Source organism: Massilia sp. LXY-6, from assembly GCF_051233485.1.
Taxonomy (GTDB): domain Bacteria; phylum Pseudomonadota; class Gammaproteobacteria; order Burkholderiales; family Burkholderiaceae_D; genus Telluria.
This window is the reverse complement of the sequence record NZ_JBKFGF010000016.1, coordinates 57,672-108,224: the sequence shown is the minus strand read 5'-3', so window position 1 is coordinate 108,224 and position 50,553 is coordinate 57,672. Positions and strand designations below refer to the sequence as shown.

Sequence of the window (50,553 nt, the reverse complement as noted above, 5' to 3'; positions counted from 1 at the left end):
CCTCCCCCCCCGGGCCGGACAAGGACGAACCGGGCACCGTCCACATCAACGCCATGAAGAACCCGGAGCTGAAGTCCTACCGCGCCATCCTTGCCGGGATGGACAAGTTCGACGAGCTGCACGCGCTGGCCCCCAGCGTGCCGCAGCTGCGCTTCCAGGTCGAGGCGCGGCGCGGCAAGGCGCTGGGCGGCGAGCCGCTGGCCGCACGCATCGCCGCCGACGACTTCTCGGTTCCGCTCGTGCTCGATCAGGATGCGCGCTTCGCGGTGCCGCGCAGCCAGGCGGCATACGACGCCAAGGCCGAGCTGGTGCTGAACCGCAAGAAGCACGAGGCCCGCTTCGACACCTATGTGCGCACGCCGGGCCTGGCGGACAGGCAGTACCGGATGGGCGACGTCCGCCTCGACTGCCAGGTGAAGGTCGCGATCGCCAAGGAAGAGATGCCGTTCTGGGTGAATGGCCTGATCAACGGACTCCTGCTCACCACCGACTGGTGCTCGTGGTTCAAGGGTGAGACGCCGAAGGGCGGCGACCGGGTCTGGTCGCACAAGGCGGGCGCCGAATTGAGCGCGGCCACCCTGCGCGACGGCGAGCGCCGCCTGGCGCTGGAGGTCGAGGGCAAGTCGTTCCGGCTGCCGATCGGCGACACCAGCTGGAGCAATGACGCGATCGTCGAGCTGGAGTTTGCGGCCGCGAAGGATGCCGCGCCCTGAGCCGGCTTATTCGAACTGCTGGCGGAAGGCCGCGAACTGCGCCCTGAGTTCGTCGATTTCGGACCGCAGCGCGGCCACTTCCTGCTCCAGCTGACCGATGCGACCACCGGACGCGCCGCCCGACCCGGCCGGGGCGCCGGCAGCGTCGGCGCGCGCGAGGTCGATCTCGCCGCCCAGCAGCTGGCCGTAGCGCGCTTCCTTGGTGCCCGGGGCGCGCTCGATCCGCGCCACCAGCGGCGGGTATTTATCGATCAGGAACTGCAGCGCGGACTCCGCCTCGGCCACCGACTTGAACTCGTGCAGGCGCCCGCTGCGCGCGCGGATCTCGCCGGCGGTCTGCAGGCTGCGCAGCATCAGGACGGCGAGCACGGCCAGCTTGTCCTGCTCCAGCGACCATTTGATGCGCATCCGGTGTTCGTACTTGATCACGCGCGCGCCGGCCTGCGACATGCTGCCCACCAGCTTGCGCTGCATGAGGCGCTGCAGGGTGTCGTGCACCACGTCTTCGGACAGCTGCATCACCGGATCGCGGCTGGACAACTGGTTGCAGCCGTTCATGACCGCGTTCAGCGACATCGGGTAATTATCGGGCGTGAGCGCTTCTTTTTCGGCCAGCACGCCCAGTACGCGGATCTCGTTGGGGTCCAGGTCGGATGCGGGGTCGAAGGCGCCCGGGATGTCGTCTTGCATAGTTCCTCAGCTTCCGCTCAATTGAGTAATCAAAATGCTCATTCGACCAGGCGATTCAGCTGATCCTGGTCGAGCTTGTCGTTCTCGGCGATGCCCGCGCAGCAGATCCCGGCCGCCTTGATGGTCGAGCACAGGCGTTCGATCTGCTCGTCCTGCCGGGCCACATGGTCGATCAGGTTGCGCAGCGCCTTCGACAGCGGGTCGTCGCCGTTCGGGGTGACGCCGTAGGCCGCGAACATCTGGGCGCTGCGGACCTGGTCTTCCTTGCGCACGATGTGGGCCGGATTGCCGACCGCGGTGGCGCCGGCCGGCACCGGCTTGACCACCACCGCGTTCGAGCCGATCTTCGCATATTCGCCGACCGTGAACGCACCGAGCACCTGGGCCCCGGCGCCGACGATCACGCCGCGCTCGAGCGTCGGGTGGCGCTTGGTGCCGGCCACCAGGGTAGTGCCGCCGAGCGTTACGCCCTGGTAGATGGTGCAGTCGTCGCCGACCACGGCGGTCTCGCCGATCACCACGCCGAAGCCGTGGTCGATGAAGACGCGGCGGCCGATGGTCGCGCCGGGGTGGATCTCGATACCGGTGATGATGCGGGCGATGTAGGAGATGAAACGGCCGAGCCATTTGAAGCCGGCCTGCCAGCAGGCATGCGCCCAGCCGTGCATGACGACCGCGTGCAGGCCCGGGTAGCAGGTGAGCACCTCCCAGCCGTTGCGGGCGGCCGGGTCACGTTCGATGATGCTCTTGATATCTTCGCGCAGCTTGGAAAACATAGGGGTAAGGCGTTGGCAGAACAGACAGCATGGTAGCGTATCCGCGCCTTCCCCGCTTGCCGTCCTTACTGTCGAGGTTCGCGCGCCATCCGCTGGCGGCGCGCCTCGTACAGGCAGACGCCCGAGGCCACGGACACGTTCAGGCTCTCGACCGAGCCGAACATCGGGATGCTGACCAGCATGTCGCAGGTTTCGCGGGTCAGGCGGCGCATGCCCTCGCCTTCCGAGCCCATCACCAGCGCCGTCGGGCCGGTGAAGTCGCCTTCGTACAGGCCCTTGTCGGCATCGTCGGAAGTGCCGATCAGCCAGACGCCGCGCTCCTTCAGGTCGCGCATGGTGCGCGCCAGGTTGGTCACGGTGATGTAGGGGACGGTCTCGGCGGCGCCGCTGGCGACCTTGGCGGCGGTGGCGTTCAGGCCGACCGAGCGGTCCTTGGGCGCAATGACCGCATGCGCGCCGACGCCGTCGGCCACGCGCAGGCAGGCGCCCAGGTTGTGCGGGTCGGTGATGCCGTCCAGGATCAGCAGCAGCGGCGGGCCCTCCACCGCATCCAGCAGCTCGTCCAGGTTGCGCGCCAGGGACAGCTGGCTGGCGAAGGCGATCACGCCCTGGTGGCGGCGGGTGCCGACGATCTTGTCGAGGCGCTCGGCCTCGACCGGCATGACGCGCACGCCGGCCTGCTTGGCGTGGGCGATCAGGTCCTGCATGCGGCGGTCCTGGCGGCCGGCGTCGACGAAGATCTCTTCCACCGATTGGGCCTCGTGGCGCAGCCGCGAGGTCACCGCATGGAAGCCGAAAATCATTTTATTTTTCATTGATGCTTACTTCTTTTTACTGGTTTTGGAGGCGGCCCTGGGGACCTTGGTGGCGCTCTTGCTGGGAGCGCTCTGTGTTGCTGCGGTTTTCTTGGCGGCCGTTTTCTTCGATGCGGTTTTGCCGGCGCTGACGTTGCCGCCGTTGCCGCCGTTGCCGCCGTTGCCGCCGTTGCCGCCGTTGCCGCCGTTGCTAGCCTTGCTACCGTTGCCGGCATTGCGGTTGCGGCCGCGGCTGCGGCGCGACGACGACGGCGGCACGAACACGATGTCATCCTCGCTCTCGTCGCTGGTGCTGAAATCAGGTGGAACCGGCGGCTCGCCCTTCATCCCGTGCACCTGCTGCGGCGAGGCCGGCACGGCGCCCGCCCCGGCTTTGGCTTTGCGGCGGCGCGGCGGCTTCGGTTCCATCGCGTCGAGGGCGGCGGCGCGGGCGCGCTCCAGCGGCGCCGGCACGGCCTGCTGTTCGCTCGGCTGGGCCAGCACCAGGTCGATCTTGCGCGCTTCGAGGTCGACGCGTGCCACCTGCACCGTCACGCGGCCGGTCAGGCCGTAGACCTGGCCGCTGTTCTTGCCGCGCAGCTCGTGGCGCGCTTCGTCGTACTCGAAATAATCCTGTCCCAGGCCGGTCACGTGCACCAGGCCTTCGACGAACAGCTCGTCCAGCTGCACGAAGATGCCGAACGGCGTCACGCCCGCGATCACGCCGGTGAATTCCTCGCCCAGGCGGTCCTTCATGTAGTAGCACTTGAGCCAGTTCTCGACGTCGCGCGAGGCTTCGTCGGCGCGGCGCTCGTTGGCCGAGCAGTGCACGCCCAGCGCGTCCCAGATCGTCATGTCCTTCGGATTCTTTTGCGTGCCGGCGGCCTTGTCCTTGGCCTGCTGCTTGCGGGTCGCGTTCGACACCGTGGTGTTCAGCTTCGACAGGTCGATGCCGGTCGGCTCGTACTTCTTGCCCAGCAGGACCGCCTTGATCGCGCGGTGGGTCAGCAGGTCCGGATAGCGGCGGATCGGGCTGGTGAAGTGGGCGTAGTGCTCATAGGCCAGGCCGAAGTGGCCGACGTTGTCCGGGCTGTAGACCGCCTGCTGCATCGAACGCAGCAGCATGGTCTGCAGCAGGGTCGCGTCCGGGCGCTCCTTGATCTTCTGCATCAGCTCGGCGTAGTCGCGCGCTTCCGGCTTGTTGCCGCCGCCCAGGTTCAGGCCCACCTGCTTCAGGAAAGTGCGCAGCTGGTTCAGCTTTTCTTCGGTCGGCACCGCGTGGATGCGGAAGGTACTCGGCTGGTCGTGGCGGATCAGGAAGTCGGCCGCGCAGACGTTCGCCGCCAGCATGCACTCTTCGATCAGGCGGTGCGCGTCATTGCGGGTGCGCGGGACGATCTTCTCGATCTTGCCCATCGCATTGCAGACGATGTAGGTCTCGGTGGTCTCGAAGTCGATCGCACCACGTTTCTGGCGCGCCTGGAGCAGCGAGCGGAACACTTCGTTCAGGTTCAGCAGGTGCGGCACGATGCCCGGACGGCGGCCCGCTTCCGGCCCTTTCGTATTCCCCAGGATGGCGGCCACCTCGTCGTAGGTCAGGCGCGCCGCCGAGTGCATCACGGCGGGATAGAACTGGTAGGCCGTGACCTCGCCCTTGGCGGTGACGACCATATCGCACACCAGGCACAGGCGGTCGACGGCCGGGTTCAGCGAGCACAGGCCGTTCGACAGCTTCTCCGGCAGCATCGGGATCACGCGGCGCGGGAAATAGACCGAGGTCGAGCGCTCGATCGCGTCGCCATCGAGGCCGTCGCCCGGCTTGACGTAGTGGCTGACGTCGGCGATCGCCACCAGCAGGCGGTAGCCTTTGGTGCGGCCGATCTTGACGGGTTCGCAGTAGACCGCGTCGTCGAAGTCGCGCGCGTCTTCGCCGTCGATGGTCACCAGCGGCACGTCGCGCAGGTCGACGCGGTCGCCCAGGTCGGCGTCGCGCACCTCGTTCGGCAGCTTGCCGGCCTGCTTCTGCGCGGCCTGCGAGAACACGTGCGGCACGCCGAACTTGCGCACCGCGATCTCGATCTCCATGCCGGGGTCGTCCAGCTCGCCCAGCACCTCGACCACGCGGCCGATCGGCTGGCGGAAGCGCGAGGGCTGCTCGATCAGTTCGACGCTGACCACCTGGCCCGATTTCGCCTTGCCCGGCGAGCCTTCCACCAGGATGTCCTGGGCGATGCGCTTGTCTTCAGGGGCCACGATCCAGACGCCGTTTTCCTGCAGCAGGCGGCCGATGATGTGGGTGTTCGCGCGCTCGGTGACTTCGACGATCGTGCCTTCGGGGCGGCCGCGGCGGTCGGTGCCGACCACGCGCGCCAGCACCTTGTCGCCGTGCAGGACCTTCTGCATCTCCTTATCGGGCAGGAACAGGTCATCGCCGGGTTCGTCGGGAATCACGAAGCCGAAGCCGTCGCGGTGCGCGCTGACGCGGCCTGAGATGAAGCTCGAATGGTCCGTCAATGCATACTGGCCGGCGGGATTCGCGCGGATCTGGCCGTCACGTTCCATCGCATTCAGGCGACGGCTGAGTACGCCTTCCGCTTCCGGGTCGACTTGCAGGGCGCGGGCCAGTGCGCCGCTGTCGAGCGGCCCCTTGGCATCGCGGAAAACGCCGAGAATCTCCTCGCGGCTTGGTATGGTATGAGTTGGGTGCTTCAAATCGTCTTCTATTCTTGTTGAGCCTGTGACGCGCCTGCCCGTGCTTCATTCAAGCACGTTTGCCGGCAGCGCAATGTTGGTTGGATTGACACCTAGACAGGCGTAGTGTAACGGAGGACCGGGGAATTCGCCTAACGCGAACCGTGCAAGCGTGCCGCCCCTTCCGTCATGAGGGTGTCGCGGGGGCCTTTGACATTTGCCAATCATCCGCTATACTTTCGCTCTCTTCGCAAACGGCCCAGCCGGATGCGGGGCTGCTGCGAAGGTGCAGCCGGCGCAAAAGCGAAACGAAAGTTGGTCTGGCGCAAACCGGCAAAGCCTGATATCGTAGCGGAATTCGACGGCAACGTCGAGCGATGATTGCAAAACCCGGCCCACGTGGCGGAATTGGTAGACGCGCATGGTTCAGGTCCATGTGCCGCGAGGTGTGGGGGTTCGAGTCCCTCCGTGGGCACCAAAGCCGGTTTGCAGGATTCGATGTGGTTGTTGATATGCCCACGTGGCGGAATTGGTAGACGCGCATGGTTCAGGTCCATGTGCCGCGAGGTGTGGGGGTTCGAGTCCCTCCGTGGGCACCAAATGCTACCGTTGTTGTTGTTCGTTGTACCCGGTTGTTGATATGCCCACGTGGCGGAATTGGTAGACGCGCATGGTTCAGGTCCATGTGCCGCGAGGTGTGGGGGTTCGAGTCCCTCCGTGGGCACCAAATGCTACCGTTGTTGTTGTTCGTTGTACCCGGTTGTTGATATGCCCACGTGGCGGAATTGGTAGACGCGCATGGTTCAGGTCCATGTGCCGCGAGGTGTGGGGGTTCGAGTCCCTCCGTGGGCACCAAATGCTACCGTTGTTGTTGTTCGTTGTACCCGGTTGTTGATATGCCCACGTGGCGGAATTGGTAGACGCGCATGGTTCAGGTCCATGTGCCGCGAGGTGTGGGGGTTCGAGTCCCTCCGTGGGCACCAAATGCTACCGTTGTTGTTCGTTGTACCCTGTTGTTCGATATGCCCACGTGGCGGAATTGGTAGACGCGCATGGTTCAGGTCCATGTGCCGCGAGGTGTGGGGGTTCGAGTCCCTCCGTGGGCACCAAATGCTACCGGCTTGCAGAAAGCCTCCGGCTCATCACCAGATGATCCCCGGCGCAAAACGCCGCAATCTTTGCTCAAGGATTGCGGCGTTTTGCGTTTTTTCGTCGTTGACAGCCCGCCAGGCGCAGGGCCATGGCAGTTCTTGAGGCGCATGGGCGGCCGTTCAGTGGGTCGCCAGGTCGTCGAGGATCGGGCAGTCGGAGCGCTGGTCGCCGTGGCAGGACCGGGCCAGCGTCTCGAGGGTGCGTTTCATCGCCTGCAGTTCGTCGATCTTGCGCTCCAGCTCCGCGATGTGCTGCTCGGCCAGCCGGCGCACGTCGGCGCTGGCCCGGCCCTGGTCTTGCCACAGCGCCAGCAGCTCGGCGATCTTTTCGAGCGAAAAGCCGAGCGCCCGGCCGCGGTGGATGAACTGCAGCAGGCGCACGTCCTGCTCGCCGTAGACCCGGTAGCCGGCCACCGTGCGCTGCGCCGCCGGCAGCAGGCCGATCGATTCATAATGCCGGATCATCTTGGCCGACACGCCCGATGCCTGCGCCGCTTCGCCGATATTCAACATCGTCCGCTCCTTCATCTGTTCGGTACAGCATACACCCTCCCATCGTGGGAAGGTCAAGACAGGCGGACATGCTTGACTTGACGCGCCGGCCGGGTCAAGCTCGGCACATGAAACGGACTTTCACCATCGTGCTGGGCCTGGCCCTGGTCTGCCCCGCCGTCCTGGACGCCGCGCCGGCACCCTGGTACCAGTGGCGCAGCAAGGCCACCGGCGCCCTGGCCTGTTCGCAGACGCCGCTCGGCCCCGGCTGGGCCAGATTCGCCGGCCCCTATCGTGACGCCCGTTGCGAAATGCGCATGTCCGAGAAATAATGTAATAAGATAAACATTGAGTACGGCCCCAGGAAACCCAACCGAGGAGACACCGATGTTCACCAATCCCGAGCAATTCGCCAACGCCACCAAGACCCTGTTCGACCTGCAGGTGGAAACCTTCAACGCCCTGGCCAGCAAGGCCGTGCAGGGTGTCGAACAAGTGGTGGCGCTGAACATGGCAACCGCAAAGAATTCGATGGAAGGCGCGATGGCCGCCAGCCGCCAGATGAGCCAGGCGAGCGATCCGAAGGCGGCGCTGGATACGCTGCAGTCGCGCCTGCAGCCGGGCGTGCAGAACGCGCAGGCCTATGGCGAACAGCTGCGCCAGATCGTGGCCGACATCCAGAAGGACTTCCAGCAGGCCGCCGACACCCACCTGGTCGAAGCCAAGAACACGCTGTCGGCCCTGATCTACGACGTTACGCAGAACGTCAAGCCGGGCCAGGAGAATGCGGTCGAGATCATCAAGGCGGCGATCGACAATGCCTTCCGCGGCTACGAACAGGTGACCCAGTCCACCCGCGACGCCATGCGCCGGGTCGAGGAACAGGTGTCGACCGCCACCTCGCAGCTGAGCGCCGCGGCCGCCCAGGCCTCCTCGTCCGGCCAGGGCTCCTCGTCCGGCCAGGGACCCTCGTCCGGCCAGGCGCCGAAGGCCTGACCGGAGCACGCCGCCGGTTCGCGCATCCCGTCCGCCGATTCAGTTCGCGGACTGCTGCGCGACGCCCAGCATCTCCTCGATGTGGGCGAACGAGGCGTCGTCCTTCACCACCGAGCGCAGCCACACGTGCAGTGGCTGCTCGCCCCAGTGCGCGGCCTTTTCCGCCAGGTAGGCGACCGGGCTGTGCGGCTCGGTGCGGCGGAAGAACTCGGCGACTTCGCGCAGCTGGGCCAGGGCCTGGGCGCGCGAAGCGAGCGGCCCGCCCGCGGCGCCGCCCGCCTCCAAGGGCGGGGGCGCCGACGATCCGGACGCCGCCGCCGGCGCGCCGCCGGCCGCCTGCCGGGCGTCTAGCGGCGCGGCGTCCTCCTTCACCATTGGCTTCACGAACAGAATCACGCTTTGCAGGCCGGACTTGGCGGCGCTGAAACTTGGCCCATCCACGCCCAGGCGCGCGTCGACGCTGTGCTCGATGCGTTCGAGCGCGCCGGCGCAATGTTCGCAGTCGCGCAGCAGGGCCGTGAAAAACGCCGGCGAACTGCGCGCCTTGGCCGCCTCGAGCCTGGCCAGCTCGTCGCCGCCGTGCATGCGGGCGACGTCGAAATCGCGCAGCGCATGGCCGGGCTGGCCGGGTTGGCTTTCCGTCAGCGGCACCTCGCGCAGCAGCGGCGCAATGCGCGAGGCCAGCCAGGACAGGTTGCCGATGCGCCGCTCGTGCCCGTCCTCGTCCGGCAGCGGATACAGGCCATCCCACCAGCGGTCGCACAGCGCGGCTACCAGCATCAGGCTGTCGGCCAGGCCGCGCAGTCCGCCCGTTCTGGCCTCGGCCTCGGCCAGCCAGACCGCCAGCTGCAGGTCCTTGCTGCGCTGTTCGATCAGCTGGGCGCACTGCCTGGCCACGAACTTCCAGTCGGCTTCCTTCAGGTCGGTGACCCAGGCGCCCTGCTCCAGCGAGGGGTCGTCGGCCTGGCGCGCACGCACGATCGCGTCGATCTCGCTGGAGAAGGCCAGATCCTCGCCGCAGGGCCGGGCGCCGCCGACCGGCGCCAGCAAGCGTTCCAGGTTCAGCATAGCGCCCTCCTCATGCCGGTTCGACGGCGTACTTGATCTTGCCGCCCCTGGTCGCACCGACCCTGATCCGCCTGATGCCTGCGCCGGCCGCCATCGCCGCCAGCACGTTGTCGGCGATCTCGGGCAGCAGCGTGCCATTCAGGATGGTGTCGACGTTGCGCGCGCCCGAATCGACCTCGGTGCAGCGCGCCAGCACGGCGTTCACCAGTGCGTCGTCGTACTCGAAGCCGGCATTGTGGTTGGCCGCCACCCGCGCCTTGATGCGTTCGAGCTTGAGCCGGATGATGTTGGCCAGCACCTCGTCGTCGATCGGGTAGAACGGCACCACCGTCAGGCGCCCGAGGAAGGCAGGCTTGAAGTGCTTCATCAGGCCGGGCCGGATCAGTTCCCCCAATTGTTCCGGGCTCGGGCGCTCGGCCGCCGCCTTGTTCAGGCAGGCCTGCATGATCTGGCTCGATGCCGCATTCGAGGTCAGGATGATGACCGTGTTGCGGAAGTCGATCTGGCGCCCTTCCGCATCGTCCAGCACGCCCTTGTCGAACACCTGGAAGAACAGCTCGAGCACGTCGCCGTGCGCCTTCTCCACTTCGTCGAGCAGCACCACGCTGTAGGGATTGCGCCGTACCGCCTCAGTCAGCACCCCGCCCTCGCCGTAGCCGACATAGCCTGGCGGCGAGCCCTTCAGGCCGGATACGCTGTGCGCCTCCTGGTATTCGCTCATGTTGATGGTGACCAGCTTGCGCTCGCCGCCGTACAGCAGGTCGGCCAGCGCCAGCGCGGTCTCGGTCTTGCCGACCCCGGAACTGCCGACGAACAGGAACACGCCCTTCGGCTTGTTCGGGTCCTCAAGGTTGGCGCGCGCGGTGCGCACGCGCTGGGCGACGATGCCGCTGGCGTGGCCCTGGCCGAGGATGCGCTCGTCCAGCATCCCCTGCAGATTCATCACGGTGCGGATCTCGTCCTTCACCATGCGTCCCAGCGGGATGCCGGTCCAGCTGGCCACGATGGCGGCCACCGTATGGCCGTCCACCTGCAGCGGCACCAGCGGGGTCTCGCCCTGCAGCGCACGCAGCTCGTCGATCAGCGCCTGCAATCCTCCAGGGCTGCCGTCGCCGGCTTCCAGGCGCGCGCGCATCGCGTGGATCTCGCTCGAGATGGCGATCTCGCCGTCCCACTGCGCGCGCAGGCGCTCCTGCTCCTTCAGTCCGGCCTCGCGCTCGGCGCGCAGCTGTGCTAGCGTCGCCGCGTGGTCGGCGCCGCCGTTCTGCTCGCGCACCAGCGAGCCGATGCGCGCGTCGAGCCGCTCCACGGCGCGGGTCGCTTCCTCCAGCGCCGCCGGGGTCGCCCTCTGGCCGAGTGCCACCTTGGCGCAGGCGGTATCCAGCACGCTGACCGCCTTGTCCGGCAGCTGACGCCCGCTGATGTAGCGGTGCGACAGCCGCACCGCCTCGCGGATCGCCTCGTCGAAGATGCGCACGCCGAAGTGACGTTCCATCAGCGGCGCCATCGCGCGCAGCATGGCGCAGGCGGTGTCCTCGTCCGGCTCCTCGACCTTCACCACCTGGAAGCGGCGCGCCAGCGCGGCATCCTTCTCGAAATACTTCTTGTACTCGCCCCAGGTGGTGGCGGCGATGGTGCGCAACTCGCCGCGCGCCAGCGCCGGCTTGAGCAGGTTGGCGGCGTCGTTCTGGCCGGCCGCGCCGCCGGCGCCGATCATCGTGTGGGCCTCGTCGATGAACAGGATGATCGGGTGCAGGCTTTTGGTTACCTCCTCGATCACGTTCTTCAGACGGTTCTCGAATTCGCCCTTGACGCTGGCGCCGGCCTGCAGCAGGCCCATGTCGAGGGTGTGGATCTCGACCCCGCGCAGCACGTCCGGCACGTCCCCTTCGGCGATGCGCAGCGCCAGCCCTTCGACCACGGCGGTCTTGCCGACCCCTGCCTCGCCGGTCAGGATCGGGTTGTTCTGGCGCCGCCGCATCAGGATGTCGATCACCTGGCGGATCTCGGCATCGCGCCCGATCACCGGATCGACCTTGCCTTCGCGCGCGCGCGCGGTCAGGCAGGTCGTGTACTGGTCGAGCGCGGGCGTCCTGCCCGGCGCGCTTGAGCGCAGCTCGCCGACCGGATCGCCAGACGTGGCAGCCTGCGTGCCTTCGGCCGCCGCCGGCGCTTCGCAGGAGCCGCGGGTGAGCTTGTCGAAATCGTGCTTCAGGCGGTCGAGCGGGAACGCCATGAAGCAGGACGAGGCACGCTGCGCCAGCTGGGCCAGGCCGGGTTCGGCCAGCAGCGCCAGCAGCAGGTGGCCGCTGCGGATCTGCTGCTCCTGTCCGGGCGCTAGTCGAGCTTTTGCATCCCGGCCCAGCGAAGCGATCAGCCAGGCATGCTCGAACAGCACCGGCAGGTGGCGCGAGAACACCGGGGTGCGGCTGCTGCCGCTAGGAAGGCGCTCGACTTCCTTGCGCAACTCGGTCTCGAAGGCGGTCAGGCTGATTCCGGCGGCGCGCGCGGCTACCACGAAGTCGCTGGCCGGCTGTTCCAGCAGGGCCAGGAACAGATGCTCGATGTCGACTTCGTACTGGCCGAAGCCGACGCAGATCCCGGCCGCGCGCGTGGCCGCCGCCCGGGTGGTGTCGTTCAGCTTGCCGATCAGGGTCTTCAGGTTGATGTCCATCGTCGGTCTCTTCCTCCAAAAAAGACCGCGGCACGGGGCCGCGGCAAGCGCGCTGGCGACAGAGCGCATCAAGTACCAGGTGAGGCAAGCGGTCAGGCCACCTTGTTGGAGGCCAGGTCCCAGCCGCCGGAGGTATTGCCGCCGGCGCCGCCGCCGATCTTCTGCTGGGTGTACTTGAATTTTATTTTCGAGAACTTCAGGCCGACGCTCTCGGCCATGAAGTCGCCTTCCGCCACCGCCGACTGGACCGAGCCGATCAGCACGTTCTCGAGCTCGACCTCAAAGTACTTGACCCGCTCGCCCTGGCCGTCGGCGCGCATGAACTCGAGCTTGGCCTTGGGGATCGTCTTGCCGGAAGAGCAGGTCTGCAGCAGCACCGGCGAGGACAGGTCGGCCAGCTTGGCGATCGCGAGCTCGGAATACTCGCAGCGCTCGGCGGTATGGCCGCCGCCGGTCGAGGAAGTTGCGGATTTCGGCTGAATCACGCCCCAGCTCACCGATTTGCACTCGATCCAGTCCTTGTGCCTGTCGTCCATCGATTCGCCCTTGATGCCGTCGATTTGCAGGTACACGTCTATTGCCATGTCTTACTCCAGTGGTATGTTGAATGAAGAATCAGGATTTGGTCGATTGCGGCAACTCCGCGACCAGTCGGAGCGAAACGGACAGCTCATCGAGCTGGAAATGGGGACGCAGGAAGGAGACGGCGCGGTAGACGCCGGGACGGCCGGGCACTTCCGCCACCTGCACGCTGGCTTCGCGCAGCGGGAACTGGGCCTTCTGTTCCTGACTCGCGTTATCGTCCAGCAGCACGTACTGGGTCAGCCAGCGGTTCAGGTAATCCTCGACGTTGGACGCGGCGGCAAAGCTGCCGATCTTGTCCCGCATCATGGCCTTCATGTAGTGGGCGATGCGCGAGACCGCGAAGATATACTGCAGTTGCGAGGACAGCAGCGCGTTGGCGTTGGCGGCGTCGTTGGCGTACTTGCGCGGCTTCTGCGCCGACTGCGCGCCGAAGAAGGCCGCATACGAGGTGTTCTTGCAGTGCACCAGCGAGATGAAACCGAGGTCGGACAGCTCCTTCTCGCGGCGGTCGGTGATCGCCAGCTCGGTCGGGCACTTCAGCGCGACCTCGCCCTCGTCGGTCTTGAAGGTGTGGGCCGGCAGGTTCTCGACCAGGCCGCCGCCCTCGACGCCGCGGATCGCCGCGCACCAGCCATAGTCCTCGAACGCCTTGGTCAGCTTGGTGGCGAAGGCGTAGGCGGCGTTACACCACAGGTACTTCTGGTGGTCGCTGCCGTCGACGTCCTCGACGAAGTTGAAGCCTTCGGTGGCCATGCCGTCCATTGGGTTGTACGGCAGGCGGCCGAGGAAGCGCGGCAGGGTCAGGCCGACGTAGCGCGCATCCTCGGACTCGCGGAACGCCTTCCACTTCGCGTATTCGACGGTGTCGAACACCTTGGCCAGGTCGCGCGGCTTGCCGAGGTCGCCGAAGCTCTCGATCCCGAACAGCTCCGGCGCGCTCGAGGTGATGAAGGGCGCATGGCTGGCCGCCGCCACGTGCGACATCTGTTCCAGGAAGTAGACGTCCTCGGGCTGGCGGCTGATCTCGAAGTCGCCGATCAGCGCGCCGTAGGGGGCACCGCCGAAGGTGCCGAACTCCTCTTCGTAGATCTTCTTGAACAGGCTGCTCTGGTCGAATTCCAGCGCCGACTGGAAGTCCTTCACCAGCTCGCGCTTGGTGGCGTTGAGCATGCGGATTTGCAGGTTGCTGCTGGTAGAGGTGTTCTTGACCAGGTAATGCAGGCCGGTCCAGCTGCGTTCCAGCTTCTGGAACTCGGGCGCGTGCATGATGCTCGACAGCTGGGCCGAGATCATGCGGTCCAGCTCCGCCAGGCGCGCATCGATCGTCGCCGACAGGTTGCTGGAGATGACCATGGTGCCGTCCATCACCTGGGTCACCAGTTCCGAGATCAGGTCGCGCGCGCGTTCGTGCTCGCTGCTGGACTTCGCCACCCGGCTCTGCTCGACGATCTGGTCGAGCAGGCCGGTGTCCAGTTCGACCGTGCCCGCCGTCTCTTGTGCCGCGGTGTCGAGGATCGCCGCCATTATTTGTCCTCCCGGGTCTTGCGCAGGCTGTCCAGCTTTTCGGTGTTGGTCAGCACGTCGTTCAGGATGTCTTCCAGCTTGTCGTTCCCGGCCAGCTTGTTGCGCAGGTCGGCCAGCTTGCTGCGCGCATCCAGCAGGCCTTTCAAAGGCGCCACCTGCTGCACCACCGACTCCGGGCGGAAGTCGGCCATCTCGCGGAACTGCAGGCTGAGCGCGAACTCGCCGCCTTCCGGCGACAGGTGGTTCTCGACGCGGAAGTTGGCGACCGGGGCGACGGCGTTCAGCACTTCGTCGACATTGTCGGCATCGACGCTGACGAAGTTGCGGTCCTTCAGGCGCTTCCTGGCGGCGTCGGGATCGCTGCCGAAGTCGCCCAGCACGCCGACCACGAAGGGCAACTCCTTGTTCTCGATGGCGTCGCCGATCTCGACGTCATAGGTCATCTGCACGCGCGGGGCGCGCACCTTCTGCAGGCGTTTCTGCACGCTTTCATTCTTGGACATGTCGACTCCAGGCTGGGTTTACTTCAAGGCCCCGAAGGGGTCGTTGCTGGCCGGGCGGGCGGGCGGCGTCGCGATCATCCTCCGGCCAGGCGCATCCTTGGGCCGTGCCGCGGCCGGACGGGTGGCGTTCGCCACCAGCACCTCTTCGCCCAGGCTGCTGCGCAGCAGCTTGGCCAGTGCCTGGGCCTCGGTCCGCACGTTGCCGCTCAGGTTGTTCTTTTGGCTCAGGTCGGCTAGCGCCTTGCTGGTCACGCGCAGGCCGCTGACCGCGACGATGCTGTTGGCCAGGGTGTCGTCCGGGTCGCGCTCCAGCGCTTCCAGGGCGTTGACGATGGCTTCGCCGTAATCGGTGCTGTCGAAGCGCATCTGGGCCATCCTGACCCACGGCGTCTTATCGGTCGGGAAGGTGCCGCCCGCGCTCTTCAGCAAGGCGTAGGCCTTGTCGGTCTGGCCCGCCAGCACGGCGGCGTCGACGTCCGCCATCGCGGCGGCCATGGTGGATGCCGGCTTGGCGCCGCCGGCCGCCGGGCCGGTGGCGGCGCAGGCCGACAGCATCGCAACACAGACTAAACTCGGCATCAAGCGTTGGAACGTCATCTGGCTCTCCCAAGGTGAAATCAAGCGCCATTATTGGCGCGCGCTTTCCGTGAAGAATTGTGTGAAGTCAACTTAGCGTCCCCCAGCAATTGAGCTCGGTCGAAGTCCGGCTTGCGCAGGCGCAGCGTGCGCAGATGGCGATCCCGTTAAATGTCGCTGTCGACTCATTTACCAAAGGCATTACGCCATGGCTTCCTCCCTCCTCCCTTCCTGCTTGTCCGGATTGTTCTCCTGTATGCTGCTGGCCGGCTGCGCTGGCGGCGCCGCAAGCTCGCCCGGCGGCTTGATGGAAGCCGTCGGCTTGCGCAAGCCACAGCCCTCGCCCGAAGCCCTGCAGGCGCCACGCAAGGTGACACTGCGCCTGCATGCCGCCAAGCGCCTGAACGTGGACGCGCGCGGCCAATCGCTGGCCCTGCTGGTGCGTGTGTATACGCTGCGCCAGCGTGCCGCCTTCGAGGAGGCACCCTATTCCGCCTTCCTGTCGACGCAGGGCGAGCGCGAGGCGCTGGGCGCTGACCTGGTCGAGGTGCGCGAACTGACGTTGGTGCCCGGCCAGCAGCTGGAGCTCAACGAAAAGCTGCCGCGCGAGGCCGGCTGGCTCGGTGTCGTCGCCCTGTTCTATTCGCCGCCGCAACAGGGCTGGCGGCTGGCCTTCGCCGCGCCGGAAGCGGAACAGGCCGGCGTGACGATCGGCCTCCATGCCTGCGCGATGAGCAGCAGCGGTGCCAGCGCCAGCCCCGCCGCCGCACGCGGTGGCCTTGCCCGATGTCAATGAAGTCTGCGTGGTTTCCCCCAAGCTAGAGTTTTGTGACATCTGCGCGAGGCATCCGTGAAACCACCATCGAAGGTCTTGTGGGGCGAGGGGCTATTCCTGCGCCCCCAGCATTTCCAGCAGCAGGACCGCTACCACGAAGCGCGCCTGAACGACACCGCCACCGCCCTGCACCCCTACTCCTGGGGCGTGCGCAAGCTCGAGATCGACCAGGATGCGCTGAAGGCCGACACTCTGCGCATCATCGAACTGTCGCTGATCTTCCCCGACGGCGAGATCGTGCACGCGCCCGACCGCGACGCCCTGCCGCCCCAGGTGCGCCTTGGCGAACTGCCCTCCTCGGTGCAGGCGCTCACCTACCATGCCGCGCTGCCGGCACTGAAGGACCACGGCGGCAACTGCGCCGCGCGCGGCGAAGCCCGCATCGACACGCGCTTCGGCCAGCACGAGCACGACACCTTCGACCTGTTCACCGACGCCGCCAGCGCGCCGGTCGCGTATCTCACCCGCGGCCTGCGGCTGGTGTCGGAACTCGAGCCCCTGGAAGCCTTCGAGACCATTCCGCTGGTGCGCCTGCGCCGCGTCGCCACCGGCGGTTTCGAAATCGACCACGCCTTCGTCCCGCCCAGCCTGTCGATCGAGGGCGCACCCGGCCTGCACGGCCAGCTGGCGCGACTGATGGAAAAGCTGCTGGCCAAGGTGAACGCGCTGTACGGCCACTACCGCGAGCCCAGCAAGAACGTGGTCGAGCTGCGCGGCGGCGACGTCGCCTCGTTCTGGCTGCTGCACACGGTCAGCAGCGGCTACGCGTCGCTGACCCACTTCCTGGCCCACCGCGACCTGCATCCCGAGCGCCTGTTCCAGGAGCTGCTCGGCCTTGCCGGCGGCATGATGACGTTTTCGCGCAGCTTCAAGCTGGAAGATTTGCCGCCCTACGTGCACCAGGATCCGGGCCCGGCCTTCGCGCGCCTGGACGCGATCCTGCGCGAGCTGCTCGACACCGTGATCTCGGCGAAGTACTTCTCGATCGCGCTGTCGAACGAACGTCCGTCCTACCACCTGGGCGCGCTCGACTCCGGCAAGATCAACGGCCAGACCACGCTGTTCCTGGGCGTCTCGGCCGACATGCCGGGCCTGCAGCTGGTCGAGATCGTGCCGCTGCGCTTCAAGATCGGCGCGCCCGAGGACGTCGACAAGCTGGTGCTGTCGGCCATGCCCGGCGTGCGCCTGGTGCATGCGCCGCAGGTGCCGAGCGCGGTGCCGGTGCGGCCCGACACCTATTACTTCGTGCTGGAAAACCGCGGCGTGCTGTACGAAAGCATGCTGAAAGCGCAGGCGATCTCGATCTATGTGCCGAACGGGATCCGCGACCTCAAACTCGAACTCATCGGAATCGCAGCATGAGCCCCCACGTCGAACGACGCGCCGCGCCGCCCCAGCCCGGCAGCCGCAACGCCGCCGGCAGTACCCCCAGCTCCCTCGTCGACCTCATGTACGAGGGCTTCTATGCGCTGTTCCTGCTGAAGAACGGCTGCGGCCCGCACGACAAGACCGCTTTTGCCGACCACATGACGCGCTTTCTTGGCGACGTCGACCGCAATGCCAAGGCGCTCGGCGTGCCTGCCGACGACGTCACCGCCGCCAAGTATGCGTTCTGCGCGGCGGTAGACGAGATCATCCTGCGCTCGGACTACGACATCCGCGAAGCCTGGGAGACGCGTCCGCTGCAGCTGCGCCTGTTCGGCGACCAGCTCGCCGGCGAGCACTTCTTCCAGCGCCTCGAAGACCTGCGCGCCAAGGGCAGCGTGCACCTGCAGGCGCTGGAGGTGTTCCACGTCTGCCTGCTGCTCGGCTTCGAGGGACGTTTCGCGCTGGACGGCCGGGACAAGCTGAACTACCTGACCGCGCGCCTGGGCGACGAGATCGCGCGCATGCGCGGCAAAAGCCGCGGCTTCGCCCCGCACGCCGAGCGCCCCGACCAGATCGTGCACAAGCTGGGCAGCGACCTGTCGCTGTGGGCGCTGTCGATGGTGTTCGCGGTGGTGACGCTGGGGGGGTACCTGGGCTTCCGCACTGCGCTGGCACACGAAACGGATGTGGCGATGGCGGGCTATAACGACCTGGTAAAACTGCCGCCGCAGTCGGCGAACGTCACGATCACCCTGCCCTAATCCGCTTGCGCAAAAACAAACCGGGGTCAGACTCCGGATTTTGGAAACGGCTTGCAAGACATTTCCAAAAATCGGAGTCTGACCCCGGTTTGATGTTAGTTGAACTTTATTGCACGACCTTGAACTCGATCCGCCGGTTGCGCGCCCGTCCCTCCGGCGTGCGATTGTCGGCCACCGGGCGGTCCGGACCTTCGCCGGACACGGAGACCATATCAGCGCTCACGCCGCGCCCGACCACGTAGGCCTTCACCGCCTCGGCGCGCGCCTGGCTGAGCGACAGGTTGCCGGCGCGCGAGCCGGCGTTGTCGGTGTGGCCGATCACTTCCACCTTCTTGTCCTTCAGGCGCAACAGCGTGACGCTCATCTGGTCGAGGATGGCCTTGCCGGAATCGGCCAGCGCCGCCTTGCCCGACTCGAACTCGATGATGCGGTCGGCCAGTGCGGCGTCCAGCACGCCCTGCTCCGATACCGCCACCCGCAGGCCGTTGTTGACGGTGTAGCTGGGGTCCAGGTTCAGCGCCAGCTCGCTGGCGATCTGCTGCTTCTGCGCGTCGCTGGCGACGTCGCCGCGCAGGCTGACGCTGGTGCCGTCGACCTGCAGCTGGCCGCGGCTGACCAGCTTCAGGTTGGGCCCGATCAGCCGGGCGACGTGCTCGTTCCAGTTCGGCGGCGCCGACACCCGTCCCACCGTGAGCTGGTCGACCACGCGCTCGGCACCGTACACGGCGCGCAGGCGGGCCAGCAGGGACGCCTTGCTGGCATCGTCGGCGACGGTGCCGGACACCACGATCGGCGCGGTAGCTGAAACAGAATTAGCGGCAGGACTGCCGCCATCGGCCATGGCGGGCGCCGCGGCCAGGCAGGCGGCGGCAATGTAGATCGTCGTTATCAGCTTCACGTAGCGGCTCCGATGAAGGTCTTGAGGAACAGTTCGCGCGCCAGGCGCAGCGGCAGCATTGGCTGCTCGAGATAGCTGGCCAGCGCGCGCACGTCGATGTCGATGCCGAGCTGCTCGTCGATCCAGCCGTCGTCGACCATCTGCACCTGCTGCTCGCGGCCGGCCAGCGGGTCGATGATCCCGTGCAGGGTCTCGGCGGCGGCGCCGCCGAAGCCGATCACCAGCGCCGGACGCTCGGCCACCGTGGTGAGGAACAGCACCAGGTCGAAGGCGGTGCGGCGGATGAAGGGCGTGGCCAGCTCCAACCAGAACGCGGCCACCCTGCAGCGCGTGGCCTCGTCGCGCGGCAGCGGCAGCACCAGGCTTTTGTGCAGGGACGCCGGGCGGCTGTGCATGACCGGCTGCAACAGCAGGCCGAGACCGAGGATCAGGCGGTTCGCCGCCAGCGCCAAGTCCTCCGACAGCGAGCTGACGGTCGACACGGCCAGGTAGTCGTCGAGCTGGACCTCGTATTCGCCAAGGCCGACCGCCGCATCGGCGATCGCATGCAGGTGCGGGCCGGGGTCGCCTGCGCCGAGCACGCGCGGCGCCATCGACGCCAGGAAATCCCACAGGGGACCGAAGGCCAGCGGGCAGCGCGACACGAAGGCGGCCGGATCGGGCACCTCGACGGTGCGCATCATCAGGAAGGGGAAGCGGCGCCCGGAGCGGTCGTGGCTGGCCACCAGGTGGCCGGCGACCGCATGCCGGCGGCTCGGGCCGACGAAGGCAAAACTGACCGGCGGCGAGGCGTCGTAGTACAGCTTCCAGCGCGCATCGGCCGGCAGGCGCGTCATCACCTGGGCCAGCCAGTCGTCCAGCATGCCCAGCACCGGCTGGTCGTCGGCGACCTTGACGAAGTCGCTGCGCGCCGGGATCTTGCCGAAGTAGCCGATCCGGGTCGAGATGGGTGCGCGCGTCATTGCGCGGCTCCTGCCAGCTGCGGACCGCCCGCCGCAGACGCGCCGCGGCCGACCACGGTCTCGGGCAGGCGCAGGCCGCTGAAGCCGCGGCTGGCCTGGGCGTCGCCGGTGCTGGCGGCGCTGCTGACCAGCTTGAGCGTGACCCCCACCGTCGTGCTGCCAGAGGTCCAGCGCAGCTCGCCCACGCCAGGGTCCAGTTTCTTCTTGGCAGCAGCGGCGATCAGCTTGGTCAGACCTTGCTCGCCCGGCTCATTGAACAGTTCGACCGTCCGTCCGTCGAAGGTAACAGCGCTGACCTTGGCCCCGCTGGCGCCCTGTGGCCCAGGATGTACCATATTCACCCAGGCCGGCGGCGTATTCCGGTAGCGCAGCTGCTGGCCATCGATCTCGATCGTGTACTCGGTGATGCCGGGCGCGGACATCGGCAGCAGCTGGAACACGGTCTGCGGACCGCTGCCGGTGGCCACACCGTTGCTCGACAGCGGCGCCACCCAGCCTGGGAAGCCGCTCACCACCTGCGGCGCCAGGGTCACGCCGATGTCGGCCCAGGTGCGGCTGGACAGCACGTCGCCGCGCCGCACCACCAGCGGTCCCATGGTCGTGGCCACGAACTTGGCGACCGCGCCTTCGGGCCCGAACACCTGGCCGATCTCGGCGGGTGCCGCCTGCATCTGGGCGCCCGGCGAGAACGGATATTTGCCGGCCAGGTTCTTCTGGAAGGGCTCGACGACCTGGGCTTGCCAGGTCTTGTTGATCTCGGACTCGGAAGGCAGCACGATCATCGCGAAGGTCTGCACCAGCGGCCGCACTAGCAGCGGGCGCAGCATCTGCTTCTGGGCGTCGGTCATCCCGGTCAGCATCTGCTCGTCGACGTACTTCAGGGCGTCGGCCAGCTCCGAGCCGTTGCCTTCCAGGGTCTGCTGCATCAGCTGCTTGGCGCCGGGGCCGGGATCGCCCTGGTTCTTCAGCTGGTTCAGGCGCGAGCGCAGTTTCGACAACGCGTCCAGGTAGCCGGTCATCAGCGAGGCGTCCTTTTCCTTCACCCCGACCAGGCGCGCGACGCCGGCGAATTCGCGCCCGACCGGGCCGGCCGCCGCGTTTCCAACCGGCCCGGCGGCGCCGGGAAGCGCACCGGCGGGAGCGGCCATGTCGGCCAGCTGGCGCGCGTCGCTCGGCGCCTGGCGCAGCACGACCTCGCGGAACCAGGCCGCCACGCCGCGCTTGAGCTTGGCCTGGCTTACCCGCGCCTGGCTGGGGTCGTCCCAGGAGGTCTCGGCGTAGACGGCCTTGAGCACCTTGGCCAAGGGCGAAGTCTGCGGGTCGCCGAGCCGGTTCATCGCCTGCACGCTGGCGTCGAAGCCGTTCAGGTCGGCGATCGTCACGCCCTGCACGAACTTCGCCCACTCCTTCGCATAGTCGGCCTTGTACAGGTCGATCAGGGTCTTCTGGATCTGCTCCGGGCTGCCCTCCAGCGTCAGGTCGTCCTTCGCCACCGTCTTCAGCACCCAGTCGCTGCTCTGCAGCTCGCGGTTGGAGGCCTCGCGGATCGCGCCGACCACGAATTTTTCCCAGGCGTCGCGGGTAAAGGCGCCGGATACCGCATGGCTGCCGACCACCAGCCCCTGGTCCTGTTCGCCGACGATGCGCGCCACCGTGACTGCGGGATACCTTGTCGCCGCGCGGGTCCGGATGTCGGCGTAGACACGTTCGCGCGCCGGCGTGCCGCGCACCACGCGGCGCAGGTTCTCGCGCGCCGTGTCCAGCAGGCTGAGTTTGGGCGTGATCTGGGGCCAGGCCGGGTCGCCGATATGCGCCAGGTGGAAGGTCATCAGGCGCTCGGCGCTGCGGATCATCTGCTCCTTCGGCATCGCGCCGCGGTTCGCCTGCAGCCACACGCGCCAGTAGCGGGTCAGCTGGTCGTTCAGGTGGCCCGGCTCGGCGTGGCTCTTATCGGCCAGCATCAGGTAGGTTTTCAGGGCGTTGTAGGCGTCGCCGACATTGGTGGCGGAGACGTCCTGGTAGGGCTGGCCCGGCTTGGCCGCTGGCGCAGCCTGTGCGTTGGGATCGAGCTGGGCGGCGTTGGCGTTCATCTCGGCCAGCAGCGATTCGAGGGCGCCGGCCACCGGCTGCACCATCACCTCGCGCACGCCGGCGAAGTATTCGTCGCGCAGCTTGCGTTCCAGCGCTTCGCCCTGGTAGAGGCCGAAGGACAGCGCCCACGGCTGCTCGCCGCGATATTTTTCCAGCTGTTCGATGCGGTCCTGCAGGATGTCCAGCGCTTCCAGCCGCGACTGCAGGCCGACGCCCCGGGCCTGCAGCTTCATCACCTTGTCGAGGTCGGCCTGGACGTTGGCCACCAGCTGGCGGTTGCCCATATACGACCAGCTCCAGCCGCCCAGCGCGCAGCCGAGCAGCACGGTGGCGGCGAAGAAGGCCGCGTATTTCGCACGCGTCGCAGCCGGGCTGGTGTAGCGCTTGACCAGGTCTTTGTCGGCGAAGATCACCTCGCGGAACAGGTCGAGCAGGAAGAAGCCCGACTGCTCTTCCTGCTGGCCGCCTTTGGGCTCTCCCGCCTTCAATTCCAGGTCGAAGCGGCCGGCGACGCGGCGCGAGGACAGGTTCTCGACCGCCCCTTCCTGCAGCGCGCTGGTGAAGTAGAAGCCACGCATCACCGGCTTGAACTGCCAGGTGTTCTCTTCGAACAGGGTGGCCAGGAAGGCGCGCAGCTGCGGCTTGAGCGAGGCGAATTCGAGCGGGAAGGTGAACACACCGGGGAGCATCGCGGCGCTGCGGTTGCCGGCCATGGTGGCCAGGCTCAGCTCCTTCAGGCCGTCGTACAGCTCGTCGAAGTGCTGGTCGAAGAAGGTCAGCACGTCCTGCGGCGTGCTGCGCCGGTTGTAGCGCTGGGTCGCGCCCCAGACCCGCTCGCGCTCGGCGCGGTCGCAGTCGTGGAAGAAATCGGAAAAGCCGGCGATCAGGTCGGCCTTGGTGAACACCACGTACACCGGCGCGTGCACGCCGAGGCGCTCCGTCAGTTCCTGGACCCGGGTGCGCAAGCTCTTGGCCAGCTCGATCGACGCTTCCGGCGAGCCGCCCGCCAGCTCGGCCACGCTGACCGCGATGATGATGCCGTTGATCGGCGCGCGCCGGCGGTGGCGGCGCAGCAGGTCGAGGAAGCTGAACCACTCGGCGCGGTCGGCCTCGTACACCGAATAGCGCCCGGCGGTGTCGAGCAGGATGCCGTCGGTGGTGAAGAACCAGTCGCAGTTGCGGGTGCCGCCGACGCCCTGCACCGCCTTGCTGCCGGGGATGGGAAAGCTCAGGCCGGAGTGCTTGATGGCGCTGCTCTTGCCCGCCGCCGGGTTCCCGATGATCATGTACCAGGGCAGTTCGTACAGGGCGTTGGCGCCGCGCGTGAGCCCCAGCTTCGAGGTCTTGATGGTGCCGATCGCTTCCAGCATGCCCTGGCGCAGTACCTGGGCATCATTGCGCTGGGGTTTGCCGTCGCCGGATTCCGTTCCCGCCTGGGCCACGATCGCCTCGCTGAGGCGGGTGGCGGCGCGCTTGCGCAGCCAGCTGCGCACCAGCCACCAGACACCCCAGGCGGCCAGCAGGAGCAGGCCGGCCAGCACGGCCCAGATGGCCGCTACTTCGAGCGATTCCGCGCCCAGGAAAAGGAAGCCCGCGAGCGCAGCAATGCCGATCACGGCCAATACGCGGCTGTTGGTGAGGAACTGCCAGAGTCGGGCCATAGTGGATTCTGTCCGGAATGTTGAAAAACCACAGGCAATGTTGGCATTATTTCCGTGCCGATTGTTGCGTTGGAACAATGGCACGAATCACGCCATCAGCGCCGCATCACTCCGCGCATCCGCAGCTCGGCATGGCCGAGATCCATCATGGCCCAGCGCCCGCCCCAGGTCAGGCCCAGCGATTCGGCGACTTCCCCGTACAGCTGGTAGCCGCGCATCGCCCAAGGATCCTTTTCGGAGATCACCAGCTTGCCGTCGCGCAAGAATGCGCAGTCGGCCGCCAGACCATACTGGTGCCAGCTCTGGAAGGCGCGCGCATTCGTCACCGCCGAGCCCATCTTCGCCAGCAGGTCCTGGCGCGCCGGGCTGCGGTAGCCCTCCAGCAGCGCCATCTCGTAGCCGTGCTTTTCCTTCATGATGCGGAAAGCCAGCAGCAGGCGTTGGCTGAAGTCGGGATGCAGCAGGCCCCAGTTGCGGCTGGCGTCGACCAGCATCGGCCGCACCAGCTCGACTTCGCGCGTGCTGAAAGCGACCGGGGGCAAGGCTGCCGGCGGCACCAGCTGTTCGCCCTTGAGCAGGGCCGCGACCTGGGCGTCGACCACCATGTCGATCGGCTCGTAGCCGGGCAACATGTCTGGCCGGCGCAGCAACAGCGCGACCAATGGCGGCACCAGCACCAGCGGCAGGCCAACGGCGACGAAGGCGCGGCGCCGGCGCAGCCAGGCGTGCAGCGCTTGCCACCGCAGGCTCCAGCGCCAGCGCAGTCCGGGCCCGGCGTCGCGCAGCCTGCTTCCTCCAGCGCGCGGGTCTGCACGCCAGCTGCCGGCGCGCAGCTGCAGTCGCCGCTGCAGTCCGCCCAGGAATTGCAGCACCGAAGCCCGTCCGGAGGGGAAGCAGGCCAGCCAGATCAGGCTGCAAGCCAGACAAAAGTACAAAAGGGCGAGGAAGATCAGCATCCGCTTCTCCGGTTTGTTTCTAATTGGAACGAGTGTCCAATCTTAGGAGGTACACGGTGCGCCCTTCAGACGAAGATCAATCCAGCTCGCGGCGTCCGAATTTGATGTCCTCGACGCGCCGCACGGCGAACGAGATCAACATCCTCGCCATGCTCGACCGCCACCAGGCCGCAGGCCTGCCGCAGCGCATCCTGCGCCGGCTGCAGGGCCTGCCGGCCGTGCTCTGGTATGGCGCCGCCGGCGTGCTGGTGTGTGCCCTGGTCGGCATGCTGGCCTGGCTGGCGCGGGACAGCCGCTCGTCGGCCTCGGTCGACACCGCGCTGGCCGGCGCAGTCGCGCCCAGGCCCGCGGCAGCGGCCGCGCCGGTTGCGTTGCCCGCATCCATGCCCGCGCCCCTGCCTGACCCTGTGCCCGCAGCGGCGCCAGGGACCGGCGCGACCATCGTCGACGTCGACGTCGCACCCGCGCCGGCGCCGGCGCCGGCGGCCGAGCGTGCGCTGCCGCCGCAGGAACATGCCGGCCGCATCGCACCGCACGAGGCCCGGCGCGACCCGCAGCGCCTCGCCGCGCACGCGGCAAGAAGCGCGCCACGGGCGGCGGGCCAGCCTCCGGCGGCCGGCACGCGCTCGGTGGCGGCGTCCCATGCCGAGCCGCGCAACCGGCGCCCGGCCGCGCTGCCGAAAGCGGCGCCGGAACAGGTCGACACCGACGTCGCCCTGATCTCGGCCATCATCCAGCATGCCAGCAAGCGCGAGGAAGCGGAAGAAGCCGCGCGCAAGCCGTAGCAAAAAGGCACGCCGCCGTAAAAAAGCGAGCTGCCTGCTGGGTAAAGTGATGCTGCGCCGCTATACTGTACAAAGTTACAGTATGGTGCAACATGATCAGGGTTCTGGAAAACGAGTTTTATTATCTGGACAACTTCCAGCGCGTCCTGGACTGGATCGGCCAGCGCTACGCCGACCTCCTCGATGACGAGGAGCAGGCCTTCATCGCCGCCTTCGCCCGCCTGCCGCGCCCCTCGCAGGCCTTGTTCGTGCGCATGGTGATGCGCAAGGGCAGCCTGTTCCGCGCCAGCAAGATGCACTATCCGGAGATCGGCTGTCCGGTCGCCGCCGCGCAGGACCTGCTGCCGACCGGCTGGATCGCACTCGACCCGACGCTCCATATCGACGCGCTGTTCGACCTGCTGGTCAAGCCCGAGATCCTCGACGCCTTCGCGCTGTCCGGTCCGCTGAAATCCGCGCGCAAGCCCGCGCAGCTGGAAGCGCTGCGCGCGCAGCACGGCGAGCCGCGTCCGTTCTCGCAGTGGTACCCCGGCTGCCCAGACACCGTGTTCGCGATCGGCGTGAAGCCCCTGTGCGACCGCCTGCGTCTGCTCTTCTTCGGCAACCTGCACCAGGACTGGACCGAGTTCGTGCTGTCCGACCTGGGCCTGTTCCGCTACGAGCAAGTCGAATTCTCCGAGTCCTCGCGCGGCTTCCGCTCGCGCCAGGATATCGAGCACTACCTGCAGCTGCACGCCTGCCGCGAACGTTTCGACGCGCTGGAGCCGGGCTCGGAGGAATTGCGCGCCATCCTGCATGAGCTGCCGCGCCACAGCTTCGGCAACGACTGGCTGGACAGCCGCCGCGAAAAACTCCTGTTCCGCATCGGCCAGCAGCTCGAGAAGGACAAGGACTGGGAAGCCGCGCATGCCGTCTATGCCGAGTGCCGCTTCCCCGGCGCCCGCTCGCGCGCGATGCGGGTACTCGAGAAGGACGGGAGGTTCGACCAGGCCTACGAGCTGTTCCGCCTGGCCGAGCAGGCGCCGGAAAGCGAAGCCGAGCGCCAGCACCTGTTGCGCATCGGCCCGCGCCTGGCGCGCAAGCTCGGCCACGCCGCATCGAGGACGCGGCGCGCCGCACCCGCCGCGCGGCTCGACCTGCACCTGCCAATCCCACATGGCGAGTGGCGCGTCGAAGGCGTGGTGCTGGGCCACCTGCACCGCGAGCAGTCGCCCGTCTACTACGTCGAGAACACGCTGGCGAATACCCTGTTCGGCCTGCTGTGCTGGCCGGCGGTGTTCGCCGCCATCCCGGGCGCCTTCTTCCATCCCTTCCACCGCGGGCCGGCGGACCTGTACAGCCCCGACTTCCACCAGCGCCGCGCGCGCGAATTCGAGACCTGCCTGGCGCGCCTGGACGACGGCAGCCACGTCGACGCCATCCTCGCCACCTGGGAGGAAAAGGCCGGGATCCAGTCGCCCTTCGTGGCCTGGGACTGGCTGGATCGCGGCATCATCGAGCTGGCCCTGCGCAGCATCCCGGCCGCCCACCTGAAGCTGTGGTTCCGGCGCATCCTGCAGGACGTGAAGGACAACCGCACCGGCTTCCCCGACCTGATCCAGTTCTTCCCGCATGAAGGCCGCTACGACATGATCGAGGTGAAGGGCCCCGGCGACCGCCTGCAGGACAACCAGCTGCGCTGGATCGACTACTGCGCCGAACACGGCATGCCGGTCACGGTGTGCTACCTGCAGTGGCAGGAGGCGGCGTGACAGGCTACACGGTCGCCGTCAGGGCGCTGTGCGAGTTCACCGCCAAGCAGGGCGACCTCGACCTGCGCTTCACGCCCTCGCCGACGGCGCTCGAGGGCATCGCCGGGCATGCGGTGGTGGCCGCGCGGCGCGGCGAGCACTACCGCGCGGAGCTCACGCTCGAAGGCGACTACGGCCTGCTGCACGTGCGCGGCCGCGCCGACGGCTACGACCCCGACCAGAACCTGGTCGAGGAAGTGAAGACCTTCCGCGGCCAGTTTTCCAGCATCCCCGACAACCACCGCCACCTGCACTGGGCCCAGCTACGCATCTACGGCCACCTGATCTGCGAACAGCTGGACATGGAACAGGTCAACCTGGCCCTGGTCTACTTCGACATCGGCACCCAGCAGGAAACGGTGCTGCGCGAGACCCGCTCGCGCCTTGAACTGAAGGCGATCTTCGACGATCACTGCGGCCGCTTCATCGCCTGGGCCGAGCAGGAGATGCACCACCGCGAGCGCCGCAACGAAGCCCTGGCCGGCATGCGTTTTCCGCACCCGGACTTCCGCCCCGGCCAGCGCCAGCTCGCAGAAAGCGTATTCCGCGCGAACGCCGGCCGGCGCTGCCTGCTGGCCCAGGCTCCGACCGGCATCGGCAAGACCCTCGGCACCCTGTTCCCGGCGCTGAAGGCGGCGCCGAAGGAAAACCTCGACAAGCTGCTGTTCCTGGCCGCGAAGACCCCGGGCCGCCAGCTGGCGCTGGATGCCGCCACGACCCTGAAGGCGGGCGGCACGATCCCGTTGCGGGTGCTCGAACTGGCCGCGCGCGACAAGGCCTGCGAGCATCCCGACAAAGCCTGCCACGGCGACGCCTGCCCGCTGGCGCGCGGCTTCTACGACCGGCTCCCGGGCGCGCGCGCCGCCGCGCTCGACGCGCCGCTGCTGGACCGCGACACCCTGCGCACGATCGGCCTGGCGCACGAAGTCTGTCCTTATTACCTGGGCAGCGAGATGGTGCGCTGGGCCGACATGGTGGTGGGCGACTACAACTACTGGTTCGATGGCGGCGCCATGCTGTACGCGCTGGCGCTGGAGCGCGGCTGGCGCGTCAGCGTCCTGGCCGACGAAGCGCACAACCTGGTGTCGCGCGCGCGCGGCATGTACAGCGCTTCACTGGCAAGGGCCAGCCTGCGCGCGGCCCGCGCGGTAGCCCCACCAGCGGTGCAAAAACCGCTGGAAAAGGTCGGCCGGGCCTGGACCGAAGCGGGCAAAGGCGCACCCTTGCCCTACCAGGTGCTGGAAGCCCTGCCGCAAAAACTTTTGGACAGCCTGCAGAATGCCACCAGCGCAATCACCGAACATGCGGCGGCGTTCCCGGTGCCGCTCGAACCGGCGCTGCAGGAATTCTACTTCGACGCCCTGCACTTTTTGCGCCTGGCCGAGAGCTTCGGCGAACACTCGCTGTTCGACCTCACGCGCGCGGACGAGCGGGACACCGTCCTCGCCATCCGCAACCTGGTGCCGGCGCCCTTCCTCAAGCCGCGCTTCGAGTTCGCGCATTCGACCACGCTGTTCTCGGCCACCCTCAGCCCCTGGCATTATTTCGCCGACCTGCTCGGCATGCCCGAGGGTACCGCCTGGATCGACGTCGACTCGCCCTTCGTCGCCAGCCAGCTGCAGGTGGAGGTGGCGCGCGGGATCTCGACGCGCTACCAGCACCGGCCAGCCTCGCTGGCGCCGATCGCCGACCTGATGGCGGAGCAGTACGCGCGCATGCCCGGGAATTACCTGGCCTTCTTCAGCAGCTTCGATTACCTCGACAAGGTGGCCGACACCATGGCCCAACGCCATCCGGAGATCCCGGCCTGGCGCCAGGCACGCCGCATGAGCGAGCTGGAACGCACTGCGTTTCTGGACCGATTCACCTCCGAAAGTAAAGGAATTGGCTTTGCCGTGTTGGGCGGGGCCTTCGGCGAGGGCATCGACCTGCCGGGCGCGCGCCTGATCGGGGCCTTCGTCGCCACCCTCGGCCTGCCGCAGGTAAATCCAGTCAATGAGCAGATGCGCGAACGCATGCAGGCGATGTTCGGCGCCGGCTACGACTACGCCTATTTATATCCGGGCCTGCAGAAGGTGGTACAGGCGGCCGGCCGCGTGATCCGCACCGAGCAGGACCGCGGCACGGTCTGGCTGATCGACGACCGCTTCGCGCGGCCCGAGGTATTGGCGCTGCTGCCGCGCTGGTGGCATGTCAAGGAACGGCCTAGCGCATCAACTCCCTGAGCTTCTGGTAGCCGCTGCGGCTGACCGGAATGCGAACCCCGCCGCGCAGCACCGCGCAATGGCTGTCCTTGCCGGCCGGCTCGATGCGTTCGATGGCGGCCAGGCTGACGATGTAGGAGCGGTGCACGCGCAGGAAGGCGCCGGGGTCGAGCTGCTCCTCGAGTTCCGACAGGCGCTGGCTCTTCAACCAGGCGCGGCCGCCGGCTACCACCTGCACGTAATCGTCCTGGGCCTCGATGTAGTCGATGCCGGCGGCCGGGATCAGCTGCACGCGCGCGCCGTCGCGGATCAGGATACGGGTCAGCGGCGTGCGGCGCTGCGCGGCTTCCTGCGCCGCCGCCACCGCCTGCGATCCGGCGGCCGCCACCGCAGGGCTGCCGAGCCGTTCGCGCGCATGCGCCAGCGCCTGCTCCAGGCGTTCGCGCGCAAACGGTTTGAGCAGGTAGTCGAGCGCATGCACTTCGAAGGCGCGCAGCGCGAACTGGTCGTAGGCCGTCACGAACACGTATTGCGTCTTGGCCCCGGCCAGCTCGACCACCTCGAAGCCGTCCAGCTTGGGCATCTGGATGTCGAGGAACACCAGGTCGGGCGCCAGTTCGGCGATCGCCTTGACCGCCTCGAAGCCGTTCGCGCATTCGCCGACGATCTCGACGTCGGAATAAGCCTCCAGGTGCTCGCGCAGCACCGCCCGCGCCAGCCGTTCGTCGTCCACGATCATCACACGCATGCCCTCATGCCTCCTGTTCGCTGCTTGCCGGCAGCGCCAGCTCGACCCGGAAGCGCTCGCCGTCCCGGCTCCAGTGGGCGCTGGCTTCGTGTCCGTAGGCCGCCGCCAGCCGCCGGCGCACGTTCTCCAGGCCGACACCGCTGCCCATGCGCGCAAGCGCCATGCATGGCGCGTCCTGATCGACGTCGTTCTCGACCTTGATGCGCAGCAGCGAGCCGGCGCGCAGCGCGTGGATGTGTATCCGGCCCGGCTCGACCATTTGGCCGATGCCGTGCTTGACCGCGTTCTCGACCAGGGGCTGCAGCAGCATCGGCGGCACCAGGCAGGCGGCGGCGTCCGGCGTCACCTCGGCCTCGAAACGCAGGCGCTCGCCGAAGCGCACCTGCTCGATCGCCAGGAATTCGCGCACCAGGTCCAGCTCCCTGCCGAGTGGGACCTTGCGGTCGGCATGCAGGTTCAGGGTCTGCCGGAAAAAGCTGGCCAGCCGCAAGGTCATCGCGCGCGCCGCGCCCGGGTCGATCGAGGTCAGCGCACTGATCGAGTTCAGGCTGTTGAATAGGAAGTGCGGGTCGACCTGGGTGCGCAGCATGCGCAGCTCGGCGTCCTGGGCCATCAGCCGGGTCTCCAGCTCGCGCGTCTCGAGCTGGCGCACGCGCTCGGCTTCGATCAAGAGGTAGTTGACCGCGGCCGCCAGGCCGTACAGGATCACGCCCAGTGCGAACATGGTCGCCAGCCGCGCGGCGTCCAGCTCGACGACCGCACCGTCGGGGGCCAGCGCACGCAGCAGGCTGGACCAGGCGGAGCCGATCGCGCACCACAGCGCCGCCGCACAGACCGCCGTGATGCCGACCCCGCCGACGATCGCGGCCGGGTGCTTCTGGCCGATCGGGTAGGCGCGACACACGTAATAGGCCGAGAACGCGGTGGCGTTCGCGTACACGATCGCCAGCGGCAGCGCGAACAGCAGGCTGGCGCCCCACCCCGCCCCGCCGGCCGCCAGCAGCGCGGCGGTCGCCAGGCCCAGCATCAGCCAGGCCAGCAGGTACAGCAGCGCCGCATACCACCGCGAGATCACCCCGGACATTCGCCGCGCGCCCTCAGTTGCGGACCTCGACGCCGCCCATGATGGCGTAGCCGGTGACCACCAGGCGCTTGCGGTTGTCGGGCGGGCGCGCGGTCTTTTCCGTGAAGCCGCCCATCACCGGGGTGCCGTTCAGGATCACGGTCCAATCGGGCGGCACCTTGATCGTGATCCCGCCCCAGATCGCGAAGACGTTGATCACGGCTTCGGTGGTGAGCGCCGCTTCGCGCAGGTCGAGCGCGCAGCCGCCCATGATCGCGGTGATCTCGCCGCCGCGGAAGTCAAGCGCGCTGACGCGGCGTTCGAAGCCGCCCAGGATGGCGGTGATGTCGACCAGGTTCTCGGCGCTCACACCATCCTTGGCCAGCGAAGGACGGGCCACGCGCCCGCCGCCGAGCGTGCGGTACACGATCAGCCCGCCCAGGCCGATCATCACCAGCGGCCAGAAGGTGCGCCAGCTGATGTACACATAGCCGAGGCGGTTGAGCGTCATCGCCAGGCCGATGACGATCAGGACGATGCCGGTGATGCGTCCGCTGCGCGGCCCGTCGCTGCATAGGGCCACCAGCCCCGAGGCGACGAAGGCCAGCGGCCAGAAGAAGATCACGTGGCGCAGATAGATGATGTTCAGGTTATCGAGCAGGAACAGCACGCCGAAGGCGACCACCAGCAGGCCGACCACGACCTGGCTGCCTGCGCGCGCGCTTGCGCGGGTGTCTTCATTGGCCATGGCTGTCTCCTTTGCGGTTGAAGCGGCGCTCGGCGATCGGACGCACCGCCATGCCGATGCCGCCGACGATGATGAACAGCGGCCAGCTGTTGGACCAGGTCAGGCCGAACAAGCCCTCGAACAAGGCGAACAGCCATAGGCCGATGAACACGGTCCACAGGCCGCCCACGAACTCGCGCGCGCTCGGATAGCCGATGGTCTGGTTGATGCCGGCCACGACCAGCAGCAGCGGCGCATAGTGCCACAGTCGGTCGACCTCGTAGATATCGAGCTGGTCGAGCAGGAACGCCACGCCGAGCCCGATCAGCAGCAGGCCCCACAGGACCTGGCGGCGCAGGTGATAGGATGCTTCGCTGTTCATGGATGTCCTCCTGGTTCGAATGACGACAAGATATACGAGGAGGCGGCGGCGGCGAAAGCGCTTTTCGGCGAATGGCGGCGATTGGCCGGTGAATGGCGCCGAGGTCGGCGAACTGCGGGCGAACCGCGGGCGGCTGGCGGCGAACGGCGGACGTGAAAAAGCCCGCCGCGTTGCCGGGGCGGGCCTGGATGGTGGCGGCCAGGTTCAGGGGGTCGGCGAAGCCAGGACCATGGTCGGCTGGCCTTTCTGCTGATTGCGGTACCTGGCCTTGGCGATGGCCTGCTTGACCGCTTCGCGGGCGATGTTGGTCTTGCGGATCTCCGCGCGTTCCTTCTTGCCGCGATGCTGTGCGACGTGTTTGCTGCCGATTTTTGCGGTCATGACGTTCTCCTGTAATGCTGGGTGGGTGCCGGAATCAGGAACGGGACGAGCCCATCTTGTCGTCGTCGGGCGAGTGCATCAGCATGCCCCAACCGAGCTGGCGCCGGATTTCTTCCGGTGTCGGCGGCGGTGCGCTTTCCTTCGTGCGGCGCTCGAGGTACTCGCGCACGAGGTGCTTCGGTGGATGGCTCGTCGTTGGCGTTGACATGGGCAATCTCCGCTTCCCTATCAGGATGGAATCTGGTGCCGATCCTCGAGGCGACCGGCTGACCTGTTGAGGTGGTTGGAGACCTGCGTTTGATCGCTGGCGTCCTCACTCAACGCCTTCATCTTATCGAAACGGCCGGGCGCGCACCGTTAGGTGACGCACACTGTGCGCGGTGCCTGCTCCACCACTAAAAAAAGGGGAGCCGGAGCTCCCCTTTCACGCATCGCGCAGTCCTTAGAACTTGTACTTCAGGTTCAGGTAGTACTGGCGGGCGCTGACGTCAAGCTTCTGCTGCTCCTGCTCGCTGTAGCGATAATAGGCGCGCTTGGCGTTGGTCAGGTTGGTCGCGTCGAAGGTCAGCAACAGCTGCGGCGTGATGTTGTAGCTGGCGTTGAAGGCCAGTGTGGTCACCGGTGCGGCCATGGTCGGCGCGCTTGGCATCAGTACGCCGTTGATGGTCGACAGGCCCTGGCTGTTGGCGTTCGGCGCCGGCGCCGTCGAACTGTTCACGTACTCGCTGCGGTAGTTCGCCACCAGGCGCAGCGAGACCTTGTCGTTCTCGAAGTAGCCGCCCAGATTGGCCGCCCACTCGGATGCGCCCACCATCGGACGGCCGTCGTCGACCCGGGTCTTCGCCCGGCTGATGTTGCTGGTGAAGCCGAAGCCAGTGCTGCCGAACGGCTGCTCGTAGGACAGTTCGATGCCGCCGATATGCGCGCCCTGCTGGCTCGAGGTCAGGACCGTATAAGTCTTGACCGTATTCGAGGACGAATCGAAGAAGTCGATCGTCACGCCGTTCGAGGCACCGGTCTTGGCGTAGCCCTGGATGCGCGAGTAGAACACGTTGGCGGCGACCAGCGAGCGGCGTGCGAAATACCAGGCCCACGACAGGTCCAGGTTATCCGAGGTCAGCGGCTTCAGGTCCGGGTTCGGTCCGCTGATGCTGCAACCCTGCGCGTTGCAGGTAGCGCCGGTGTAGCCAGTGCCGAGCAGGTTGTAGTTCTGGCGGCCGATCGTGCGGCTGGTGCCGAAGCGAACGATCTGATCCTTGGTCAGCTCGTAGCGCAGGTTCAGGCTCGGCAGCCAGTTGTTGTAGCGACGGTCCGTCTTCGTGAAGTAGGACATAGTGCCCGCCTTCGGATTGAACGGGAACGCCACCTGGTCGTCATAGTACTGCTGCAGGTCGCCGGCGTCGGTGATCGCGCCCGGGTAGGCCGCGCACGGGATCGGCGCCTGGCCCGGTGCCGAACGGGCACACACGCCGGCCGAGATCGGGCTCGGGATGTCGGCGTTGATATGGGTCTGTACGAAGCGCAGGCCGAGGTTGCCGGACCAGCGTTCGCCTTCCAGGTTGGCCATCACGTAGGCCGCGGCCTGGCGCTCGCGCATGTGCAGTTCCGAGGCGATGCGGCGCTCGAACTGGTCGGTGGTGACCTTGGTGTTGGTGGCGAAGTAATTCTTCAGCACGTCCGGCGCGAAGGTGTAGCCGGTATTGTCCCAGCCTGCGGGGCCGTCCAGGCCGGCGCCGAAGTTGGCCGGCCAGGGAATGGTGCTGGTCGGGCCGCCGGTTACCGCGAACGGCGCGTGGAAGGCCGGGTAGCGGCGTTCGCTGTCGCGGTGGTGGTCGGCGTAGCGCACGCCGCTTTCAAGCGACTGCACCCAGCCCTTCTCCACGCGGTATTCGCCGTCGACCTGGGCGCTGTTCTCGCGGTCGATGGTCTTCAGGCCGGAAATGGTGCGCACCACCAGTTGGTCCGGCTTGATGCCGGTGCCGTAGTACTTGACGTAGGGAGCGTCGCGGACGTCGCCCAGCGCGTACGACACGCCGGTGCCGAAGCTGGCATAGGTCAGGCCCTGGTCGGCATCGGTCTTGCCGACGCCGCGCGTGGCCGACACCAGGGTCTTCAGGGTCAGGTCCTGGTTGACGCGCCACTTGCCGTCCAGGTCCAGGAAGGAGCTGGTGGCGCGCGCGCCGTCGCGGTAGAAGCCTTCCGAATTGCCGATGTATTGCGGCACGGTCCCGTCGGGGAACATGATGTCGGCGCTCTTCAGCACGCGCAACTGGTCGCCGTACATGGTGGTTTCGGTGGCGATCACCGGATTCCTGATCGACGCGAACACCTGCGGGCCGCCCGGCAGGCCGGTGCCATTCGTATTCGCTGCGGTGGCGCTGGTGGAACCATCGGCCAGCGAGGCCTTACCGGCCAGCATGCTGTAGATGGCGCCGGCCTTCAGGCGGCCATAGTTATTCGCGTTCATCGCCGAGCTGAAGCCGGTCAGCGTGAAGTCCAGGTCCTGGTTCGGTTTGAATTGCAGGGACAGCAGGCCGCCCTTGCGGTCGCGCACGCCTTCCACGAACTCGGTGCTCATCGAACCCGGCAGGCGCACGCCGTTCAGGTCGGACGCCTTCAGGCCGGTGCCGGCCAGCGACGCGTCGGTGATGCCCTTCATGACGGAAGTGTTGATCACATCCCAGCCGCTGCTGCTGCCGTAGGCCAGGCGCGATGCGGAATCGCGGCGCACGTAGCGCTTTTCGGCAAAGCCCTGGACGATGAAGCCGAAGGTGTTGGCTTCGTTCTTCCAGTTGATCGAGGCGCTCAGGTCGGGGCCGTATTTGCCCGGCAGGGTCGCATAGCTGGTGCCGACGCTGGCCACGCCCGACAGGCGTTCCCTGGCCGCGAGCGGCTTGCGGGTGCTGACGTTGATGGTGCCGGCCAGGCCGCCGTCGACGAGATTGGCCTGCGAGGTCTTGTAGACCACGGCCTGGTTCAGGACCGAGGACGGCATCAGCGAGAGGCTGGTGGAACGGCTGCTCGACGCCTGGTCGCCGACGTACCAGTCACCGCCGGAGACGGTGTGGCCGTTGAAGATAATCAGCGACATGTCGGGATTGGTGCCGCGCATCGACACCTTTTCCGCCTCGTCATAGTCGGTACGCACCGCCACGCCGGGCAGGCGCTGGAGCGAGTCGGCCAGGTTCTTGTCCGGCATCTTGCCCACGTCTTCGGCGGTAATCACTTCGACGTTGGCGGTGGCGTCGCGCTTGACGGCCAGCGACTTCGCCATCGAGGCGCGGATACCGCTCACCTCGACGGTCTGCATGGACGACGTACCGGTGCTGTCCTGGGCCAGGGCGGGCAGCGCCGCCATCCCCAGGGCCATTGCCACGGCGGCCGCGAGCGGCTTCTGTTTCAACATTCTCACTCTCCTGATGGTTATTTGAGGGCAGGTGTATCCCTGCCGCGCGCATAGTATTGACGAGGGGGAAACTTTTGGGTAATGATTAGTGTTGAAGAATCCATAACCCCAAGGAATGTTTACCGGTCGTCTTTACTGACCGGTGATCACAAGGGCTTATACTCATCCGCCCGGAGACACCATGCGATACCCCTGCCTTCTGCTTGCCGCCGCCCTTGCCGGCTGCGCCACCCAGCCTCCGTCGTCGCCGCCCGCCGCCGCGCAGTCCGCCGCACATGAACCGCAAGCCGCACTGGCGCTCGAGACCATCCTGCGGAAGCAGATCTACCAGATGACCCCGGCCGAGGCGGGCCGCTATGTCGCCTGGGAGCACCAGGCCGAGCCGGACCTGCGCAAGCGCATCGCCGCGATCGGCCGCAAGAACATCGGCCAACCTTACCGCCTCAACCTGCTCGGCGAGTTTCCCTATGAAGTGCACGACGATCTGCCGATGTTCAGCCTCGACCACAGCGATTGTGTCGTGTTTGCGGAACATACCTACGCGATGGCGCTGTCGCAGTCGTGGGAAGAATTTTTCTGGATGCTGCAGCGGATCCGCTACCGCAACGGCGTGATCGGGGTCGCCACGCGCAACCACTACACCGAGATGGACTGGAACGTGGCCAACCGCTGGCTGGTCACCGACATCAGCGCCGAACTGGCCGGACCGGCGGGACTGTCCTATTCGATGACGGTCGACCGCGCGCGCTTCCTGAAGACCCGTCACCACACGGAGCGCGAGATCCCGGTCGAGACCAGCCGGCAGGCTTATGTCGGCAAGGACCAGGTGGCGGCGATCGCCGGCCAGCTGCGCGAAGGCGATTTCGTGAACGTGATCTCGACCCGCGACGGCCAGTACTGGGCCTCGCACGTCGGCCTGGTGGTGCTGGGCCCGGACGGCGAGCGCCATTTCCTGCATTCGTCCGAGCCACAGGTGCGCGAAGAGAGCTTCGAGTCCTTCATCGCCCGCGCCGCCGCGCGCGAAGAGCGGAACCGCCAGGCCGGCAAGCACGGCCAGCAGCTGGCCGGCTTCAAGTTCCTGCGCTTGAACGACGACGTCGTGGTACCGCCGATGGCACCGCAGCCGCGCCCCGGCGCCTGATCCTTCCCTCCTCCCTCCGCGGGCCGCTGCATGCGGCCCGTCGTCTTTTCATTTCCCGCTTACCGCACTGGTCCCGATCTCCGCCGCCGTTTCATATGGTACCGCGGCCGCGCACGCGTTTCTTTTTTGTGCGAAATGGAAATTAAATTAATCTAGGAAATTAATTTCGAATTTACACATAAACGGAGAAAGATTTAATTCCCTTATCGCGGTTGAGCATAGTCAAACCCATCAATCTTAGCAACCCGGATAATAAACTTACTCAGCAATAAGCAATCTAAACAGCGGCCTTTTTTATCTCTTTCGAAATCATTTCAACGAAATAAAAAATAAAGACGCCGATTTGGCTTGGCGATATCCCCGAGAAAAAGACCACCCGCAACCACGCAGCCTTTTCGAGATCATGCCCAAGCTAAATCCAGGCTTCGTCAGCCAGTTTTGCTCCAGGATGGTATCCCTGCACCGCAGGACCAAAATCGCCCTGATGATCACTGCCGATCTGATCGCGCTGCCATTCTGCTTTCTCGTCGCGATGTTATTACGTGGCGGCGATTTGCGGCTGGCCTCGCATTTCGGGCCGGCTTCCTATGTATTGGTTGCCGTGGTGACGATTGCGGCATTTTCCGTGTCCGATCTTTATCGCGCCGTTATTCGATTTATTGACCAGCGCCTATTGAGCGTCACGGGACTCGCCTTGGCAATCGCGATTCTGTGCGCCTATATCGTGATGTTCGCGATTAACGAGGAACGCTTTCCGCGCAGCGCATTGGCGATTTACTGGTTTATCGTCTTTTCCTATGTCGTCGCTTCCCGCGTCGGCATGCGTAACTTCCTGCGCAATCAGAATGCCAAACGCTCCGCCGCCGAAGTCGTCGCCATCTACGGCGCCAGCGAAGCCGGCGCCCGCCTGGTCCAGGCCATGCGCAGCAGCGAGGAGTACCGTCCTGTCTGCTTCTTCGACGACAAGCACGCCTTGAGCGAGCGCAACATCGCCGGCCTGCGGGTCTTCCACACCGATCGCCTGGCCGAGATCGTCGGGGCGATGTCGATCCGCTCGATCGTACTGGCCCTGCCATCCGTATCCCCGGAGCGCCTGCGCGACATCATGCAGCGCCTCGCCCAGGCCGGCGTCAGCACCAAGATCCTCAGCCGGCTGGTCGACCTCGCCGACGACAAGGTGACGCAGCGCGAAACCATCCGCGAGCTGAAGTTCGAAGACCTGCTCGGCCGTCCTCCGGTGCCGCCGCGCATCGACCTGTTCGCCCGCTGCGTGCGCGGCAAGACCGTACTCGTCACCGGGGCCGGCGGCTCCATCGGCAGCGAGCTGTGCCGCCAGATCGTCACCGTGGCGCCGAGCCGTCTGCACCTGCTCGACCACTCCGAGTTCGCCCTGTACACGATTCGGCAGGAACTGAGCACGCGCTTCCCCGACATCCCCATCGAGGCCCACCTGGGCTCGGTATGCAACGCCGACCTGGTCGAGCGCATCCTGCGCGACGGCAAAGTCGCCACCATCTACCACGCCGCCGCCTACAAGCACGTGCCGCTGGTCGAGACCAACATCGTCGAAGGCCTGCGCAACAATGTGGTCGGCGCCCAGGTGATCGCGTCCCAGGCCGCCCGGCACCGGGTCGAGACCTGCGTGCTGATCTCCAGCGACAAGGCGGTGCGCCCGACCAACATCATGGGCGCCAGCAAGCGCATCGCCGAACTGATCTTCCAGGCCGCGGCCGTCCGCCACGGCGCGCACACAACCTTCTGCATGGTCCGCTTCGGCAACGTGCTGGGCTCGTCCGGCTCGGTGATCCCGCTGTTCCAGCGCCAGATCGCACGCGGCGGCCCGCTGACCATCACCCATCCCGAGGTGTCGCGCTACTTCATGCTGATCCCGGAGGCCGCGCAGCTGGTGATCCAGGCCGGTGCGATGGCCAAGGGCGGCGACGTGTTCGTGCTCGACATGGGCGAACCGGTACGCATCGTCGACCTGGCGCGCACCATGATCGCGCTGCACGGCCTGACCGAAAAATCGGCCCAGAACCCGGGCGGCGACATCGAGATCCGCTACGTCGGCCTGTTCCCCGGCGAAAAGCTGCACGAGGAACTGCTGACCGACGGCGCGGTCTTCTCCAGCGACCACCCGCGCATCATGCGCATGAAGGAAAACGCCCTCCACCCGAGCGTGCTCGAAACCTTCATCACCTGCCTGATGATGGCCTGCGAGACCCACGAGCGCACCATGATCGAGTCGATGGTCAAGGCCATCGTCACCGAATACATCCCGCAACTGGCCCCTGCTGCGCCGGCGCCAACCCCGGTGCTAGACACGCCGCGGCTGGGCCTGATCAGAAAATTCGTGCCGTTCCGCATTTGACGGCGCCCTGCTCACCCACTCCACCGACTTGTTGGCGAGGAACTCATGCGTGACGAAAGCAAACCGGCCTATCTCGAACAGCTGACCGAGCGCCTGGAAAAGCGCACGGCCGTGATCGGCATCATCGGCCTGGGCTACGTCGGCCTGCCGCTGACCCTGCGTTATTCCGAGGCGGGCTTCCGCGTCCTCGGCATCGACATCGACGGCGCCAAGATCGAACGCCTGAACCGCGGGGAAAGCTATATCAAGCACATCAAGGCGGCCGACATCGCCCGTGCCCGCGAACGCGGCTTCGAGGCCACCAGCGATTTCACCCGCGCCGGCGAGCCGGACGCCCTGATCATCTGCGTGCCGACGCCGCTGAACGCCTACCGCGAGCCAAACCTGTCCTTCGTGCTCGACACCGCCGACGCCCTGCTGCCCTTCATGCGCCCCGGCCAGGTGCTGTCGCTGGAAAGCACCACCTACCCCGGCACCACCGACGAAGAACTGAAGCCGCGCCTGGAGTCGCGCGGCTTCGTGATCGGGCGCGACGCCTTCCTCGTGTTCTCCCCCGAGCGCGAAGACCCGGGCAACCCCGACTTCCATACCCGCACCATCCCGAAGGTCTGCGGCGGCGTCACGCCCGCCTGCCTGGAGGCCGGCCTCGCCCTCTACGGCCCGGCGATCGACGAGGTGGTGCCGGTCAGCTCGACCCGCGCCGCCGAGCTGACCAAGCTGCTGGAGAACATCCACCGCGCCGTCAACATCGGCCTGGTCAACGAGATGAAGATCATCGCCGACCGCATGAACATCGACATCCACGAGGTGATCCGCGCGGCCGCCACCAAGCCCTTCGGCTTCACTCCCTACTATCCGGGGCCCGGCCTGGGCGGCCACTGCATCCCGATCGACCCCTTCTACCTGACCTGGAAAGCGCGCGAGTACGGCCTGCACACCCGCTTCATCGAACTGGCCGGCGAAATCAACAGCGACATGCCGCACTGGGTGGTCGGCAAGGTGACCGACGCCCTGAACCTGCGCGGCAAGTCGGTGATGGGCAGCCGCGTGCTGGTGCTGGGCATCGCCTACAAGAAGGACGTCGAGGACATGCGCGAGTCGCCGTCCGTCGAACTGATGGAGATCCTGCGCGAGAAAGGCGCCGTGGTCGACTACTCGGACCCGCACGTGCCGGCGTTCCCGCGCATGCGCGAGCACTACTTCGACCTGCTCAGCGTTGAACTGAACCCGCAGACCATCACCTCCTACGACGTGCTGCTGCTGGCGACCGCCCACAGCGCCTTCGACTACGAGTTGATCCGCCAGTATGCCGCCCTGGTGGTCGATACCCGCGGCGTCTACCCCGCCCTGCCGAACGTCGTCAAAGCCTGAGGACCGCCATCATGCGCCACTATCCCGCCCCCATCCAGGACCGCAAGATCCGCTTCGCGCTGGTCGGCTGCGGCCGCATCGCCAACAACCACTTCGATGCCCTGCGCCAGCACCAGGAACGCGCCCAGCTCGTCGGCGTCTGCGACGTCGATCCGCGCGCCCTCGACCGCGCGGTCGGCCTGACCGGGGCCGAAGGCTACGCCACCCTGCAAGAGATGCTGCGCGGCGCCGACGCCGACATCGTCGTGGTCACCACGCCGTCCGGCCTACATCCCGAACAAGCCATCCAGATTGCCGCCAGCTCCCGCCACGTGATGACGGAAAAGCCGATGGCCACCCGCTGGGAGGACGGCAAGCGCATGGTGTCCGCGGCCGACGCCGCCGGCGTGCGCCTGTTCGTGGTCAAGCAGAACCGCCGCAACGCCACCCTGCAGCTGCTCAAGCGCGCCGTCGACAAGAAGCGTTTTGGGCGCATCTACATGGTCAACCTGAACGTGTTCTGGACCCGTCCCCCCGAGTACTACCACAGCGCGAAATGGCGCGGCACCTGGGAATTCGACGGCGGTGCCTTCATGAATCAGGCCAGCCACTACGTCGACCTGATCGACTGGATCGTCGGCCCGGTCGAGAGCTTGCAGGCCTATACCGCCACGCTGGCGCGCGACATCGAGGTCGAGGACACGGGCGTGCTCAGCCTGCGCTGGCGCAACGGCGCATTGGGCTCGATGAACGTCACCATGCTCACCTATCCGCGCAACCTGGAAGGTTCGATCACGGTGCTGGGCGAGCACGGCACGGTACGCATCGGCGGCGTAGCGGTGAACGAGATCCAGCAATGGGAATTCGCCACGCCCGATGCGGACGACGACAAGGTGCGCGACGCCAGCTACGCGACCACGTCGGTCTACGGTTTCGGCCATCCGCTGTACTACGACAATGTGATCAAGGTGCTGCGCGGCGAGGCCGACCCAGAGACCGATGGTCGCGAAGGCCTCAAGTCGCTGGAATTGCTGGTCGCTGCCTACATGTCTGCGCGCGACGGCAAGCGCGTCGCCCTGCCGCTGGAGTACTGACATGAGCGCCACCGTCCATCCCAGCGCGATCGTAGACGCCGGCGCCGTGCTTGGCGACGCTACCCGGGTCTGGCACTTTGCCCACGTGTGCGCGGGCGCCCGCATAGGCGCCGGCTGCTCGCTCGGCCAGAACGTATTCGTCGGCGACGACGTCGTCATCGGCGATAACGTCAAGGTCCAGAACAACGTGTCCGTCTACGACGCCGTCACGCTCGAGGACGATGTGTTCTGCGGTCCGAGCATGGTCTTCACCAACGTCTACAACCCGCGCGCGGCAGTGGTGCGCAAGCACGAATACCGCCGCACGCTGGTACGGCGCGGCGCGACCATCGGTGCCAACGCGACCATCGTCTGCGGCGTGACGATCGGGGCGCATGCCTTCATCGGCGCCGGCGCCCTGGTCAACCGCGATGTCCCGGCCTTTGCACTGATGGTCGGCGTCCCGGCGCGCCAGAGCGGTTGGATCAGCCGCTTCGGCGAGCGCCTGCCGCTGCCGCTCAAGGGCGCGGGCGACGCGCGCTGTTCCCACACGGGCGACGTCTACGTGCTGCAGGACGGCGTCTGCACCCTGCTCCCCGCCGCAGCCGCGCAGCCCCTACCTTGAACCGACCGAACCGAGCGAACAGACCTATGGAATTCATCGACCTCAAATCGCAATATCAGCATGCGCGCGCCCAGATCGACCAGCGCATCCAGACGGTACTCGACCATGGACAGTACATCATGGGGCCGGAAGTGGCCGAACTCGAAGCCCGGCTGGCCGAGTACACCGGTGCACGCCACTGCATCACGGTCGCGTCCGGCACCGAAGCACTGATCATCTCGCTGATGGCGCTCGGCATCGGCCCTGGAGACGAGGTCATCACCACGCCCTTTTCGTTCATTGCCACTGCCGAGGCGATCGTCCTGGTCGGCGCCCGGCCGGTATTCGTCGACATCGACCGCAGTACCTGCAATATCGCGCCCGGGCTGATCGAGGCCGCGATCACCACGCGCACCAGGGCGATCATGCCGGTGTCGCTGTACGGCCAGCCGGCCGACATGGAAGAGATCAATGCGATCGCGCGGCGCTACCGGCTGGCAGTCATCGAAGACGCGGCCCAGAGCTTCGGCGCGACCTACCAGGGCAGGAAGAGCTGCAACCTGTCGACGATCGGCTGCACCAGCTTCTTCCCGAGCAAACCGCTCGGATGTTACGGCGATGGCGGCGCGCTGTTCACCAGCGACGATGCGCTTGCCGGCGCGGCGCGCGAAATCCGCGTTCACGGCCAGTCGCGCCGCTATGTGCACACGCGGGTCGGCGTCGGCGGCAGGATGGACACGCTGCAGTGCGCGGTCGTGCTGGCCAAGTTCGATCGCTTCGAATGGGAACTGGCGAAGCGCGCCAACGCGGCGGCACGCTACAACGCACGGCTGTCGGGCCGCATTGGCCTTGTCGGCTGCAACCCGAACCGCTGCAGCGTGTATGCCCAATATACGGTGGTGATCGAGGAACGCGAGCGCGTCCAGGCAGTGCTGCACGCGGCCGGGATCCCGACCGCCGTCCACTATCCGGTACCGATCCATGTACAGCCGGCCTACGCCCATCTGGGCAGCGTGGACAGTTGCCCGGTCGCGCTCGAGATGGCAAAAAAAGTCATGAGCCTGCCGTTCGGCCCCTATATGTCGGCCGAGGACACGGAGCATGTGGCAGCTACGCTGCTAGCTGCCACAGGCGTGGCACTGCCGGATGCCGCATCATGCGAATAGCCGCCGGCGCCGTTGCCGCGCCATACCGAATCGTCCACCTGACCTCGGTGCACCCGCGTCACGATACGCGCATTTTTATCAAACAATGTCGCACGCTGGCCGCACAGGGCTACGACGTGACGCTGGTGGTGGCCGACGGCAAGGGCGACGACGAAAAGGATGGCGTCGCGATCGCCGACGTCGGCCGGCTGCCGGGCCGCATCAACCGCATCCTGCGCAGCACCCGCCGGGTCTTCCAGAATGCCGCCGCACTGGACGCGCACATCTATCACCTGCACGATCCGGAGCTGATCCCCATCGGTCTGCGCCTGAAGCGGATGGGCAAGAAGGTCATCTTCGACTCGCATGAAGACGTGCCACAGCAATTGCTGGACAAGCCCTATCTCAACCCTGCTGCGCTGCGCCTGCTGGCAAGCGTGTTCGCGTCCTACGAACGGTACGCCTGTCCCAGGTTCGACGGCATCGTGGGCGCGACGCCGTTTATCCGCGACAAATTCCTGCAGATGAACCCGCGCACCGTCGACATCAGTAACTTCCCGCTTGCGGGGGAGCTGGACGCGCCATGCGGCTGGAACGAAAAGCGCGACGAGGTCTGCTTCGTCGGCGGCGTCGACACCATACGCGGTGCCCGTGAAATCGTGTGCGCCTGCGCTCTGCTGCGCTCGCCGACGCGTTTGAACCTGGCAGGACAATTCGCCGAGGCCGCCCTCGAAGCAAGCGTCAAGGCCGAACCCGGCTGGCAGCGGGTCAACGAACTGGGCTTCCTCGACCGCGCAGGCGTGCGCGCGGTACTGGGCCGTTCCGTGGCCGGACTGGTGACGTCTCACCCGATCGGCAATTTCCTTTATGGACAACCAATCAAGATGTTCGAGTACATGGCAGCCGGCATTCCCGTGATCGCATCGAATATTCCATCCTGGCGCACGATCATCGAGGGTAATCAGTGCGGCATCTGTGTCGATCCTTTCGACCCTGCCGCCATCGCCGCCGCAATCGATTATTTGGTCGCCAATCGCGATCTCGCAGAACGCATGGGCGAAAACGGGAAAAAGGCGGTACGCGATCGATATAACTGGGGAGTCGAGGCGAAAAAACTGGCCGCGTTTTACGGCGCCATCATGAAGTCCGATGCGGGCGCGCGCGCAGCGTAGACACTGAATGGAGACGCCGTTATTTGCGTGGGACTCTGGTTGCGACCTGTCAAAACTGCACGAGTGCTTTGCCGTCATGCTAACTAGCGAACAGACTGTTTTCCTTCATTAAATCGATTTTAAAGTCCCGGCCCGGGCGATTACGAAAACCGCCGCCCAATTCTGCGGTGCGCCTGGTAATAAATTTATTGGCTCACATACGCCCCATCATGAAAATCACCGTGGTTGGAACAGGTTATGTCGGTTTGGTGACTGGTGCCTGCCTGGCTGAAGTCGGCAATCAGGTTTATTGTCTCGACATCGATCAGAAAAAGATCGACATGCTGAATGCCTCGCACATTCCAATTTACGAACCGGGACTCGAGAATATCGTCCGGCGCAATATGGTGGCGGGCCGGCTGCAATTCGGAAGCGATATTGCCGGCGCGGTCGCGTTCGGCGATGTGCAGTTCATTGCGGTCGGCACGCCGCCCGACGAAGACGGCTCGGCGGACTTGCAGCACGTCCTTGCCGCGGCGCGCAGCATCGGTGCCCATATGGACAGCTATAAGGTGATCGTCAACAAATCGACCGTGCCTGTCGGGACCGCCGAGAAGGTCAGGAAAACGGTTGCCCAGGAACTCGAGAAGCGCAAGGTCAGCCTCACATTCGGCGTCCTGTCGAATCCGGAGTTTCTGAAGGAAGGCACGGCCATCGAAGACTTCATGCGCCCGGACCGGATCATCATCGGCGTCGATGACGACTATGCGGCCAAAACGATGCGCCATCTGTACCAGCCGTTCCAGCGCAACCACGAACGCATGATCGTGATGGACGTCCAGTCGGCCGAACTGACCAAATATGCGGCGAACGCCATGCTGGCCACGCGCATCTCGTTCATGAACGAACTGGCGAACCTGGCTGAAAAGCTCGGCGTCGACATCGAACAGGTGCGCCAGGGGATGGGTTCGGATCCACGTATCGGACACCATTTCCTTTATCCCGGTTGCGGCTACGGCGGCTCCTGCTTTCCGAAAGATGTGCGCGCACTGCGCAAAACGGCAGCCGAACATGATAGCCCGATGCTGGTGATCGATGCAGTCCAGGCCGCGAATGGCGCGCAAAAGCAGGTGCTGGTGGAAAAATTACAGTCCCACTTCCGCCGCAGCTTGGCCGGCATGAATTTCGCCATGTGGGGGCTGTCGTTCAAGCCGAATACCGACGATATGCGCGAAGCACCCAGCATCGCCGTCATCACGGGCTTGCTGTCGAAAGGAGCAAGCATTCAGGCATTCGATCCGATTGCGATCGATGAGGCGCGCAAGATTTTCCCGAATTCGCCAGGCATCCAGTTCGGCACGGATATGTACGAGGTGCTGGAGGGCGCCGATGCACTCATCATCGTCACCGAATGGAAAGAATTCCGCAGCCCCGATTTCGACCAGATGAAGCGCACATTGAAGGCACCCGTGATATTCGACGGCCGCAATCTCTACGAGCCCAAATGGCTGCTTGAAAAAGGATTCGATTACTACTCGGTCGGCCGCCCTCACGGTACCGACGCGGCTGTCAGCAAAAGTTCGTTGAATATGGGAGCCATGTGATGATCAACGTCGGAATTCTCGGTTGCGGGCGCATCGCCAAACGCCATATCGAATTGCTCGGCAACGGCAAAGTGGCCAACTTGCGCCTCGCCGCCGTGTGCGATGTCGTGCCGGAGCGTGCTGAGCTCTACGGCCAGCAGTTTAGCGTGCCGTCGTTCCAGCATATCGACGAACTGCTGAATGCCCCCGGCATCGACGTGGTCGCCGTCCTCACACCCAGCGGCATGCATGCCCGGCATGCCATTGCGGCGGCCCAGGCAGGCAAGCACGTGGTCGTCGAAAAGCCGATGGCCCTGCGCCTGGATGACGCCGACGCGATGATTCGGGCGTGCGACGATTCCAGGGTCAAGCTCTTCGTCGTCAAGCAGAACCGCTTCAACCTGCCCGTCGTCAAGCTGAGGGAAGCACTCGACGCCGGCCGGTTCGGGCGCCTGATCATGGGCACCGTCCGGGTGCGCTGGTGCCGCGAGCAGGCCTATTACGACCACGACGCATGGCGCGGGACCTGGGAACTCGATGGCGGCGTGTTGACCAACCAGGCCAGCCACCACATCGACCTGCTCGAATGGATGATGGGCGACGTCGATTCCGTGCATGCGCGCTCGGCAACGGCACTGGCCCATATCGCGACGGAAGACACTGCCGTAGCAACGCTCAAATTCTGCAACGGCTCGCTGGGCATTATCGAAGCGACCACGGCTGCGCGTCCGCGTGACCTGGAGGGATCCCTGTCGGTGCTCGGCGAGCATGGTTCGGTCGAGATCGCTGGCTTTTCGGTCAACAAGATCCGCTCATGGCAGTTTGCCAAGCCGACCCTGGAGGACGCCGACGTCGTCGAAAATTTCTCGGTCAATCCCCCGAACGTGTACGGATTCGGTCACCAGGCCTACTACGAACACGTGGCCGCGTGTCTGCTCGACGGCAGTCCCGCGCTGGTCGACGGCCTGGTCGGGCGTCGCAGCCTGGAATTGATCAGCGCGCTCTACGAATCGATCGAAACCGGACGCGAAGTGCAGTTGCGCTTCCGTCCAAAGCGCTGCCGCCTCGGGGAAGTCCAATGAACCCGCTCGATGCAGCCGTCGCGCCTGCGGCGCAGCGACCCGCACTGCTGCAGGCGGGTATCCGGGACGTATCGTTCGGCCGCGGCGTGAAGGTCGTCGCTCCTGTCAACCTGTACGAATGCACAATCGGCGACGATTGTTTTATCGGACCGTTTGTCGAGATCCAGTCGAACGTATATATCGGTGCGCGTACCAAGGTGCAATCGCATTCCTTCATCTGCTCCCTGGTGAGCACCGGCGAAGACTGTTTTATCGGCCACGGTGTCGTGTTCATCAACGACACCTTCGCCAGCGGCGGACCGGCCGGTGGACAACAGCAGTTATGGCGCGCCACCAGGCTTGGCCGTGCCGTTTCGATCGGCTCGAATGCCACGATCATGCCGGTACAGATCTGTGATGGAACCGTCATCGGCGCCGGTGCGGTCGTCACCAAGGACATCCTGGAACCCGGCATCTACGCCGGCAACCCGGCGCGTCGGATCCGCCCTTTGGCTGCACGCACGTAATCAACAACGATCCTCTACCCACTTGCTTGCCGACACCATGCCTACCATTCCCATCGCCGACCTGTACGCGCAATACTTGTCAATCAAGGATGATATCGACGCAGCCATTGCGGCCGTGATTGCCGAGTCGGCCTTTATCCGTGGTCCCTATGTCGAACGTTTCGAGCGCGAGTTTGCCAGCGCGCTCGACATCCCGCACTGCGTCTCATGCGCCAACGGCACGGACGCGCTGTACATCGCCCTGCATGCGCTCGGGGTCGAGCCGGGGATGGAAGTCATCACCTCGGCGCATTCCTGGATTTCGACCTCGGAGTCGATCACCCAGGCTGGCGGCAAGGTGGTGTTCTGCGACACCGACCGCGACACCTTCACGATCGATCCAGCCCAGATCGAAGCGAAGATCACGCCGCGCACCGTCGGCATCATCCCGGTCCATCTCTACGGCCAGCCGGCCGACATGGATGCGGTGATGGCCATCGCGCGCAAGTATCATTTGTGGGTCATCGAAGACTGCGCCCAGGGGCACCTGGCACAGTACAAAGGCCGTACCGTGGGCACCTTCGGTAACGCCGCGACGTTCTCTTTTTACCCGGGAAAGAACCTCGGGGCAATGGGAGATGCCGGCGCCATCGTAACCGCCGACGCGCAGCTTGCCGAGCGCATGGCGATCTATGCGCGGCATGGCGGTCTGTTCAAAGGCGACCACCAGATCGAGGGCATCAACAGCCGGCTCGACGGCCTGCAGGCCGCGATTCTGTCGGTCAAACTGCCCCATCTCCCGGCCTGGACGCGCGCGCGCCAGCAGTGGGCCGCGGCCTATGGCGAGACCTTGAGCGGGGCCGAGGGGTTGACCCTGCCGATGACCGCCGAGGGACGCGAACACGTCTATCACCTGTACGTCGTCCGCCATCCAGAGCGCGCTGCGCTGGCCGCTTACCTGCAGGAGGCGGGCATCCAGACGGTGGTGAACTATCCGGTGGCGCTGCCATTCCTGCCTGCGTATCGCCGTTATAAGCACGCAAGTCACGAGTTTCCGAATGCGTATGCCAACCAGTCGACCATCCTGTCGCTGCCTTTGTTTCCGGAAATGACAAACGCGCAGCAACAACGCGTCGTCAATGCCATCAAGCGCTTCAGTCTATCCCATGCAAGAGCAAGCTGACGCTGTCCGGTGCGCCAATCCGGAAAAAATCCGATCAAACCGAACCGGTCTCACGATTATGAAAAAAATCCTGGGCAGGATATACAGCGATTACATGATGCCGTCGCGCCTGGAGCACCACGAGAAAATCCTCGTGGCCGCATCCAACGCAGGGCATACGCATTCGTCGCTGCGCGACTTTTTCAAGTCCTTGAAAACCGGCGCCGCGCCGACCGATAAAGTCATTCTGCACCGCCACGACATCGACACCGATGTCCGCACCGCGCGCCGCCTGTTCCAGCTCGAAAAAAAATATAAGATCAAGTCGAGCTACTACTTCAGGCTGTGCACGCTTGATGTCGACCTGATGAAAGAAATCGAGGAATACGGCAGCGAAGCAAGCTATCACTACGAGGAGCTGGCGACCTTTGCGAAGAAACACAATATCAAGGATCCCGACATACTGCGCGCACGCCTTCCGGAAATCCGCGAACATTTCGCCAGGAACTTCCAGGTACTCGAGCGCCGGCTCGGACGCAAAATGATCACGGTCGCCAGCCACGGAGATTTTGCCAACCGCCGCCTCAAGCTGGCAAATACGGAAATCCTGCGCTGCCCGGTGCTGCGCCGCGAGTGCGGCATCGAATGCGAAGCCTATGACGAGAACCTCCTCGCACACTTCAGCGTATATATTTCTGACCGCCCTCCTCCTCAGTATTACTACCCGATCTCACCACTCGACGCCATTCGCAGCCATAGCCGGGTCTATCTGCTGACTCATCCCAGGCAGTTCAACACCAACTGGAAGGAAAACACCAAAAGCAACCTGGTGCGTTTTTATGAGGGCTTGACCTGGTGAACGCATGCCATCCGGACCTGAACAGTACTGAGCATTGGTGACATATGACCTCTAGGAAAATCCTGACCATCATTGGCGCGCGTCCGCAATTCATCAAAGCCAGCGCTGTCTCGGCCGCCATTGCAGCCTGTCCCCAGCTGACGGAAATTGTCGTCCATACAGGCCAGCATTTCGACGCCAATATGTCCGACGTGTTCTTCCCCGAACTCGGCATGGACAAGCCTGCATACCACCTCGCGATTCATGGTTGCGGACATGGCGAGATGACCGGGCGCATGCTTATCGACATCGAAAAG

General features: G+C 65.9%; 44 protein-coding genes and 6 tRNA genes (1 of these 50 cut by a window edge). 28 read left to right on the top strand and 22 right to left on the bottom strand.

Translation table 11 applies throughout. The features are described 5' to 3' along the window. A partial coding sequence (locus tag ACI48D_RS08620; RefSeq protein WP_435570804.1) for a hypothetical protein occupies positions 1–713 on the top strand: 713 nt, incomplete at its 5' end. A gap of 6 nt (positions 714–719) precedes the next feature. Here the strand turns inward: ACI48D_RS08620 and ACI48D_RS08615 are convergent. From ACI48D_RS08615 to rnr, 4 genes are all read right to left on the bottom strand, one after another. Then, on the bottom strand, positions 720–1,403 hold the full coding sequence (locus ACI48D_RS08615) for a YceH family protein (RefSeq protein ID WP_435570803.1): 684 nt from the start codon (positions 1,401–1,403) through the stop codon (positions 720–722). A gap of 38 nt (positions 1,404–1,441) precedes the next feature. Further along, on the bottom strand, positions 1,442–2,179 hold the full coding sequence (gene cysE, locus ACI48D_RS08610; protein ID WP_435570802.1) for a serine O-acetyltransferase: 738 nt from the start codon (positions 2,177–2,179) through the stop codon (positions 1,442–1,444). A 65-nt stretch (positions 2,180–2,244) separates the two neighbouring features. Beyond that, positions 2,245–2,994, bottom strand: a complete 750-nt coding sequence (gene rlmB / locus ACI48D_RS08605) for a 23S rRNA (guanosine(2251)-2'-O)-methyltransferase RlmB (RefSeq protein WP_435570801.1) — start codon at positions 2,992–2,994, stop codon at positions 2,245–2,247. Between the two features lie 6 nt (positions 2,995–3,000). Further along, complete coding sequence (gene rnr, locus ACI48D_RS08600; RefSeq protein WP_435570800.1) at positions 3,001–5,685, bottom strand: ribonuclease R; 2,685 nt, start codon at positions 5,683–5,685, stop codon at positions 3,001–3,003. A 372-nt stretch (positions 5,686–6,057) separates the two neighbouring features. Between rnr and ACI48D_RS08595 the strand changes: the two genes are divergently transcribed. The 6 genes from ACI48D_RS08595 (at position 6,058) to ACI48D_RS08570 (ending at position 6,773) form a co-directional block, all read left to right on the top strand. Beyond that, positions 6,058–6,142, top strand: a tRNA-Leu gene (locus ACI48D_RS08595). Between the two features lie 36 nt (positions 6,143–6,178). Further along, positions 6,179–6,263, top strand: a tRNA-Leu gene (locus tag ACI48D_RS08590). 43 nt (positions 6,264–6,306) lie between these two features. After that, positions 6,307–6,391: transfer RNA gene (locus ACI48D_RS08585), tRNA-Leu, on the top strand. A 43-nt stretch (positions 6,392–6,434) separates the two neighbouring features. Further along, a tRNA-Leu gene (locus ACI48D_RS08580) sits at positions 6,435–6,519 on the top strand. 43 nt (positions 6,520–6,562) lie between these two features. Further along, positions 6,563–6,647 (top strand) — tRNA-Leu (locus ACI48D_RS08575). A 41-nt stretch (positions 6,648–6,688) separates the two neighbouring features. Then, positions 6,689–6,773 (top strand) — tRNA-Leu (locus ACI48D_RS08570). A gap of 162 nt (positions 6,774–6,935) precedes the next feature. Here ACI48D_RS08570 and cueR read toward each other — a convergent pair. Beyond that, a complete protein-coding gene (cueR, locus tag ACI48D_RS08565; protein ID WP_435570799.1) occupies positions 6,936–7,328 on the bottom strand; it encodes a Cu(I)-responsive transcriptional regulator in 393 nt (130 codons plus the stop codon). A 107-nt stretch (positions 7,329–7,435) separates the two neighbouring features. On the opposite strand from cueR, the gene ACI48D_RS08560 reads away from it, so the two are divergent. After that, entirely contained in the window at positions 7,436–7,639 is a 204-nt protein-coding gene (locus tag ACI48D_RS08560; protein WP_435570798.1) for a hypothetical protein, read from the top strand. 55 nt (positions 7,640–7,694) lie between these two features. Further along, positions 7,695–8,303: a phasin family protein gene (locus tag ACI48D_RS08555; protein ID WP_435570797.1), complete on the top strand. Its 609-nt coding sequence runs from the start codon at positions 7,695–7,697 to the stop codon at positions 8,301–8,303. Between the two features lie 39 nt (positions 8,304–8,342). On the opposite strand, the gene tssA is transcribed toward ACI48D_RS08555, so the two are convergent. The 6 genes from tssA to ACI48D_RS08525 all read right to left on the bottom strand — a co-directional run bounded on the left by tssA (position 8,343) and on the right by ACI48D_RS08525 (position 15,254). After that, complete coding sequence (tssA, locus tag ACI48D_RS08550; RefSeq protein WP_435570796.1) at positions 8,343–9,371, bottom strand: type VI secretion system protein TssA; 1,029 nt, start codon at positions 9,369–9,371, stop codon at positions 8,343–8,345. A 10-nt stretch (positions 9,372–9,381) separates the two neighbouring features. Next, complete coding sequence (gene tssH, locus ACI48D_RS08545; protein ID WP_435570795.1) at positions 9,382–12,045, bottom strand: type VI secretion system ATPase TssH; 2,664 nt, start codon at positions 12,043–12,045, stop codon at positions 9,382–9,384. A 92-nt stretch (positions 12,046–12,137) separates the two neighbouring features. Next, positions 12,138–12,629, bottom strand: a complete 492-nt coding sequence (locus ACI48D_RS08540; protein WP_435570794.1) for an Hcp family type VI secretion system effector — start codon at positions 12,627–12,629, stop codon at positions 12,138–12,140. A 31-nt stretch (positions 12,630–12,660) separates the two neighbouring features. Continuing rightward, on the bottom strand, positions 12,661–14,154 hold the full coding sequence (gene tssC, locus ACI48D_RS08535) for a type VI secretion system contractile sheath large subunit (protein WP_435570793.1): 1,494 nt from the start codon (positions 14,152–14,154) through the stop codon (positions 12,661–12,663). After that, on the bottom strand, positions 14,154–14,657 hold the full coding sequence (gene tssB / locus ACI48D_RS08530; RefSeq protein WP_435570792.1) for a type VI secretion system contractile sheath small subunit: 504 nt from the start codon (positions 14,655–14,657) through the stop codon (positions 14,154–14,156). The genes tssC and tssB overlap by 1 nt, the downstream gene beginning before the upstream one ends. Before the next feature lie 18 nt (positions 14,658–14,675). Beyond that, positions 14,676–15,254: a tetratricopeptide repeat protein gene (locus ACI48D_RS08525; RefSeq protein ID WP_435570791.1), complete on the bottom strand. Its 579-nt coding sequence runs from the start codon at positions 15,252–15,254 to the stop codon at positions 14,676–14,678. Between the two features lie 187 nt (positions 15,255–15,441). Between ACI48D_RS08525 and tssJ the strand changes: the two genes are divergently transcribed. The 3 genes from tssJ to icmH are packed head-to-tail and all read left to right on the top strand — an operon-like array spanning position 15,442 to position 18,197. After that, positions 15,442–16,029 carry a type VI secretion system lipoprotein TssJ gene (tssJ, locus tag ACI48D_RS08520; RefSeq protein WP_435570790.1) on the top strand — a complete coding sequence of 196 codons (588 nt, stop codon included), beginning with the start codon at positions 15,442–15,444 and terminating at the stop codon, positions 16,027–16,029. Positions 16,030–16,083: 54 nt separating this feature from the next. Continuing rightward, complete coding sequence (gene tssK / locus ACI48D_RS08515) at positions 16,084–17,430, top strand: type VI secretion system baseplate subunit TssK (RefSeq protein WP_435570789.1); 1,347 nt, start codon at positions 16,084–16,086, stop codon at positions 17,428–17,430. Next, on the top strand, positions 17,427–18,197 hold the full coding sequence (gene icmH, locus ACI48D_RS08510; protein WP_435570788.1) for a type IVB secretion system protein IcmH/DotU: 771 nt from the start codon (positions 17,427–17,429) through the stop codon (positions 18,195–18,197). Before tssK ends, icmH begins: the two co-directional genes overlap by 4 nt. 106 nt (positions 18,198–18,303) lie before the next feature. Here icmH and ACI48D_RS08505 read toward each other — a convergent pair whose 3' ends face one another. The 4 genes from ACI48D_RS08505 to ACI48D_RS08490 form a co-directional block, all read right to left on the bottom strand. After that, positions 18,304–19,038 carry an OmpA family protein gene (locus tag ACI48D_RS08505; protein WP_435570809.1) on the bottom strand — a complete coding sequence of 245 codons (735 nt, stop codon included), beginning with the start codon at positions 19,036–19,038 and terminating at the stop codon, positions 18,304–18,306. Between the two features lie 53 nt (positions 19,039–19,091). Next, the gene (gene tagF, locus ACI48D_RS08500) at positions 19,092–20,057 is read right to left on the bottom strand and encodes a type VI secretion system-associated protein TagF (protein WP_435570787.1); all 966 of its coding nucleotides are present in this window, start codon (positions 20,055–20,057) and stop codon (positions 19,092–19,094) included. Beyond that, positions 20,054–23,809, bottom strand: coding sequence for a type VI secretion system membrane subunit TssM (gene tssM / locus ACI48D_RS08495; RefSeq protein ID WP_435570786.1), 3,756 nt, complete (start codon positions 23,807–23,809; stop codon positions 20,054–20,056). Before tssM ends, tagF begins: the two co-directional genes overlap by 4 nt. 95 nt (positions 23,810–23,904) lie before the next feature. Further along, positions 23,905–24,765, bottom strand: a complete 861-nt coding sequence (locus ACI48D_RS08490; RefSeq protein WP_435570785.1) for a M15 family metallopeptidase — start codon at positions 24,763–24,765, stop codon at positions 23,905–23,907. Between the two features lie 104 nt (positions 24,766–24,869). Between ACI48D_RS08490 and ACI48D_RS08485 the strand changes: the two genes are divergently transcribed. From ACI48D_RS08485 to ACI48D_RS08475, 3 genes are all read left to right on the top strand, one after another. Continuing rightward, positions 24,870–25,550 carry a hypothetical protein gene (locus ACI48D_RS08485; protein WP_435570784.1) on the top strand — a complete coding sequence of 227 codons (681 nt, stop codon included), beginning with the start codon at positions 24,870–24,872 and terminating at the stop codon, positions 25,548–25,550. A 92-nt stretch (positions 25,551–25,642) separates the two neighbouring features. Further along, complete coding sequence (locus ACI48D_RS08480; protein ID WP_435570783.1) at positions 25,643–27,301, top strand: VRR-NUC domain-containing protein; 1,659 nt, start codon at positions 25,643–25,645, stop codon at positions 27,299–27,301. Continuing rightward, positions 27,298–29,565 carry an ATP-dependent DNA helicase gene (locus ACI48D_RS08475; protein ID WP_435570782.1) on the top strand — a complete coding sequence of 756 codons (2,268 nt, stop codon included), beginning with the start codon at positions 27,298–27,300 and terminating at the stop codon, positions 29,563–29,565. The genes ACI48D_RS08480 and ACI48D_RS08475 overlap by 4 nt, the downstream gene beginning before the upstream one ends. Here ACI48D_RS08475 and ACI48D_RS08470 read toward each other — a convergent pair. From ACI48D_RS08470 to ACI48D_RS08440, 7 genes are all read right to left on the bottom strand, one after another. Next, the gene (locus tag ACI48D_RS08470; RefSeq protein WP_435570781.1) at positions 29,546–30,292 is read right to left on the bottom strand and encodes a LytR/AlgR family response regulator transcription factor; all 747 of its coding nucleotides are present in this window, start codon (positions 30,290–30,292) and stop codon (positions 29,546–29,548) included. The two genes, ACI48D_RS08475 and ACI48D_RS08470, sit on opposite strands and share 20 nt — an antisense overlap. A 4-nt stretch (positions 30,293–30,296) precedes the next feature. Continuing rightward, positions 30,297–31,376, bottom strand: a complete 1,080-nt coding sequence (locus ACI48D_RS08465) for a sensor histidine kinase (RefSeq protein ID WP_435570780.1) — start codon at positions 31,374–31,376, stop codon at positions 30,297–30,299. A 13-nt stretch (positions 31,377–31,389) separates the two neighbouring features. Then, a complete protein-coding gene (locus ACI48D_RS08460; protein WP_435570779.1) occupies positions 31,390–32,103 on the bottom strand; it encodes a LiaI-LiaF-like domain-containing protein in 714 nt (237 codons plus the stop codon). Beyond that, a complete protein-coding gene (locus ACI48D_RS08455; RefSeq protein WP_435570778.1) occupies positions 32,093–32,464 on the bottom strand; it encodes a LiaF transmembrane domain-containing protein in 372 nt (123 codons plus the stop codon). Before ACI48D_RS08455 ends, ACI48D_RS08460 begins: the two co-directional genes overlap by 11 nt. 204 nt (positions 32,465–32,668) lie before the next feature. Continuing rightward, the gene (locus tag ACI48D_RS08450) at positions 32,669–32,845 is read right to left on the bottom strand and encodes a hypothetical protein (protein ID WP_435570777.1); all 177 of its coding nucleotides are present in this window, start codon (positions 32,843–32,845) and stop codon (positions 32,669–32,671) included. Between the two features lie 34 nt (positions 32,846–32,879). Beyond that, the gene (locus ACI48D_RS08445) at positions 32,880–33,053 is read right to left on the bottom strand and encodes a hypothetical protein (protein WP_435570776.1); all 174 of its coding nucleotides are present in this window, start codon (positions 33,051–33,053) and stop codon (positions 32,880–32,882) included. A gap of 234 nt (positions 33,054–33,287) precedes the next feature. Then, complete coding sequence (locus ACI48D_RS08440; protein ID WP_435570775.1) at positions 33,288–36,251, bottom strand: TonB-dependent receptor; 2,964 nt, start codon at positions 36,249–36,251, stop codon at positions 33,288–33,290. Positions 36,252–36,432: 181 nt separating this feature from the next. Here ACI48D_RS08440 and ACI48D_RS08435 point away from each other — a divergent pair, with 181 nt between their 5' ends. The 13 genes from ACI48D_RS08435 to wecB all read left to right on the top strand — a co-directional run. After that, complete coding sequence (locus tag ACI48D_RS08435; RefSeq protein WP_435570774.1) at positions 36,433–37,392, top strand: N-acetylmuramoyl-L-alanine amidase-like domain-containing protein; 960 nt, start codon at positions 36,433–36,435, stop codon at positions 37,390–37,392. Between the two features lie 694 nt (positions 37,393–38,086). Next, positions 38,087–39,763, top strand: a complete 1,677-nt coding sequence (locus tag ACI48D_RS08430) for a polysaccharide biosynthesis protein (protein WP_435570773.1) — start codon at positions 38,087–38,089, stop codon at positions 39,761–39,763. 45 nt (positions 39,764–39,808) lie between these two features. After that, positions 39,809–41,134 carry a nucleotide sugar dehydrogenase gene (locus tag ACI48D_RS08425; RefSeq protein ID WP_435570772.1) on the top strand — a complete coding sequence of 442 codons (1,326 nt, stop codon included), beginning with the start codon at positions 39,809–39,811 and terminating at the stop codon, positions 41,132–41,134. Between the two features lie 11 nt (positions 41,135–41,145). Next, positions 41,146–42,207: a Gfo/Idh/MocA family protein gene (locus ACI48D_RS08420; protein ID WP_435570771.1), complete on the top strand. Its 1,062-nt coding sequence runs from the start codon at positions 41,146–41,148 to the stop codon at positions 42,205–42,207. A gap of 1 nt (position 42,208) precedes the next feature. Further along, a complete protein-coding gene (locus ACI48D_RS08415; protein ID WP_435570770.1) occupies positions 42,209–42,811 on the top strand; it encodes an acyltransferase in 603 nt (200 codons plus the stop codon). Positions 42,812–42,837: 26 nt separating this feature from the next. After that, entirely contained in the window at positions 42,838–43,956 is a 1,119-nt protein-coding gene (locus ACI48D_RS08410; RefSeq protein WP_435570769.1) for a DegT/DnrJ/EryC1/StrS family aminotransferase, read from the top strand. After that, positions 43,947–45,107, top strand: a complete 1,161-nt coding sequence (locus ACI48D_RS08405; RefSeq protein ID WP_435570768.1) for a glycosyltransferase family 4 protein — start codon at positions 43,947–43,949, stop codon at positions 45,105–45,107. Before ACI48D_RS08410 ends, ACI48D_RS08405 begins: the two co-directional genes overlap by 10 nt. A 209-nt stretch (positions 45,108–45,316) precedes the next feature. Next, positions 45,317–46,690: a UDP-glucose dehydrogenase family protein gene (locus ACI48D_RS08400; protein WP_435570767.1), complete on the top strand. Its 1,374-nt coding sequence runs from the start codon at positions 45,317–45,319 to the stop codon at positions 46,688–46,690. Beyond that, entirely contained in the window at positions 46,690–47,751 is a 1,062-nt protein-coding gene (locus tag ACI48D_RS08395) for a Gfo/Idh/MocA family protein (protein ID WP_435570766.1), read from the top strand. Before ACI48D_RS08400 ends, ACI48D_RS08395 begins: the two co-directional genes overlap by 1 nt. Beyond that, the gene (locus tag ACI48D_RS08390) at positions 47,748–48,257 is read left to right on the top strand and encodes an acyltransferase (protein WP_435570765.1); all 510 of its coding nucleotides are present in this window, start codon (positions 47,748–47,750) and stop codon (positions 48,255–48,257) included. Before ACI48D_RS08395 ends, ACI48D_RS08390 begins: the two co-directional genes overlap by 4 nt. A 37-nt stretch (positions 48,258–48,294) precedes the next feature. Beyond that, positions 48,295–49,419 (top strand): DegT/DnrJ/EryC1/StrS family aminotransferase, encoded by a 1,125-nt coding sequence (locus tag ACI48D_RS08385; protein WP_435570764.1) that lies wholly within the window; start codon positions 48,295–48,297, stop codon positions 49,417–49,419. A 58-nt stretch (positions 49,420–49,477) separates the two neighbouring features. After that, the gene (locus ACI48D_RS08380; RefSeq protein WP_435570763.1) at positions 49,478–50,257 is read left to right on the top strand and encodes a hypothetical protein; all 780 of its coding nucleotides are present in this window, start codon (positions 49,478–49,480) and stop codon (positions 50,255–50,257) included. 44 nt (positions 50,258–50,301) lie between these two features. Further along, positions 50,302–50,553: the start of a non-hydrolyzing UDP-N-acetylglucosamine 2-epimerase gene (gene wecB / locus ACI48D_RS08375; RefSeq protein ID WP_435570762.1), read on the top strand. 852 nt of this gene lie beyond the right edge of the window; the window shows 252 of its 1,104 coding nt (coding positions 1–252); it begins with the start codon at positions 50,302–50,304; the stop codon falls past the right edge of the window.

Excerpts from the sequence above, each read along its gene's own strand:
- tssJ (WP_435570790.1), top strand. The coding sequence starts at position 15,442 with ATGGCTTCCTCCCTCCTCCCTTCCTGCTTGTCCGGATTGTTCTCCTGT.
- ACI48D_RS08485 (WP_435570784.1), top strand. The coding sequence starts at position 24,870 with ATGTCCTCGACGCGCCGCACGGCGAACGAGATCAACATCCTCGCCATG.
- ACI48D_RS08440 (WP_435570775.1), bottom strand. The coding sequence starts at position 36,251 with ATGTTGAAACAGAAGCCGCTCGCGGCCGCCGTGGCAATGGCCCTGGGG.
- tssB (WP_435570792.1), bottom strand. The coding sequence starts at position 14,657 with ATGTCCAAGAATGAAAGCGTGCAGAAACGCCTGCAGAAGGTGCGCGCC.
- ACI48D_RS08460 (WP_435570779.1), bottom strand. The coding sequence starts at position 32,103 with ATGGCCAATGAAGACACCCGCGCAAGCGCGCGCGCAGGCAGCCAGGTC.
- ACI48D_RS08540 (WP_435570794.1), bottom strand. The coding sequence starts at position 12,629 with ATGGCAATAGACGTGTACCTGCAAATCGACGGCATCAAGGGCGAATCG.
- ACI48D_RS08525 (WP_435570791.1), bottom strand. The coding sequence starts at position 15,254 with ATGACGTTCCAACGCTTGATGCCGAGTTTAGTCTGTGTTGCGATGCTG.
- ACI48D_RS08445 (WP_435570776.1), bottom strand. The coding sequence starts at position 33,053 with ATGTCAACGCCAACGACGAGCCATCCACCGAAGCACCTCGTGCGCGAG.
- tssA (WP_435570796.1), bottom strand. The coding sequence starts at position 9,371 with ATGCTGAACCTGGAACGCTTGCTGGCGCCGGTCGGCGGCGCCCGGCCC.
- ACI48D_RS08425 (WP_435570772.1), top strand. The coding sequence starts at position 39,809 with ATGCGTGACGAAAGCAAACCGGCCTATCTCGAACAGCTGACCGAGCGC.
- ACI48D_RS08470 (WP_435570781.1), bottom strand. The coding sequence starts at position 30,292 with ATGCGTGTGATGATCGTGGACGACGAACGGCTGGCGCGGGCGGTGCTG.
- ACI48D_RS08505 (WP_435570809.1), bottom strand. The coding sequence starts at position 19,038 with ATGGCCGATGGCGGCAGTCCTGCCGCTAATTCTGTTTCAGCTACCGCG.
- ACI48D_RS08400 (WP_435570767.1), top strand. The coding sequence starts at position 45,317 with ATGAAAATCACCGTGGTTGGAACAGGTTATGTCGGTTTGGTGACTGGT.
- ACI48D_RS08555 (WP_435570797.1), top strand. The coding sequence starts at position 7,695 with ATGTTCACCAATCCCGAGCAATTCGCCAACGCCACCAAGACCCTGTTC.
- tagF (WP_435570787.1), bottom strand. The coding sequence starts at position 20,057 with ATGACGCGCGCACCCATCTCGACCCGGATCGGCTACTTCGGCAAGATC.
- ACI48D_RS08435 (WP_435570774.1), top strand. The coding sequence starts at position 36,433 with ATGCGATACCCCTGCCTTCTGCTTGCCGCCGCCCTTGCCGGCTGCGCC.
- ACI48D_RS08390 (WP_435570765.1), top strand. The coding sequence starts at position 47,748 with ATGAACCCGCTCGATGCAGCCGTCGCGCCTGCGGCGCAGCGACCCGCA.
- rlmB (WP_435570801.1), bottom strand. The coding sequence starts at position 2,994 with ATGAAAAATAAAATGATTTTCGGCTTCCATGCGGTGACCTCGCGGCTG.
- tssC (WP_435570793.1), bottom strand. The coding sequence starts at position 14,154 with ATGGCGGCGATCCTCGACACCGCGGCACAAGAGACGGCGGGCACGGTC.
- icmH (WP_435570788.1), top strand. The coding sequence starts at position 17,427 with ATGAGCCCCCACGTCGAACGACGCGCCGCGCCGCCCCAGCCCGGCAGC.
- ACI48D_RS08395 (WP_435570766.1), top strand. The coding sequence starts at position 46,690 with ATGATCAACGTCGGAATTCTCGGTTGCGGGCGCATCGCCAAACGCCAT.
- ACI48D_RS08415 (WP_435570770.1), top strand. The coding sequence starts at position 42,209 with ATGAGCGCCACCGTCCATCCCAGCGCGATCGTAGACGCCGGCGCCGTG.
- cysE (WP_435570802.1), bottom strand. The coding sequence starts at position 2,179 with ATGTTTTCCAAGCTGCGCGAAGATATCAAGAGCATCATCGAACGTGAC.
- ACI48D_RS08420 (WP_435570771.1), top strand. The coding sequence starts at position 41,146 with ATGCGCCACTATCCCGCCCCCATCCAGGACCGCAAGATCCGCTTCGCG.
- ACI48D_RS08480 (WP_435570783.1), top strand. The coding sequence starts at position 25,643 with ATGATCAGGGTTCTGGAAAACGAGTTTTATTATCTGGACAACTTCCAG.
- ACI48D_RS08450 (WP_435570777.1), bottom strand. The coding sequence starts at position 32,845 with ATGACCGCAAAAATCGGCAGCAAACACGTCGCACAGCATCGCGGCAAG.
- ACI48D_RS08465 (WP_435570780.1), bottom strand. The coding sequence starts at position 31,376 with ATGTCCGGGGTGATCTCGCGGTGGTATGCGGCGCTGCTGTACCTGCTG.
- ACI48D_RS08490 (WP_435570785.1), bottom strand. The coding sequence starts at position 24,765 with ATGCTGATCTTCCTCGCCCTTTTGTACTTTTGTCTGGCTTGCAGCCTG.
- tssH (WP_435570795.1), bottom strand. The coding sequence starts at position 12,045 with ATGGACATCAACCTGAAGACCCTGATCGGCAAGCTGAACGACACCACC.
- ACI48D_RS08455 (WP_435570778.1), bottom strand. The coding sequence starts at position 32,464 with ATGAACAGCGAAGCATCCTATCACCTGCGCCGCCAGGTCCTGTGGGGC.
- ACI48D_RS08410 (WP_435570769.1), top strand. The coding sequence starts at position 42,838 with ATGGAATTCATCGACCTCAAATCGCAATATCAGCATGCGCGCGCCCAG.
- ACI48D_RS08385 (WP_435570764.1), top strand. The coding sequence starts at position 48,295 with ATGCCTACCATTCCCATCGCCGACCTGTACGCGCAATACTTGTCAATC.
- ACI48D_RS08615 (WP_435570803.1), bottom strand. The coding sequence starts at position 1,403 with ATGCAAGACGACATCCCGGGCGCCTTCGACCCCGCATCCGACCTGGAC.
- ACI48D_RS08405 (WP_435570768.1), top strand. The coding sequence starts at position 43,947 with ATGCGAATAGCCGCCGGCGCCGTTGCCGCGCCATACCGAATCGTCCAC.
- tssM (WP_435570786.1), bottom strand. The coding sequence starts at position 23,809 with ATGGCCCGACTCTGGCAGTTCCTCACCAACAGCCGCGTATTGGCCGTG.
- ACI48D_RS08560 (WP_435570798.1), top strand. The coding sequence starts at position 7,436 with ATGAAACGGACTTTCACCATCGTGCTGGGCCTGGCCCTGGTCTGCCCC.
- cueR (WP_435570799.1), bottom strand. The coding sequence starts at position 7,328 with ATGTTGAATATCGGCGAAGCGGCGCAGGCATCGGGCGTGTCGGCCAAG.
- ACI48D_RS08380 (WP_435570763.1), top strand. The coding sequence starts at position 49,478 with ATGAAAAAAATCCTGGGCAGGATATACAGCGATTACATGATGCCGTCG.